This window comes from Bacillus sp. 007/AIA-02/001 (assembly GCF_004634455.1).
Lineage (GTDB): Bacteria > Bacillota > Bacilli > Bacillales > Bacillaceae_G > Bacillus_A > Bacillus_A cereus.
This window is the reverse complement of record NZ_SEIY01000010.1, coordinates 57,672-115,342: the sequence shown is the minus strand read 5'-3', so window position 1 is coordinate 115,342 and position 57,671 is coordinate 57,672. Positions and strand designations below refer to the sequence as shown.

The following is a 57,671-nucleotide window of genomic DNA, read 5'->3' as shown; positions in this document are numbered from 1 at the left end:
GTTCCATACCTTCAGAAGCAACCGCAACTTGTTTTGCAGCCCCAGTTATTTCTTCTACCTTATCTTCCATTCCATGTACAATTCCTAAACATTGTTGTACTGAAGTTTTTTGAGACTGTGCCCCTACTCTTAAACCTTCAATAGAACTTGCAATCTCTTGAACTGCCATGCTGTTTTCCTCTGTACTCGCCGACAATTCTTGTGAAGAAGAAGAAACTTGCTCAGCAGTTTGCCTTACTTTATCTATAATCCCTTTAAATTTTTCAATCGTGTTATTGAAATAAACATTAATAATTCCAATATCATCTGGTCTTTCTTTTAATTTAATACTTAAGTCACCTTCACCAATTTTACGTAACCCTTCTCGTAAATCTTTTAATGGAGCTAGCGAGTGACGCACGATAAAGAATTGAGTAATAGTCGCAATTGCTAATGAAATAATGATGAAGAGTAAGCCCTGTATCATAAACTTCTCTTTTGTAATAGGAACAATGGAAGCATCTAAGTCAGCCGCAATAATTGCAACAATATTGTTTTCTCCATCTGTAATTGGTTCTAATATTGTCACCCACGAACCTATTTCATCTTCATATACTTCTGTCATTTGAGCCTTTTTCGTATCAATCACTTTATCGTATGCCTTCATCCAATGAGCGGGTTGTTCATAATAATCTCCCGGCTTTATAGGAAACGCATTTGTTAACTCTGTAGTCAAACCAACGAGTTGTAATTCTCGCTTTTCATTCGGCTTTGCTCCTGTAACATACGTTTGTCCAACGCTTTTCAATTCTTTTGATACTTCATCTAATTTCTCTGTTAACTTTTCTTTTTTCACTTTTTCGGCTGTAGGATCTTTCGCCATGTCTCTAACTAATTCTACATCCAGTTTTTTCAATACTATTTCTCCTGTTTCAATAGACTGCCTTTCAAATAAAGACATCATACTATTTTGAAACATGTTGAAACTTAATGCACCCATACTTCCAACAAGTGTCAAAATAACTAATACGGTTAATAAGACGTTCTTTTGAAGGAACGATAACTTATGCCAATATTTTTTCATTAATATCCACCTTCCTTAATCAACATAAACAAAAAAACAAAATATATGAATATTTTGTTTGAAAATGTTTCTCAATATGTTCGAGAATAAAAAAAAGCCAATGTAAAAGCATTGGCCAAGACCAACCCTATCCGTCCGGTAACTGGCTAGCGTAGCCTTTCGACCTTAGCTCCTGTAGTTTTGCGTCCTCATGTTTCCATCAGTTTGCCTTTCTCGCTGAACGAGTTGAACGATATGGGAGTTCTATGAGAATTAATTTATTCTCTTTCAAAGATTACAACATATAAATCAAAATGTCTACTTATTTAGAGATACAAATACAAATTTTTAATGAATTGCTTTTTCAAAATAATTTCAAAAAGTACGTGAATGTTACTTTTTTTATGTTATATAATAAAAAATGTATAAATAACAAGGATTTCTTCGGGTATTTATTTAATTTTCATTCAAATTAAACTATTCGAATATATCTTAACTAATGAATTTCGGAGGTAGTTTATCATGTTTTGGCTACAATTTCTTACCTTGTTACTCTGTATTTTTATTGGTGCACGCCTAGGCGGAGTTGGTTTAGGAGTAATGGGTGGAGTTGGTATGGCAATACTCGTTTTTGTCTTCCACTTACAACCAACGGCGCCTCCTATCGATGTAATGCTTATGATTTTGGCAGTAATTACAGCTGCTGGTGCTTTGCAAGCCGCTGGAGGAATGGACTACCTTGTTCATCTAGCTGAAAAGGCATTACGAAAAAATCCAAAACGCATTACATTCTTTGCTCCAATTGTTACTTATTTATTTACACTTTGTGCAGGAACTGGTCACGTTGCTTATTCTGTACTTCCTGTTATCGCTGAAGTCTCTCGCGAATCCGGAATTAGACCAGAACGACCAATGTCAATTGCCGTAATTGCTTCCCAACAAGCAATTACAGCTAGTCCTATATCAGCTGCAACAGTTGCACTTTTAGCAATGTTAGCTGACTATAAAATCACCTTATTAGATATTTTAAAAGTAAGTATCCCTTCTACTTTCATCGCTTGTATGATAGCTGCATTTGTTGCTAGTAAGATGGGAAAAGAATTAAATGAAGACCCTGGATACTTAAAACGATTAAAAGAAGGATTAATTCCTAAGCTTGAAGAGAAAAAAGAATTTGTAGGTGTAAAGGGCGCAAAATTATCAGTTATCCTTTTCCTTGTAGGAACCTTCCTTGTTGTACTTCTTGGTTCATTTGAAGCACTTCGTCCAGGATGGATAGTTGATGGGAAGTTAGCCCGTCTTTCCATGCCGAACACAATTGAGATGGTTATGTTAACTATCGCGGCTCTTATTATTATTTTCTGTAAACCAAATGTAGAAAGCATTGTATCTGGTAACGTCTTTAAAGCAGGAGCAACAGCAGTTGTTGCTATTTTCGGTATCGCTTGGATGGGAGATACTTTCTTTAATGGAAACTTAAATATGATTCAAGGATCGATTCAGCATTTAGTAACAAGTGCACCTTGGCTATTTGCTATCGCACTATTCATTCTATCTATTTTACTGTACAGCCAAGCAGCAACAGTTCGTGCCTTAATGCCACTTGGACTATCTCTTGGTATTCCACCAGCGCTACTGATTGCGATGTTCCCTGCAGTAAATGGATATTTCTTCATTCCAAACTATGGAACAATCGTTGCTGCCATTAACTTTGACCGTACTGGTACAACAGGTATCGGTAAATACGTATTAAATCATAGTTTTATGATTCCGGGCCTAATTGCAACATTTACTTCTATCGGAATTGGAATGCTCTTAATTTCAATTATGTTTTAAAGAAAAAGCACAAACCTTTATTTAAAAAGGTTTGTGCTTTTTTAATCAAATATTTGTTTAAATTTTGGGCAGTCTATTTCTTCATGTAGCACTTAAAATACTACACTTCCTTCCCTACAAACTTCTCTTTACTTCTTCAACTAATTTTCTCGTACTTTCATACGCAGATTCCGCTAAACTAATTGCTGAAATAACTGAAACACCGTCCGCACCCGCCTCTATAACTGCCGCTGTATTTTCAATTGTAATCCCACCAATACCAACGATTGGCACTGTAATTCCTTGTTCTCTAAAATAAGCTAATCCTTTCGTTCCTTGAACCGCTTTCGTATCTTTTTTCGTACTCGTTGGGAAAATAGGACCAACACCTAAATAATCCGCTCCATTTTCGATTGCAAAACGTGCTTCTTCAATTGTATGAGCAGATACGCCGATAATTTTATCTCCCATTTTTTCACGAACAGATGTAATTCCTTCATCATCTTGTCCAACATGAACACCATCTGCATCTAATTCAATGGCTAATTCTACATCATCATTTACAATGAAAGGAACACTATATTCCTTACAAAGCGTCTGCAATTCTTTTGCAAAGCGCACTCTATCTTCTCCGATTAAAGAACCTTCCCCCTTCTCGCGAAACTGAAAAATTGTCACTCCACCATCTAACGCTTCTTTCAATACAGCTAAAGGATCCCTCGTGCAGTTATTACTTCCCATAATAAAATACACTTGCAATAGCTTAGACATTTTATCTATTTCAATGCGTGCCATTTCTTTCACTCCCTCTTACTCTAACTCCACAATCTTCCCATACTTCTCAATATCACCTGAAGTTGTATTCGCTAATTGATTTAAAAATTCAATTTGGAAACTACCAGGCCCTTTTTCTACCGCCTTAGCAGCTGCCAGTTCCGAAGCTACACCATAAAACGTTAATGCGGCTACTGCTGCTTTTACATAATCTTTTTCCACTGCTACAAATGCTCCTATTACAGAAGTTAGTAAACAACCTGTTCCCGTAACTTTCGTTAAAATAGGGTGACCATTTCGAATAACAATAGTTCTCTCTCCATCTGTAACAACATCTTCTTTTCCAGTAATGACCGCAACTGTATTTAGTTCATCTGCTGCCTGCCTTGCAATACTTACAACATTGCCATTTCCAGTACCAGCGTCTACCCCTTTAATTTCCCATTTCTCATTAATAACATTTGCTATTTCAGCCGCATTTCCGCGGATAATTGCTAAATCTATTTCGGCTGGAATATGTCTCGCAACTTCTGTTCGATACGAAGTTGCTCCTGCACCAACTGGGTCAAATAGTACTGGCACATTGTTCGCATTTGCTGATTTACCCGCGAGTAACATCGCTTCTACTTCTTCAGGACGAAGTGTCCCCATATTTAATACTAACGCTCCAGCAATGCTAGCCATTTCTGCTACTTCTTCTTTTGCATACGCCATTACAGGCGATGCTCCAAGTGCCAACAAACCGTTAGCAGTAAAATTTGTTACAACAACATTTGTAATATTATGAACGAGCGGATTAGATTCTCTCACCAAATCCACTACTTTACTAATTTCTTTCATATTCATCCTTTTCATCTCCTAACTATAATGGTGGGAGATACACAAAAAGACACTTTGCGCGTACGCAAAGTGCCTGAACATGTGCTTTTACACTCTCCCTACGCTGGCATTATCCAACAGGTTCAAATGGTCAATGACGGACTAGTAGCCATACTCTCAGTTTGTATCCACAAACTCCCATGTGCTTATTATTCATCTACTTCAAAGTCTACTCTTATTCTACTAAAATAACAAGTTCTTTACTTTTCTATTTAATATAGAAGCAACCTATATAACAATAAACATAATCAAGTGAAACTTTAATCAGTGAGTGTTTTGTTCATCCCACTAAAAACCGATCAAATATGGAGCGAAACTGAATCTCAAGAAGATGTATGCTATATTTAACTTATGGAAATTTGAAAGGATGTTTTTAATATGTCAAAAAGCGTTGTAATCGCTGAAAAACCTTCCGTTGCACGAGATATTGCTCGTGTACTTAAGTGCGATAAAAAAGGAAATGGCTACCTTGAAGGTAGTAAATATATTGTAACTTGGGCTTTAGGTCATCTCGTTACATTAGCAGATCCAGAAAGTTATGATGTGAAATATAAAAAGTGGAATTTAGAAGATTTACCGATGCTACCTGAGCGTTTGAAATTAACGGTTATTAAACAAACTGGTAAACAATTTAATGCTGTAAAAAGTCAGCTACTTAGAAAAGATGTAAATGAAATTATTGTAGCAACAGACGCTGGACGTGAAGGGGAATTAGTCGCACGCTGGATTATCGATAAAGTTAAGCTAAATAAACCAATCAAACGTTTATGGATTTCTTCTGTAACCGATAAAGCAATTAAAGATGGTTTTGCAAATTTAAAACCAGGTAAAGCCTATGACAATTTATACGCTTCAGCAGTTGCACGTTCAGAAGCTGACTGGTATATCGGTCTTAATGCAACTCGTGCTTTAACGACTCGCTTTAATGCCCAGTTAAATTGCGGCCGTGTACAAACCCCTACTGTTGCTATGATTGCTAGTCGTGAGGATGAAATAAAGAACTTCAAAGCTCAAACTTACTACGGCATCGAAGCTCAAACAATGGAGAAGCTCAAACTTACTTGGCAAGATGCAAATGGCAATAGCCGTAGTTTTAATAAAGAAAAAATCGATGGTATTGTAAAAAGTTTAGATAAACAAAATGCTACTGTTGTGGAAATTGATAAGAAACAGAAGAAGTCATTCTCTCCTGGTCTTTACGATTTAACTGAATTGCAACGTGATGCAAATAAAAAGTTCGGTTACTCTGCTAAAGAAACATTAAATATTATGCAAAAATTGTATGAACAGCATAAAGTACTAACGTACCCTCGTACAGATTCACGCTACATTTCATCTGATATCGTTGGAACACTTCCAGAACGTCTAAAAGCATGTGGTGTTGGAGAATACCGTCCCTTCGCACATAAAGTATTACAAAAGCCTATCAAACCTAACAAATCATTTGTTGATGATAGTAAAGTAAGCGATCATCATGCGATTATTCCAACAGAAGGATACGTTAACTTCGCAGCATTCACAGATAAAGAACGCAAAATTTATGATTTAGTTGTAAAACGTTTCTTAGCTGTTTTATTCCCAGCATTCGAATACGAACAACTAACGTTACGCACAAAGGTCGGCAATGAAACATTCATTGCACGCGGAAAAACGATTTTACATGCTGGTTGGAAGGAAGTATACGAAAATCGATTTGAAGACGATGATGTAACTGATGACGTAAAAGAGCAGATTCTACCTCACATTGAAAAGGGCGATACATTAACTGTAAAGTTACTTATGCAAACATCAGGTCAAACGAAAGCACCTGCACGCTTTAATGAAGCAACTTTACTTTCAGCAATGGAGAATCCTACAAAATATATGGATACGCAAAATAAACAACTTGCTGATACGTTAAAATCAACTGGTGGATTAGGTACTGTAGCGACACGTGCAGATATTATCGACAAACTTTTCAATTCTTTCTTAATTGAAAAACGTGGTAAAGATATTCACATTACATCAAAAGGTCGTCAATTACTTGATTTAGTACCAGAAGAATTAAAATCACCTACACTAACTGGTGAGTGGGAACAAAAACTTGAAGCAATTGCAAAAGGAAAATTAAAGAAAGAAGTATTCATTTCGGAAATGAAGAACTATACGAAAGAAATTGTTGCTGAAATTAAATCGAGTGATAAGAAATATAAACATGACAACATTTCAACGAAGTCTTGTCCAGATTGCGGTAAACCAATGCTAGAAGTAAATGGAAAAAAGGGGAAAATGCTCGTATGCCAAGACCGTGAATGTGGTCATCGTAAAAATGTATCTCGTACAACAAATGCTCGCTGTCCGCAATGTAAAAAGAAACTAGAATTACGTGGTGAGGGTGCAGGCCAAATTTTCGCATGTAAATGTGGCTATCGCGAGAAATTATCAACATTCCAAGAGCGACGTAAAAAAGAATCTGGAAACAAAGCCGATAAACGCGACGTTCAAAAATATATGAAACAACAGAAAAAAGAAGAAGAACCATTAAATAACCCATTCGCGGAAGCATTAAAAAAATTAAAATTTGATTAAACAAAAAGGTTCCTACCTCTATCGGTAGGAACCTTTTATTTTAGTGAATGATTTTACTTCCTTTTGCATTCTCAACAAATTTTTCACTTGATTTGTTAATTGGTGTTTTCAGTAATAACGCAGCAACAATCATAACTACTACGAAAGCACTTAACACAAGTAAATCTCGCGTTACGATATCCCAAAGCATTCCACCAACTGTTTCACGAATTGCGCTAATTGCGTATGTGAATGGTAAGAACGGATAAATCGCTTGGAAGAACGCTGGTGTCATTTGGATTGGGAATGTTCCGCCCGATCCTGCTACTTGTAGTACAAGTAAAATAATCGCCATCGATTTCCCAACGTTTCCGAAAATAGAAACGAGTGAGTATACGATACAAACGAAGACTCCACCAATAAATAAACTAAATAACACAAACCAGAACTTATCGACTACGTACGTACCGAGTAAGAATATATCTCCCATCGATACGATAAACGCTTGTGAAAGACCTATCGTTAAGAATGTTAATAAACGTCCGAAGTAAATTTCATGGCTCTTATAATTCGCGCCCTCTTCGTGTACTTCTACCGTTAATAATGAAACCATTAATAATGCGCCTACCCATAATGCAAGCACTGTATAGAATGGTGACATCGCTGAACCGTAGTTCGGCATCGCAAATAATTTATTTTCTTTTAAATTTACTGGATTCGCAAAGTAATCACTTTGCTTCTCAACATCGTTTTTCAATAAGCGTATGATGTCTTTTAAATCCTCTTCAGATTCAAAATCACGAATTTTATCTGCTAATTCTTTAATCTTTTTCTCAGTCTCCGGCATTTCAGCTTTAATGTCTACTAATTTCTTTCTACCGTCTACTAAGCCTTTTGATGAATCTTCTAGTAATTTTTTAACATCTGGAAGCTTTTTGTCTGCATCATTTAAAATTTGAGTTGTATTTTTCGACATCTCTTTTGTACGAGCAATTGCTGTATTGAAATTAGGTACAATTTCTGAATCATACGTCGATAATACATCTGTTAATTGAGCTGATCCGCCCTTCGCAGCGTTGTTAATACTTTCAATTACATCTTTTGTAGGTTTCTGGCCATTGTTAAGAAGTGTAATTCCCTTATTCGTTGCCTCTACACCTTTTTGTAAGCTGCTTTTCGCTTTGTTTAATTTTGCGATTCCATTATTAAGGTTTTTATCACTATTTACATCCGCTAAAACCTTATTTGTACTTTCTAGAACTGGAATCATATCATCAATTAAACCGATTCCAGATTGGAATTGACCATTTAAACTATTTAAAGCTACTTTCGTTGAATCTAAATCGTTAATACCTCTATTCTTTACATCTTCTTTCGCCTTTTGTAAGTCTGCTTTTGCACCTTCAATACCATTTTTTACTTTATCGTAATCTGCTTTTGCATTATCATATGCTGTATTTGCATCAACTTTAGCTTGATCGACTGTGCTAACTGCTTTTTTATAATCTGCTACAAACGTTTCATTATAATCTTTTTCAGCTTGATCAATTAATCCATTTGCTGCATCTAATTTTTGATTCGCTACATCCGTTACATCTTTCTTTACTTCTTGTCCTTTGCCAATAACATTTACAATATCTTTAATACCGTTGTTTGCATTTTCCATACCGCTTTTCAGCTTAGTTAAGCGATCCACTCGCCCTTGGAAAAAGCTTTGACCAAAATCAGTCGTCGCCGATTTTTGAAGTTCAGTAAATACATTAATAAGATACGAAATACCTTCTGTACGAGCTTGCAATTGATCTGATACCGCATTTAAATCTTTCTTTGCTTGTTCTGGATCAAATTGCCCATTTTGCAATCCATTTACAACACTTTTTCCATAAGCTGTTCCTGCACGTGATGAACTTAAAACATTATTTACTGTTTGATTAATACTTTGTGCTATATTTTTATACCCATCACTATTCAACTTAGAAAGATCTGGTTTCTCCGGGAATTCAGGTAATCCATTCATTCCAGACAAATCAGGGATGTTTAAATCAACACCTGGATTCATTAAAAAGTCAGTAAATGCAGCAGCTCTATCCATAACGCCTTGTGCTGCTACTAAATCATTTCTTATCGTCCCTGGAGCATTTTTTAATGTTTGATCTTGTCTTGCAAAGAACTTATCTAAATTCGCCAATGCTTCCTGCCCATCATTTATTACACTCTCTACAACAGGTAAATCTTTCTGCGCCACTTTCACAATATCTTCTGCTCGAGTCGCATCATCTAACGCCTTATCCATGAGTGTATTCATTTCTGGGAACTGCGCTTCTAACTTAAATACAAGATCTTTTACTTTTTCGATACTTGGTAAGTTTGTTTCTAAATCGATTCCAAGGTCATTGAAAATTTTAAAAATCTCACCGTTTGCTGTTTTAACAAAATTTTTACTAATTTCTTCTGTAATACCTGATGCACCTTTTGCTGTAATCTTCGGTGCGATCGCGTTTACTTTTTCATTCACATAGTAATCCAGTTCTGGTTTTTTCGGATTTTCATCCAGAACAGTTGCGATTTTTTCAGAGAAGTCTTTTGGAATCGTAATACTTGCATAATAATCCCCACGCTCAACTCCGTAAATTGCTTGTTTTTCATCTACAAATTTCCAGCCAAGATTTTTGTTTTTCTTAAGGGAGTCTACAATCTCTTTCCCGATATTAATATCTTTCCCTCTTAAATTAGAACCTGCATCTTGGTTGGAAACTGCAATGGGAACCTCTTTTGTATTTCCATACGGATCCCAAGAAGCTTTAATGTTAAACCATGCATATAACGATGGTAAAATCATTAATCCTAAAACAATAACAATTGCAGCCCAATGTTTGGCTACATTCCGTAAATCTGTCTTATAAATACGCCAAATTTGTTTCATAGAAGTTATCACCTAATTATATATTTTTCCTTCTTTAGAAAATGATACATGCATTTTGCAATTATATCACTTTCTACATCGTGTATTAACCAAAAACGTACTATTTTTTCCCATTAACTTTCACTTACTTCATTATATAACGAAGTGAGTCAAAGTATGAATACAAAATGACCAAATCGGTTTTACATTCAATAATAACAAATATATATGAAATGTCATAAAAAATACAAGTATTTTCTCTTGGAAATACTTGTATTCCTAAAAAAAATCCTCACAGCTTTTATTCTCTGTGAGGATTTCTTCTATTATATATCCAATTGAACCTCTACACCGAAATGATCTGAAATTACATTTCTGTTTGTACCATTGAAAATAACTTTTGAAGAATGAACTTTTTTACTTTGGTTACACAATATTAGATCGATTCGCAAATTATGTTTATTTTCATCCCAACCAGCAATCTCACCTTGGACAGTCGTTCCTTCATCCTTCTCTATTGCTAATTCATATGTGTCATACAACCCTTTTTGCATCATATACTCATAACCTTCGCCTTCCAACCGAGCATTGTTATTAAAATCCCCCATTAAGAAGGCGAGCTTATTGCTATCTACACGCTCCATCAAACGATCGACTTGACCTTCGAATGACTCTTCTTCATCATTCCACCAACCGAGATGGCAAGAGTAAAACGTTATATCCTTACCATTATAAGCAATTGTTGCACTTACAATTTTACGCGTTTTCCAATACGTTGTATCCTCGTTTTCTGAAATGAAGAACGTATCTTCTTTTATAATATTATGCTTCGTTATAATTGCTAATCCTTCTTCATACACGTCATAACCAATATGAGAGAAATCCCAAGTAATATTGTAATCTTTTACATGTAGCGCTTTTAACTCTTCTAATAGTAAAAGTCCAAAATTATCTTCTTTCTTGTTACCGCATACATTTTCAGCTTGTATGGACTGACTTACTTCTTGCAATGCGATGACATCGTACCCTTCTTCTTGAATTACTTTAGCAAGGTATTGTATCTTTTCTATTTGATTCTCTTCTTGCCAAGAATGACAGTTTAAAGTTAGCAATTTCATATATTATTACGCACCTAACATATCTTGAATGTCTGACTTTAATACGTCAGCTTTCGGACCATATACCGCTTGTACACCTTTATCTTTTACAATAAGCCCTAAAGCACCATTTTGTTTCCACTGTGCTTCTGGTGCAACAACATCTAAATCTTTTACTGTTACACGTAAGCGTGTCATACAAGCATCTACGTCAGCAATATTTTCTTTTCCACCTAATAAATCGATAACTTTTGTTGCTAATGAACCGTCTTGTACATTTCCTGTTCCTTCTGATGCCTCATCTTCATTATCAATATAGTTACCTGCACGCCCTGGTGTTGGTAAGTTGAATTTTTTAATTAAGAAATTAAATAGTGTAAAGTTAAGACCGAAGAACACTAATGAAACAATAACAAAGTTGATTAAGTCTCTTGTTAAACCTGCGTTAACCATCATTGGTGTACGAGTAATTAACTCAATAAATCCAAATGCATGAACACGTAAGTTAATTAAATCAGCTAGCGCGAATGCAAGTCCTGTTGTAATAGCATATACAACATATAATACTGGAGCAATAAACATGAACATGAATTCAATTGGTTCTGTTACACCTGTTAAGAATACTGCTAATGCTGCTGATAAAAACATTGGTTTATATTTTGCACGCTTTTCTTTATCAACGTTACGGAACATCGCAAATGCAATCCCCATTAACGCTGCTGTTGAGCCGATAACTTGTCCAGCTTTGAAACGAGCTGGTACAACGTTATTTAATAAATCGTTATATGCCTTCGTATCTCCATTTGCTAGTAAATTATTTAAATCTGTAATCCATGCAAGCCATAATGGATCTTGTCCTGCTACAACTTGTCCAACTTTTGAACCAGTTAGCATCGTATATGTTCCGCCTAGCTCTGTATAGTTCATCGGAATCGTTAACATATGGTGTAAACCAAATGGTAATAATAAACGCTCTAACGTTCCATATACAAACGGTGCAACAACTGGTGCACTATCTTTTGAAGCTGCAATCCAGCGACCAAATTCATTTAACCCACTTTGGATGAATGGCCATAGAAGTGATAATACAATCGCAGTAACTGTAGACCAAAGAATTACAACGAATGGTACAAATCGTTTTCCATTAAAGAATGCTAATGCCTGTGGCAGTTTATTATAGTTATAATATTTGTTATATAAAGTAGCTCCTAAGAAACCTGTGATAATCCCTACGAACACTCCCATGTTTAATGCGGGTGCACCAAGTACAGAAGTAAAGTAATCTTTTACAATTAAATCTCCCGCTATTACTGAAGAAACTTTCGCTTTTGAATCCGCTAACATTTCAGCGTTTACCCCAAATATAGCTCCTGTAATTCGGTTTGTTAAGACGAATGCTAATAGCGCTGCAAATGCACCACCCGCGCGATCTTTCGCCCAAGATCCCCCAATTGCTACTGCGAATAAGATGTGTAGATTTGTAATGATTGCCCAACCGATGTCTTCCATTACGCGAGCGATTGTATGAACTGCGTTAACATCCCCAGCAGACATACCAATTAACTTACCGATGGAAATCATTAAACCAGCTGCTGGCATTACAGCTACAACAACTAATAAAGCTTTCCCGAACTTTTGCCAAAAATCAAAAGACGTAATTTTCATCTGTTCTTCCTCCCCTTTATTTATAACAACATAATGATTTAAATTATAATTTCTGTCCCTTTTATGAAAACGATTCCTCATATCATTTTTCTTTTTACGCAACCGTTTTCATAAATCTATTTTAATAAAAGCGTTTTCACTTTGCAATAGAAATTTATTTTTTTTCATAAAAAAAGATGCTCAAAGAGCATCCTTTTTTATTATGAAATGCGATAAACCCTTGTTTCATAAGGTTTTAAAGCAATTGTTGTTACTTCTTCATGTTCCGCAACTTCATAGTTATTTAAAAGCAAACGTTTGCGTTCTAGTGCAAATGAACCCTCATTATACACAGCTTCCTCTTTTGAGATATTACTAATTACAATGACTTTTTCATCCTGTAACGTACGTGTATATGCATAAATTTGTGGATCGTCTTCTAAAAGTAAATCGTACGTACCATAGTTCAGTACATCGTGCTCTTTTTTCAGGGCAATCATTTTCTTATAGAAATTGAAAATAGACTTTTCTTCATTTTTTTGCTTTTCAACATTAATTTCTTTGTAATTTGGATTCATGCTAAACCAAGGTGTACTTGTTGTGAAACCAGCATTCATCTCATCATTCCACTGCATAGGTGTACGTGAATTATCGCGGCAAGAAGCCCATATAATCTCCATCATATCTTGATGTGGTACGCCCTCCGCAATTTTCTCGCGATATAAATTTTTAATTGCTACATCATCGTAATCTTCAATATTTGGTAACTGAACATTTGTCATACCAATTTCTTGGCCTTGATAAATAAACGGTGTACCGTGCATAAAGAAATACATCGCCCCTAGAGCTGTTGCACTTTCACGCCAATATTGTTTATCATCTCCCCATGTTGAAACGATACGTGGTTTATCGTGATTCTCAATATATAAAGCGTTCCATCCTTTATTTTCTAATCCTTTTTGCCATTTCGTTAATACTTTTTTCAATCCTACAACATCAAGGTCTTTCTTCTTCTCTGCATCCCATAAACTTAAATGTTCAAATTGGAATACCATATTGAACTTACCTTGCTCTTCTCCAACCCATAGCTCAGCATCTTCAATCTTAACACCATTTGCTTCACCAACAGTCATAATATCGTACTTAGAGAATGTATTTTCTTTTAGCTCTTCTAATAAAGGTTGAATACCTTTCACATTCATATGTTTATCAAAAGATGGCACATATTTTAACTCTTTTGGATTTGGCATATCCTTGAGGCCTTCTTCTTTTTTAATATGACTGATCGCATCAACGCGGAAACCATCAATACCTTTATCAAGCCACCAATTAACCGTATCATATAGTACTTCGCGAACTTCTTTATTCTCCCAGTTTAAATCTGGTTGTTTACGTGAGAATAGATGTAAATAATATTGTTCTGTTTCTTCATCATATTCCCATGCCGAACCATTAAAAATACTTTCCCAGTTGTTTGGCTCCGCACCATCTTTACCATCATGCCAAATATACCAATCACGCTTCGGATTATCTTTAGATGAACGTGATTCAATAAACCATGGATGTTCATCACTCGTATGATTAATAACTAAATCAATAATAAGCTTCATATCACGCTTATGAACTTCATCTAGTAAAGCATCAAAGTCTGCCATTGTACCAAACTCATCCATAATATCTTGATAATCACTAATATCATAACCATTATCATCATTAGGCGACTTATACATTGGACAAATCCAAATTACATCTATACCTAAATCTTTTAAATAATCCAGTTTTGCAATAATACCTTGTAAATCTCCAATACCATCACCATTTGAATCCATAAAGCTTCGTGGATAAATTTGATAAGCAACCGCTTCTTTCCACCATGTCTTATTCATAGTCATTCTCTCCTTTTGCATCCCATCGGAATTTTATGCAAACGTTTTCGTAACACTATCATAACAAAATATGAACAGTTTGCAACTGTTTTCATTGAACTCTATGTAGATTCTTTATTCTTATGCTTTATTTATTTCTCACAAAGGTAAATCTCATTCTTCACCTCTCCTTGTCCACGCGTATTACAGACATTTTTCATATATTAATAAAAAGCTCTGATTATTTTAGAAAGGAGTAATAAATTGAAGCAAACAAAATTAACAGGTCGTATCGTTGTTCCCACAGATCCTGACTACGACGTAGCCCGAATGAATTTAAATTTAAGTATTCCAAAACTCCCTTGTATTATTGTTTTTTGTCAAAATAACAAGGATGTCTGTAACGCCTTAAAATGGGCACGTGAACGTCATATACCATTTCGGTTAAGAAGTGGACGTCATAGCTATGAAAATTTTTCTCTTTTAAATAGAGGACTTATTATTGATGTGAGTGAAATGCATCGCATTACTGTTAATACAGAGAAATTAACAGCAACAATTGAGGCTGGTGCAAATCTTGGCACTGTTTATAAAGAACTTTGGAATTACGGTGTTACAATTCCTGCTGGTACAAGTGCAAGCGTTGGAATTGTTGGATTAGCACTTGGCGGTGGTATTGGTATGCTTTCGCGCTTATTTGGATTAACATGTGATCAATTAATGGAAGTGGAAATGGTACAAGCGTGTGGAAAATTTGGTGTAAAACTCATTCGTGCAAATGAACAAGAGAACTCTAACCTTTTTTGGGCATGCCGTGGTGGCGGTGGTGGCAACTTTGGAATTGTCACTTCCTTAACTTTTCGAGTCCACCCGATAAAAAATGTATCAATTTTCTCAATTACATGGGAATGGGACGACTTTATTGCTGCATTTCAAGCGTGGCAAAACTGGGCACCTTATATAGATGAACGTCTCACTTCATCGATCGAATTATTCGCCAAGCAACGAAATAAAATCAAAGCACAAGGCGAGTTTGTCGGTTCTCCCTCTGAACTCCATTTCCTATTATCCCCTCTTCTTGAAACTGGTAGCCCCTCTCTCTTTATAGAAGAAGTTCCTTATATAAAGGCTGTTGAATTTTTTAATGGCGGTAACATCCCTGAAAATTTCAAGCGCTCTGGTTCCTATGTCTATAAACCTATTCCCCTTAAAGGCATTCAAATCATGCAATACTTTCTTTCTCATGCACCGAATAAAGATGCTAGTATTTGGCATCAATCGCTCATAGGTGCTGTTGAAAATATTTCGCCGAATAAAACGGCTTATTTTCATCGTAAAGCAATTATTGCTCAAGAATACATTACCTCTTGGAAATGCGATGATGAAGAAAATCGAAATATACGCTGGGTTAAAGGTTTACGAGAAAGCTTAGATCCTTATACACTAGGTGACTATGTGAACTGGCCCGATATCGACATTAAAAATTGGCAAACTAGTTATTATGGCTCTAACTTTCACAGATTACGTAAAGTAAAAACCATGTATGATCCTTGTGATGTTTTTCATTTCCAACAAAGTATTCCTCCTTTTCATACGTGAAAAAAGGGGATAACATAAAAAAATCATCCAATATACCGTTACCTCGCAGTATGTTGGATGATTCAAGTTGATTTTCTATATCGTTTCAAATTCTTGCTCCTACTCATAAACTTTTACTTACAGATTAATTGTATTTCGTATCATTTTCATGCAATGAATGTAATTTAATATTTGGTACTTTATCTTTTTCAATACCTCTATTATAAGAAACAGGAACTTGAAATTCGAATTGCTTTGTCTCATGTTTTTGTAAATAGACTGGTTTCGGTACTGGATAGCTTTTTGAATTCTCGTTTGCATTATCGTATAAAACAACTTTTAATGCTTGTGAATGATTACGATAATTTTTTAAAGTAACAATGCACTTCGGTTGGATATTCTCTCCATTTTTCTCCATTCTACACTGGCTATCTTCTTTTTTATATTCTATTGCTTCTACCCCTGTTTTTCCTGCGTAGTACCATGTTTTATTCAATGTCTGGAGGATTGTATTTAAAATAAACGGCATCATTACAATCAAAATACTAATGCCTACTACTTTTATCTTATTCGTTTTTCTAAATGTACTAGACTCCTTTTTTCCTAGCCATTTTAAAAATAATATAAATGCAATTACATGTAGTATGAAAGAAACAATCAATATATTTGAGACTTTATAATCCATATAAACATACGTATGTATCGGAACCTTATAGACATTGAATAGTTTTTCCCCAATTAATTCATTATCATTTGGAATTTTTAATAATAACAAAACCCCTATACTGTAACAAATAGCTACTAATCGATCATACTCAATACGAATCATTCTTTCTCCCCTTCACTTTGTATTTTATTATCGATTTTAGCTATTATTACCATACTATACAATCTTTTTATAGAGGATAACGTAAAAAAGTTCCTTATAAATATATAAAGAACCTTATTAATATACACTATGAATTAAAAAATCAATATACAATTTTCACATAGAGATTTCTTCAAAATATGTTGGATCATGTATTGTAATTTTTTTATCTAAAATTGTAACAATGCTATCATTTTTTAATTGTTTTAATACGCTGCTAACTGTCTCTCGAGATGTTCCAGATATTTTGGATATTTCAATTGTTGTAAGTGGACATGAAATTACAATCTTTTCTCCACTCTGTTCTCCTAAATCCTGCATTAAATAATTTAACGTTTGGATAACACGATCTTGTGCATTAGGAATTGTAATATTTTGCACTCGATTTTCGTTCAATTTTAATATAGATGATAATTGCTGAACAACGTACATCAATTGCGTTCTGCTGGACTTTACCATATCTTCAAAGATTACCGTTGGAATATAATATACCTCCACATCCGTCATTGCTTCTGCTGTATAGTTATATCCTCTGTCTGTAAACATACCACCATAAGGAAAAATAGAATATCGCTTCACATAGTCATCGTATAATAAGTTCCCATTTTGATTAACCCGCTCTAACTTTACAAAACCATCTAACATGAAGTAAATTCTTTCTCTTGAATCCCCTTCTAAAAATAAAAATTGACCTTTTTTATAAGTTCGCCAATAAACAAACTCTGTTAAGCCTTTCAATTTTTTTTCTGTTAAATGAGCAAATAATTCGAACTGCTTTAAGTCTTTCACTACGTTCCGTCTATTCATAAAATTCCCTCTCTCTTGCTGTATGTTGGAGCGAAAAAATCAAGAAAGCGTATTCAATTTGAATTTTATCATAATTAACTTACATATTCAGATTTCATCATGAAAACTTTATGAACAATGAGTACAAAAAATATTAATAAATAAAAAGAATGAAGTTACTAACTCCATTCTTTTTTACTACTAAGTAGCGTACATAAGAATTTAAACATACATGCATACATTCTGTTTTGAAATAATAGTACCAGCTTTTTCTTCTAGTGCTTCATATACTTTTTCTAAAGACGTAATAATTGTTTTTCTTTTTGGATTTGTATTAACAAAATTAATAGCAGCTTCAATTTTCGGAAGCATGCTTCCCGCAGCGAATTGTTGTTCTTCAATATATTCTTCTAATTGATTCACTGTGACATGCTCTAATTTTTTTTGATTCGGTTGATTATAATTTACATACACATGATCAACTGCAGTTAAAATAACGAGCGTATCGGCATCTACTAATTCTGCTAATTTCTGTGCAGCGAAATCTTTATCGATAACCGCTTCAGTTCCTTTTAGCCCTTCTTCGGAATCAATTACTGGAATTCCACCTCCGCCAACAGCTATCACTATATTTCCATCTTCGACCAAAGAATTAATCACTTTATGTTCATGAATACTTACAGGCTTCGGTGATGGAACAACACGTCTCCATCCTCTACCAGCATCTTCTTTAAACACTGCTTTTGTTTCATCCATTAATCTTCTGGCCTCTTCTTCTGTATAAAAAGGACCGATTGGTTTAGTTGGATTTTTAAATGCCTCATCTTTTTTATCCACAACAACGCGTGTTATAACCGTTGCTACGTCTTTTTTTATATTCCGTTTTTTCAATGCCTTTTCAATCGCATTTTCCATCCAATATCCAATCATTCCTTGGCTCATTGCCCCACAAGTATCTAATGGCATTGCAGGTGTCTTTTCCGTTTCTGCAGCTTTTTGCTGTAATAAAATATTCCCCACTTGTGGGCCATTTCCATGCGCAATTACTATATCCACATCATTTTCCATTATTTTCACAAGTTGTTCTGCCGTTTTTTCCAACGCTTCTTGCTGCGCTCCCGCAGTAGCTTCTCCAGACTGTATCGCATTTCCCCCTAGTGCAACTACAATTTTTCTTCGTGCCATATTCCAGCCCTCCAGTTGATTTCGCTTTCACAGCGCTTTATAAAGTAATACTGCCTGTAATTAATCCATAAATCGCAAAGAATGCTAAAGCACCAATTGCTACGGATGATGCTAATTCCACTCGAGTAAATATTTGCTTCGAACTCTTTTGCTTTTGAACATTGTAAAAAATAAAAATACCTGGCGCATATAAAGTCATTGTTAATAATAAATACTCTAAACCAGCTGCATAAACTAGCCACACGCCATAAATACTTGCTATCAAGCCAATTATTATATTTTTATTTCGATCTGCTTCTTCACACTTTAAGCTATGCTTCAGTTGATAAAACGCTGAAAAAGCATATGGGATTAAAATAGCTGAAGATGCTAAAGAGAATGCAAAGTTATACGCCTGATCAGAAACGACGAATGTTAACAAGAACATTTGTATTAAACCATTTGTTATCCATAATGAATTTACTGGAGCCTTATTTTTATTTTCTTTTGCGAACCATTTTGGAAATACTCCATCTTTAGCCGCTAAATATGGAATTTCAGAAGCGAGCAAAGTCCAACCTAACCAAGCACCTAATACAGAGATGACCAAACCTAAATTAATAAAGATAGCACCCCATTTTCCAACAACACTTTCAAATAAATAAGCCATAGCCGGATTTTTCAAACCTGCAATATCTGCTTGCTGCATAAGTCCAAGAGACAATAATGTGATTAAAATGTAAATGATGAGTGTACCAATTAAGCCAATAACGGTTGCTTTCCCTACATCACTTCTATTTTTTGCTCGACTGGATAAAACAACAGCCCCTTCTACCCCAATAAATACCCATAAAGTTACAAGCATTGTACTTTTAACTTGGCTGCCAACTGCTCCCCATGAAAAAGAACCAGCTTGCCCCCAAAATCCATCTAAGAACGTATCAATATGAAACGCGAAGATTCCTATGACAATAAATACAAATACAGGTACTAATTTTGCGATTGTAGTTACTAAATTCACAAGGGCTGCTGATTGAACTCCACGTAAAATTAACATGTGAACACACCATAATAATACGCTTGCACCAATAATGGATTCTACATTTTGACCGCCTTCAAAGATCGGGAAGAAATATCCTAATGAAGAAAACAATAATGTACCGTAAGCTACATTTCCAAGCCAAGCAGATAGCCAGTATCCCCACGCACTATTAAACCCCATAAAATTACCAAACCCTGCTTTTGCATAGCTAAAAATACCACCATCTAAATCTGGCCGTTTTACAGTTAGATTTTGAAAAGATAATCCAAGTGCAATCATCCCAATTCCTGTTATAACCCAGCCAATAATAATGGCTCCAGCACCAGCACCTTTTGCCATATCACTCGCTAAATTAAAGGCTCCACCGCCAATCATAGACCCAACTACAAGAGCCGTTAGTGTAAACAACCCTAATTTCTTATCTTCACCCATTCCACTCACCTCTCTTAAATTGCAATAACAATACAAAAGCAATAGTGAATGATCGTGTCTAAAGGAGGAGAAAGAAGAAAGGAAGACTCCCTTTCTTCTTTACTCCATATTTCCTAAAGTAGCTGCCATAACCGCTTTAATTGTATGCATTCTATTTTCAGCTTGATCAAATACTTTTGAATGTTTACTGCGGAATACTTCGTCAGTTACCTCCATTTCTTTCAACCCATATTTCTCATAAACTTCTTCGCCATACATCGTTTCAACATCATGAAATGCAGGTAAACAATGTAAGAAAATCACGTTTTCATTCCCTGTTGCTTTAATCATTTTCATATTTACTTGATAAGGTTTCAATAACTCGACACGTTCAGCAAATTTTTCTTCTTCCCCCATAGACACCCATACATCTGTATAAATTACATCCGCATTCGCAACAGCTTCTTCCACATTACTTGTTATCATTACCTGTTCATTATATTTTTTTGCTAAATCAATTACTTCTTGTGCAGGCCATAAAGATTCCGGTGTACAAATACGTACATCCATTCCAACGATTGCTCCACCAACTAGTAAGCTATTAGCAACATTATTTCGTCCATCGCCAACGTAAACGAGCTTCACATTTTTCAATTTCCCTATATGTTCTCTAATTGTTAATAAATCTGCTAGTGTTTGTGTTGGATGCCACATATCTGTTAATCCATTCCAAACCGGCACACCAGAATTTTGTGCTAAAGATTCTACGGTTTCATGATTAAATCCACGAAACTCAATTCCGTCAAACATACGCCCTAACACTTTTGCTGTATCCTCTACAGATTCTTTTTTCCCAAGTTGAATATCACCTTTCCCTAAATATTCAGGATTTGCTCCTAAATCTGTACATGCTACTGTAAATGCACAACGTGTACGAGTAGAAGTTTTTTCAAATAAGAGCGCTACATTTTTACCTTCTAAATAATGATGCGGAATACCATTTTTCTTTTTCTCTTTTAATTCTGCTGCCAAATCTAGAAAATATAATAATTCTTCTTGTGTAAAATCTTTTTCTGCTAGAAAGCTTCTTCCTTTTAAATTTGGTCTAGTCATTAACATAATTCATCCCTACTTTCTCCGTTATTTATACTAAATATCTTTACGAACAATTGGCATACTCATGCAACGTGGACCCCCACGACCACGAGATAATTCCGAACTTAGCACCTCAATCACTTCTATACCGTGTTCCCGTAATAACGTATTAGATACATAGTTGCGATCATATGTAACAACTACACCTGGCGCGATTGCTAATGTGTTCGAGCCATCATTCCATTGTTCACGAGCAGAAGCAATTACATCTCCTCCTCCACATGGAATAAGAACTAATTCACTTAAGCCTAATACCTCTTTTAATGCTTCCATTAAAGAAGTACGATGTGTAATTTTAAGAGTTTCCTCATCTGATCCTTTTTCTAAAATATAAATATTCATATTCCCTTTTGGCCCTTGAATGGCTGGGTGAATTGTAAACTTGTCATAATCAACCATTGTAAATACTGTATCTAAATGCATAAATGCTCGACATTTTGGAATTTCTATTGCTAACACTTTCTTAATTTTATTTTGTCGGCTAAAGAGATTTTTAGCTAAACGTTCAATTGCTTTAGCTGAAGTACGAGCAGATACTCCAATCGCAATTGTTTCTTCATTTAAAATTAGCTCGTCGCCACCTTCAATTGGAAATTTATAATCACGATCTAACCAGATTGGTACATTATGTTTTGCAAATCTTGGATGATATTTAATGATGTACTCCATGAATAATGATTCACGTCTACGCGCTGGTTCTCTCATCTTATTTATCGTTAAGCCATCGCCCACGCTAGCTGCTGGATCACGAGTAAAATATAAATTAGGCATTGGATCTAAGTAAAACGGATAGTGATCTTCCATTAATTCATATAAATGTGTCTTCTTACTTGTTTCAATTTCGTTTTTCCGTACACCGCCCATAATTTTTTGAATTAATTCTTCATTTGAAAAGGAAAGTAAATATTCTTTTAAAGTTTGATGTGCAACATTTACGTCGGCCTGTCCTTCTTTTAAAATACGATCAACAAATTCTTCTCGAAGTTTTTTATCTACTAACGCCTCAGCGGCTAGTTTTTCTAAATAAAGAACTTCAACACCCCGATTGCGTAACGTTTGTGCAAAATAATCATGCTCTTTTTGAATAATTGGTAAGTATGGAATATCGTCAAATAATAATTGCTGCAAATAATCTGGCGTCAAGTTTTCCACTTCTTTACCCGGTCGTTTTAATAAAACCGTTTGTAATTCCCCAATTTCTGAAGTAACATGTATCGGATGTTTCATTTGTTGTACCTCCTTTTAAATATGTTTGATGTCTTACAAGTACATAATAAATGCTCTGCACTTTCATCTTTGTGAAAGTATCCACATTATCATTGTGAAATATTAAACAAGTTATTTTTTTAAAATCATACGAATATGTATTTTTATAACAAACTATCTCGCTTTCTCAATAAAAAATACATATATTACGCATATATGTTGAATATTTAACTTCCGTATTTAAACAAAAATCCTGTTTTTAATTTTATTAAAAACAGGATTTTTGCATCTAAATAATTAAATTTAATCTTTCTTCTATAATCTCCCTATCTGATTTCGACTGTGAAATTATAAGGCATGTATCATTTCCACATATACATCCTATTTTTTCTTTCCAATCTAACTCATCAAATAAAACACCAATAACATGTGCATTACCAGGTAATGTTTTAATAACCATTAATTGATCTACACAATCAATTTTCACAACAACTTCTCGTAATTTTTTCTTTAACTTTATATCAGTTTGTACATGCTCTTCTGAGAAAACTTTATATATCATTAATCCTTCTTGAGAAGGTACCTTCGTTAAGTTTAACTCACGAATATCGCGAGAAACCGTAGCTTGTGTTACTAATACATCTTTTTTTGCTAACAATTCTACTAATCTTTCTTGCTTATCTATTTCATACTCCTTTACAAATTGTTTAATTAACCGTTGTCTTTTTTCTTTTTTCATAAAAGACACCCCTTTTAATATTATAGCTCGCTATAATTTTCATCCGAAAGGGACAGAAAAGAATGTTGCGGAAACGTTCATAGTTTAACTGTAAATATTAAATCAAGCTAAATAAAAAAGAGAAGAACAGCATTCTGTTCTTCCTTTTACATTGAAAATCGTTCAATTGTTTGTTTCAAATCAGTTGCTTGTTTCTCTAAATCCTTTAATAATTGATCGATTACTATCATATTTTTAGACTGTTGTAGCGTCACACGCGCCACTTCTTGCGAACCAGCTGACGTTTCTTCAGCAATTGCTGCTACAGCTTTTGTTTGTGCTCCTGTTTGATGAATGTGGCTCACTTGTTCATTCATATAACTACTAATTTGCTGAGTTGCATCGGCTACTTCCATAACACTTGATGACATTTCTTTTAAAATTAATTCCGTAGCTTCCCCACGTTTCGCCTCTTCTTTAGCTATTTTCACTTGTTCTGTCATTTTCATTGCAACTTGTTGTACTTCATCTTGCATATTCCGTAATAACTGCGATATGTTTCTTGCAGAATGATCACTTTCATCAGCAAGTTTACGTACTTCTTCCGCAACAACCGCAAAGCCTCTTCCATGCTCTCCTGCGCGAGCTGCCTCAATAGAAGCATTTAGTGCTAATAAATTCGTTTGGCTAGCAATCGCACTCACAACAGACACAATATGTTCTACTTGTTTCATTCGTTCTTCTAACTTCTGTACATTTTGCATTGAATCTTCATTTTCTTTTGCCAATGTTTGAATACCTTGAATTAAAGACGTAAAGACACGAGTACTATGCCCTAAAGCTTCAACCATTTCTGAAGACAATGTATCAGACTGCTTCGCTTTTTCTTCTACTTCACTTGCAATAGAAGTCGTTGTATCAACAGCAGAAACAATTGCTTGAATTGATGCCGCTGATTGCTCAGCGCCTGAAGAAATTTCTGCAAGTGTCTCAGATACACCTTGCGCTTGTCTCGTTGCTTCGCCTGTTTGTTTTCTAATCTGCTGTACTTGATTATTTGTATACGAAAATGTTGTATCAATATTTTTTACCATGCCCCTTAAGTTTCCTAACATCATATTAAATGCAACACTTAAAGATTTAATTTCATCATCTGTCTTCGGTAATGGAACATCTTCACGAATATCACCCTCAGCTGCTTTTCTTGCCGCTTCCTCTAACTTGCGAAGCGGTTTAATTAAAAATACGGCTGCTCCATATGCTAAAATTCCAGACCATACTACCCCTAATAACATAACGATAATATTATATACAGTTTGACTTACATAACTTTGAAAATAATCGTATATCACGTAAATAAAAAAGATACTTGTTGAATATGTAATGAAAGCTAAAACTGTAGTGAATAGCATAAGTTGTGTACGTAATCCAAAAGAAAATGTTTTCCTTTCTTTTTCCATCTTCCCTTTCCCCCTTTTTATAAGCAATATAAATACTACCTATATATTATTATCCATATTTTCATTATAGAAGGATATAGAGATTTTAAAAAAATTATTTCTTTGAATATCAAATTGCACGAAAAAAATAAAGGATTCTGACAATTTATGACTAATAACAGAAATAAGGGGCAACATTTGTAAAATATATTTTTAACTGGGGGTTTTGTATGATTCAAGTTCGAAATCTAGTAAAATCATTCGGTTCACTTGATGTGTTAAAAGGAATTGATTTAGAAGTAAAAGAAAAAGAAGTTGTTGTTTTAATTGGTGCCAGTGGTTCTGGTAAAAGTACATTACTTCGCTGTCTTAACTTTTTAGAAATGTACGATGAAGGCGAAATTCACTTACAAGGTGAGCGAATTGATCCAAAGCATTCAAATTTAAATAAAGTCCGTGAAAATGTCGGTATGGTTTTTCAGCACTTTAACCTCTTTCCTCATATGACCTCACTAGAAAACATCATAGAAGCACCTATTCACGTAAAAAAATTAGAGAAAGCAAATGCAAAGGATATTGGAACTCAACTTCTCCAAAAAGTCGGCCTTCAAGATAAAGCAGATGTAACTCCTCATCTTCTTTCAGGTGGTCAAAAACAGCGCATTGCCATTGCACGAGCTCTTGCAATGAGCCCTAAGATTATGCTATTTGATGAGCCTACCTCAGCTTTAGACCCTGAACTTGTTGGAGAAGTATTGCAAGTTATGAAAGAACTTGCTGAAGAAGGGATGACAATGGTTATTGTTACTCATGAAATGAATTTCGCAAGAGATGTAGCTGATCGCGTCATCTTTATGGATGATGGAAAGATTGTAGAAGATGCTCCGCCAGCACAATTCTTTTCAGCTCCATCACATGAACGGGCAAAACAATTTTTACGCAACGTTTTATAATGTAACTTTTGTTTCGAACGAAAAAGAATACATTCATACGGTGCACAACTAATCATCCAAATAAAATATTTCAATAACATACTAAAAAACCATCCGTATGATCAATATATAGGAGGGGTTTTATGAAAAGAAAACTATTAACCATTGTTGCTAGCATTACACTATGTACATCTTTCATACTAGGAGCTTGTAGCAAAGAAAGCTCTACTACTTCAACAAATGGTGAAAAAGAATTTCGCTATGCGATGAGTGGATTATACAAACCTTTTAACTATAAAGAAAATGACGGCAAACTTGTCGGTTTTGATGTAGAAATCGGTGAAGCTCTTGCTAAAAAGATGAACATGAAGGCTACGCCAGTTACAAACCCATGGGAAACGCTGATTCAAGGTCTTCAAGCGAAGAAATATGATGTAATACTGGGTAGTATGGCAATTACAGAGGAGCGCTTAAAAGCTGTTAGTTTCTCAAATCCGTACTATCGCTCTGGCGCCCAAATTTTTGTAGCTAAAAAGAATAACGCTATCTCTTCTCCAGAAGATTTAAAAGGTAAGAAAATTGGTGTTGTAAAAGCTAGTACCTTTAAAAATCTTGTTGCAAAATATACAGATCAAATCACTGAATATGACAGCGATATTACTGCTCTTATGGATTTAGAGCCTGGGCGTGTTGACGCAGTAATTACGGATCAAATGGTTGGTCTACGTATGATAAAAGAAGGAAAATCAAATATAAAAGAAGCCGGAAAACCATTAAATCTTGATGAAATGGGAATTGCTATTCGCAAAGATGATAAAGAAATGGTTGAGAAAGTAAATAAAGCGTTAGATGAAATCATTAAAGATGGTACGTATGAAAAGATCAGTAAAAAATGGTTCGGGCGTAATATTCTCGGTGAAGAGGAAAAAACGAAGTAAGTTAGCCATTCAAAAGATTCATAAACAGTGCCCCACTGATTAAATGTTCATTTTATGTGGGGCATTTCATTCTCTACTAAAATCTATACAATATGAGGTGAAACGCATGTTTGAAATTTTTATCTCTACCTATCCCACACTCTTAAAAGCTACTATTGTCACATTACAATTAACATTAACCTCCCTAGTACTCGGTTCATTAATTGGATTATTATTTGCTTTCTTTCGGATCTCGAATAACAAAGTTTTAAATAGCATTGCTCATATCTATATTGCTATTATTCGTGGTACACCTTTAATCGTTCAAATCGCAATTCTCTATTTTGGCATTACATCTGTCATTGTTTTCTCCCCTTTTTGGGCAGGAGCAATCGCTTTAGCAATTCATAACGGTGCATATATTACGGAAATTTTCCGAGGATCCATTCAATCCGTCGACCGGGGACAATTGGAAGCCGCTCGCTCCTTAGGTATGCCTTACCCTTTAGCTATGCGCCGGATTATATTACCACAAGCATTTCGTCTGTCTCTTCCTCCTCTAGGAAACCAATTTATTATCGGATTAAAAGACTCTTCACTTGTCGCTTACGTAGGACTGTCCGAGTTATGGGGATCAGGTTTATCAATTGCAGCAGGTAACTTCCAACAATTAGATACTTACATAATCGTTGGTGTATACTATCTCGTACTTGTTCTTCTATTTACTTATTTTGTTAATCTCTTAGAAAAACGACTACAACGAAAAGAAACTAACTCCGTCCAATTCCATAAAAAGAACAAAAAGGAAGTTTCTTTATAAGAAAAAGCAAGCCTGAGATGGCTTGCTTTTTCATTGCAAAAATATATTAATTTTTACTGATTTACTTTTTTAATACTCTTTTCTTCCTCTATATGTTCCTCACGATATGAAATATTATGAGGATCTAGTCCATTTCCTAAAGAACCATAGAAATGCTCTCTATGCGGATCCACTAATTCACTTCCTTGATAATACACACGTGGTGTATTCCATAGCGCTGCCAAAGCTTTTGTCATCGGCATCTCATGATAGCGTTCCGGCCACATTTCTTTAATCTTCTCTTTTACTAACGGATAGTATTTAGAACTCATAGCAGGAAACAGATGATGTTCTGTATGATATGAGAAATTGAAATGTAAAACGTCTACCCAGCGCGGCACTGTTACTGACAAACAGTTTGCTAACGGATCATTTACTGGAACAATTGGATTTAAGCGGTGATTTGTTGCAATATATGCCATTACAATAAAGTTAGCAATTAACAACGGAATGACATATGCAAATAACCATTTTCCAGGTCCCATAATAAACAATAAACTAATCCAAACTGTCCAAGGCAAAAGAAGTTGAAGCCATACAGATTTTTGATTGGATGACTTGAACTCTTTTATAAAATGAAAGAACATTCGAGTCGAATGCAATGTAAATTGAATTGTTAGTGACAGAAAACTAAAGAATGAACGTACATGTAAAGGCATACGATATACCCAACTCAAAAACTTACTCTTCTTAAGTTTCTCAAGTGTCGGCCATGCATCCGGATCATTCTCTTCATGCTGTGTATGAACATGATGCGTTGCATTATGCCACTTTCTCCAAAGCTTTGGCCCTGTTGATAATGGCATAAATGCAATCGCGCCTAAGAAGTCACGAAGCCATGCCTTTCTTACAACAGTTCCATGTAAAATTTCATGCCCTAAAAATCCAAGTGAAGCAAAACATAATCCAAGAACAATCGCAATTCCTAGATTCGCCCACACATTCAATTCAAATACACCAATCGATATTAACCCCGCCAATGCCACAAGCAAATAAGCCAGTCCACCAAATAAACGAGTAGGCACTGGTTTAAATGCTTTTTTCGGCAAATGTGGTGATACACGTGCTGCATACCACCCAAACGTATGAAGCTCCTTCATCCTTTTGCTCCTTTCTTATGCCGCGCCTTGCGCAACTTACATATATCAATTCTTGCTTCCAGATTGATTTTACTAGATGATCCAAAAAGCATCTATTATAAGGAAAATATACTCACTCTATCGTCACTTATTTTTCGCTTTTATTATCAATGAAAAACATTTCTCTTTTTACTCTCTATCAACCTTTCCACATGATGAATCATAACAATAGAATTTCTATATTGTCAACACCTTTTATGACCTAGTAATAAAAGGTGGTTATATTTTTATAATCATACTTTATTTCACTAAAGAAAATGTATAGATTCCATAAGGATTTACCCACTATATATAGACATTTTCTTAAACGCCATAGACTCTATCTCATTCAATAACTCCCTATGTAATCAACAAACAGAATCACTTGAATTTAGTTTTATATAAATCCTACCACTTCATAATGCCCCATCTAATTAATTATATTAAAATAATTTATAACCTCTTTTAATAAAAATAGACTACTTCTAAAACAACACACATGAATTTCATATATTATGGAAATATTAAAAGGAAAATTGTTCTAAAATCAGGAGGTTTCCGCAATGACAAGTGATACATTTCCACAACTGCCGCTATCTTATTGGATTGAATCTACTCAGTTTCCTACTTTCCCTCGTTTATCCGAAAATATAAAGACAAAAGTTGCTATTATCGGTGCTGGTATTACAGGTATTACTACTGCCTATTTACTTGCAAAAGAAGGCATCGATGTTGTTTTAATTGATTCTGGTCGTATTTTAAACGGAACGACTGGGCATACAACAGCGAAAGTAACAGCACAACATGATCTTATTTATGATGAATTAATAAACCATTTCGGTGTAGAAAAGGCCGGGCTTTACTATGAATCAAATAATCAGGCTCTACAATTCATAAATGAAACTGTTCAAACATATAAAATCGACTGTAATTTCTCAAATGAAGATTCATATTTATATACAACTACCGATAACGGATTAAGAAATTTATCGAAAGAATATGAAGCTTATCAAAAATTAAATATACCTTGTGACTATGTTCAATCTCTATCGATTCCTATTCCAGTACAATCTGCGCTTATAATGAAAAATCAAGCACAATTCCATCCCCTTCTTTATTTAAAAACACTTTTAGAAAAGTTTGTGGAGATGGGCGGAAAGCTCTACGAACAAACAACAGCTATGGATGTGGAAAAGGGAGATCATCCACAAATAATTACAAAAGAGGGCCATCATATCACTTGTGAATATGTCGTCTCTTGTTCACATTTTCCTTTTTATGATGCAAATAGCTTTTTCTTTACGCGAATGTACGCAGAACGCTCCTACGCTCTTGCAATAAAAGCAAAAATGGATTATCCAGGTGGCATGTATTTAAGTATTGATGATCCAAAGCGCTCCTTACGCTATATAACAAACAATGGAGAAAAATTAATTTTGATTGGCGGAGAGAGTCATAAAACAGGACAAGGAATAAATACGATGCTTCATTATGAAGCACTTTATTCTTTTGCTGAAGCAACTTTTGGAATAGACGAGGTTCCTTATAGATGGTCAGCACAAGATTTAATCACTCTAGATAAGCTTCCTTATATCGGACATATTAACGAAAGAAATCCAAATATCTTTGTTGCAACTGGATATCGCAAATGGGGCATGACAACTGGAACTGCTGCCGCTCACCTACTGAAGGACTCCATCCTAAAAGTCCACAGTCCCTATAAAGAACTGTATGCACCATCACGCTTCCATGCAAATCCAGATATAAAAACGTTCCTCTCCCAGAACATTGATGTTGCGAAACATTTAATTGAAGGAAAGATTGAAACCGCATTACGTAAGCCAGAAGATCTCGAAGTTGGTGAAGGATCTGTCGTACATGTTAACGGTAAACGAGCAGGTGCTTATAAGGACAAAGAAGGAAAATTACATATCGTCGATACAACTTGTACACATCTCGGCTGTGAAGTTGAATGGAATAATGGTGATTGTACTTGGGATTGTCCTTGCCATGGTTCTCGTTTTTCAATTGAGGGAGACGTTCTTGAAGGCCCAGCAGATCAACCGTTAAAACGCGTTGATAATGAGTAAACAAATAAAGAAGTTCAACAGAATTACGGTTGAACTTCTTTATTTGTTATAAAACCTGTTCAGATAAATTTCGACACAGGAAGGAAAATATTAACATTAAATAAAATAATATATTCATCTACAAATTAAAAGGGGTGAATATTATGCAACCTTCAGCTCCACCTCATCTAGAATCTACAGAAACTATCTTTTCAAGCTCTATTACAAAACTTGTTGTTTTTATTTGTTGGCTAGCCATTTTAGCTGATGGATATGATTTAGGTATTTACGGTGCCGTTCTACCAAAGCTCCTAGAAGACAAAAGCTGGGCGCTATCACCAGCGCACGCTGGTACAATTGCAAGCTATGCTTTATTTGGGATGTTTATTGGGGCTATTCTAGTTGGAACGATTACAGATCTAATTGGGCGTAAATGGACGCTTATATGCTGTTTAGCACTTTTTTCTATCACAATGGGTTTAGCGGCTATCGCTTCTTCTCCTGAGTTATTTGGATTATCTCGATTTATAGGAGGAATTGGATTAGGCGGTGTTATCCCAACGGCTTCAGCACTTACTGTTGAATATTCACCAAAAAAAAGGCAATCTTTTATTTATGCTCTTATGTTTACTGGCTATCCTTTAGGTATCGTATTAGGTGCTATTTTGTCTATGTTTATGTTAGAAGATTTCGGATGGAGAATTATGTTTGGTATCGGAATGATTCCACTACTCCTCATTCCTTTCATTATTCGCTATTTACCTGAGTCCATTCAATTTTTATTATCACGTAATCGCCAAGAAGAAGTGAACCAAATTCTTAATCGTTTTCAAATTGAATTTCATGTAAAAAATAAAACTCATCAAGCTCCATCTACTATACGAAAGAAAAATGGATTTTTTACTTTATTCTCAAAAGAATACATAAAAGCAACACTACTTTTTTGGATCACTTATATAATGGGAATGTTTTTAATATACGGTTTAAATACTTGGTTACCACAGATGATGCGCCAGGCGGGATATCCTCTTGGATCTAGTCTGTCTTTTCTACTTATGCTAAATATTACCGCAGCTGTTGGTGCGTTATTCGCTGGAGCAATTGCTGATCGTATAGGCGCAAAAATTGTTATTAGCATCTCTTATCTTATGGCAGCCATATGTATCGGACTATTAACAATTAAGCCATCTGTTACAATCATTTATCTTTTAATTGGCCTTGCTGGTATTGGATCGGTCGGTATTACTCAAATATTAAATGCATATGTAACACAATACTTCCCATCACATATCCGAGCTACCTCCTTAGGCTGGGGACTGGGACTTGGCCGAGTTGGTGCAATTGCTGGCCCTATTCTCATCGGTATTATTATGACAATGCAATATGACTTAGCATGGAATTTTTACTTATTCTCCTTTGCAGGTCTTATCGCAGCTATATCTGTTTTCTTCATTCCTACAAAATAAAAAGAGCACAAACTTACTTGTGCTCTTTTTCATATGCTTCAAACAGCATGTCTCGAAATAGTGTATTTAAAATTTCAATATCGATCCCTGATCCCTTTTCAATTCCTTTTACATATTGCCCATAGTAATGAATTTGTTCTTCTAAAAATTGATTTAGCACCTTAATTTTCAATCCAACATCTAATTCAGTACCTGCTTTTTTCTTTATTAACAACTTTTCAATCTCATCTAATACACTACGTTCTAATGGTAATTCTGTAATCAATCGATCAAATTCTACAGGTGGTAAAGTTGCTTTCTCTTCTAGCCACTTACAAGCTAAAATAGGACGTAATACATAAAAGTACTTTTTCAGCTTTACATTCTCACCTTGCAAAAATTCACGATAATTTTTCGACGCCATATGTAAATAATGATATATCGTTGCTTTTGGATCAAAATCCTTCTCACTCATCTGTTGAAGTAGTTCTGGAAAATTAGAGTTTTTCGAATAAAAAATTGGTGATCGAATCCACTCAAGTAAAGCTGGGTTCGACTTCGCGAATAGTTGCAACGCCTTTTTAATATCCCAACCACTTATATCTAAATCATCACTAATTGGATATTCAATTACATCACGTTTGTCATGAATTGATAAATACCATTCTACCGGATGTATATAAACAAACCTAACATCATAATCGCTATCTTTCGATGGAAACCCCCAAGCACGACTCCCTGATTCCACCGCAAATAAAATTTTCACATCATTCTCTTTTTCAATTCTTTCTAACTCCAACTCGATTTTCTCTCTCATTTCATAACATCTCCATTTTTTGATTATTTCCTTGGAAATTCGACAATACACTATTAATTTTACTACATACTAAAAAAACTGTCAGAAATTACTGACAGCCTAATAAAACTTCTATTGTTGCTTTTCAATTACAGTAGCAGCAATTCGTTCAAACTCTTTTTGAATCTCCTCTTTATATGCATCTACTATTGAAAAATCCATAGCAGCAATATAAATTCGTTCTAATTTATCACGAACCGATTTTGCTTTCGCTAAGAAAGACATTGCCTCATTCATTTTTGCTTTATACTGAATGGAAACATCACGAATTTCCTTCGCATATTTCTCATCAGTCCCTGGCGTAACAATAAGGGCATACATATCAATAATTTCATCACCCTCACGACTTGGAAAATATTCATGCGGTGCGGTGCTATCAAAAATTGCAAAGCCTAATTCTCTTACGATAACCATATCAAGACTATGCGGGTCAAATCCGCAATGATATACTTCAACTTCAAATCCTTTTTCTTCAGCTGCCTTAGCTAACTTTTTGAGCATTGTTGATTTTCCAGAGCCTGGGCGCCCTTTTACAAAATAACGATGTGGTAACCCTTCTGTTAAATTAGGAACAAAGTCAACTGCTCCTTTCGGTGTTGCAGCTCCTAAAAAACGATGTTTGACAAGCGATTGTCTCCCGCTTTTATCTGCAAATAATTTCTGGATTAGCTGATCGGTTAGTTCATTTGCTTTATTAAAATCTATATTATCAATATATATCTTCTCCCACTCATCATGTATAACCAATGCCTCTTTAAAACGTGCGTAAGCAGACTGAAAAGCTTTGCTTGCTTCTGAAACAAATCTTTCAATTTCTAACTTCTGCTTTCTTAGTTTATCTGAGTCCCAAGCAATTCCTAAATTTATATACTCTTCAACAACTCCTGGCATTTTTGGCTCAATAACATGCGGTGATGTCCCATCAACAATTCCTACTTTTAATTGTGGGATAATTACACCATCAACCGATTTATTGTCAGAAGAACAATGTAAAAATTCAATATCATATCCTTTTCCAACCCATTCACGACCTATTGCCTTTATTAAAGAAGATTTTCCCGTTCCTGGACCACCCTTTAAGATAAATAATCTGTCTAATCCTTTTAAATTCTCTTCGTATAAATTGTGAAATCCCCTAGCTGTATTACCACCAGCATAATAATTCAATACATTTCCTGTCACTGCACTCACTCCTTCGCAGCATTCTATTTACATAAGCTACAATATGCGAGCGGCTTTATTTGGGTGAATACCTATTTTGTATTGCACATAAAAAGGAAATGAATTACAATTTAACTATCAGAAAATTAAGATTTTGAAACCGAATACTTCTTTATCAAGAGAGGCAGAGGGACTGGCCCTTTGAAGCCCAGCAACCTCAGTTTATACGAACTGAATAGGTGCTAATTCCTGCAAAATGCATTGCATTTTGGAAGATAAAACTCAACTAGCATGTAAAGCTCATCTTTCTTGATACTGAAGGATGAGCTTTTTATTATTTGAAAAACATATATTGGAGGTATGTAAAATGAAAGTAATTGATTTATCACAAACATTTGAAAATAATATGTCTCAATTTCCTGGAACACCTAAAATACAACTAGAAGCTGTTACAAGTGTTGAAGAATCAGGCTATCAAGTTACAGATTTTCATTCTGTCGTTCATGTTGGCACGCATTGTGATGCTCCTGCGCATTTTATTTCAGGCGCAACGACCATCGATCAATTACCGCTGGATCAATTTGTAGGTGAAGCTGTTCTTATTGATGTAACTCATGTACAAGAACGAAAACTACCTAAAGAAGTACTGCACGATGCTGATATAAAAGAAGGAGATATTGTTATTTTCCATTCCAATCTATCTACTAAATGGAACACGGAGGCGTATGAGAAAGAAGCTTTTTATCTTTCTGAAGAATTAGCCGAGGAACTAGTACAATTAAAAGTAAAATCTGTCGGTTTAGATTTTATTTCTCCTGATGAGGTAACGACAGAAACATCACCAATTCATCACATACTACTTGGGAATAATATTTATTTAATCGAAAACTTAACAAACTTAGATGCCATTCACACGAAACGTTTCTTCTTCTCAGCAGCACCTTTAAAAATTAAAGATAGCGACGGTGCTTTTGCAAGAGCATTTGCTGTAATTTTTTAAACAAACTATACAAAAAAGCAAAGATCATCATTGACCTTTGCTTCTATTTTTTTTATTTAAATTAAGAAAGAATTGCTCAACATGAGGACGTAACCAAGCTAAATAATCCTTCTCTTTCTTCTTTGTACAAGCTATTTCTTCCCCATCTACCATTTCAACAAGTTCTAGTTCTAACAGTTGCTTCGTGAATGCTAACATATTCACTTCTTCGGATGGATACTCTTCTTTTAATTTCTCCTCAATTTCCCCCAATAAAAAACCGTCACGCATCATTGCCAATGCATCAATCCAAAGTGGCGGCATTTCATATTTTTCTCCTGTAATTGTGTCTTTTACAGTATAATTCTTTTGCTCTTTTCGAAATTGAATCGTGTGTAAACATACAGTCGAATTTAATGTTAATTCCATCATACCACCTCTTTCATAATATCTGCATAGAAAAAAGGATGCGCGTGCACCCCTTCTTATCTTTTCATAACACTACTGAACCGTTACATGAGCAATCAATCTCATGTCGATATTTTCCTCCATTATAAACGAAGTATTTTATAAAAAAAACCCTTCTTGAAACATTTTATAAAATGTTTATATTTACACAACAAGAACACTTTTCTGAAAAATCTTTTCTCAAATACATTAAACGGTCGGCAGAAAAATTTCTACTTTCGTTCCTACTCCTAGACTACTTTGGATCGTGATACTCCCTTGATGTTCCTTAATAATTTTATATGTAATCATTAATCCAAGTCCTGTACCATTCTCCTTTGTTGTGTAAAACGCCTTACCGATTTTTTCTAACTTCTCATTCTCTATACCACATCCTTGGTCTTCAACAGAAATACACAAATGTCCTTGCGTTTTTTGATATGCACAGATATGAATTTCTCCACCCTCTGGCATTGATTCTATTCCATTTTTAATGATATTTAATAACACTTGTTTTAATTGCTTATCATCACCGTTTATAGCCGGTAAATTTCCATCTACTTGTAAATTACATTTAACTCTATATTGCGTTGCATAACTTTCCATTAGATGCACAACATATAGAAGGGTGTCTCGTATATTACACCTTTCATAATTTGTTGGCTTTGGTTTCCCTAACAACATCAATTCACTAACAAATCCATTAACCCTTTCAATTTCTTGTAGCATAATGTCGTAGCTCATCGTATCAGTTGGATTTCTTTCTTTTTGCATTTGCGTAAACCCTTTTAACGCTGTTAGTGGATTTCGAATTTCATGGGCAATTGTTGTAGACATAGTCCCAATCACAGCTAAATTTTCCGTCTCTTTCATATTGTTCATCATTTCAACCACTGTTCTTACATAAGATTGAAATCGTTTTAATAAAGAATGTGAAATAATGAAATAAAATACACATAAAACAAGTGGAATTATCACTTTTAAATCTTGTAATAGCAATGTGAAAAATACGTACTTTCCAATTACACTAAAGGAAACTAAATAAAAGTATTTTCTATTCACGAAAACTGGGGCAAATAAAATTAACAACATTTCTACCATACTACCATGTTCAAAAGGTCTATCCGTTCGCAAATAAATCATTAAATTATTAACAAGATTGATAAACATGTATCCAAATAAAAATAAATATTTTACAGAATATACATACCCTCTTTTTTGAAGATATATAGAAATAGGAAATAATGCTATTACAAATATAGGCACACCTACCCCAAGACTACCTTCTGGCCACCCTACCGCTGTTCCACTAATATTCATAGCTGGATATACAAAATAATATATAGCGTCATATAAAAAGAATATAATATAAAATAATAATATAAATACCTTTAAGGCTCTTCTTTCTTCATAAATCAAGCTCTTGTATTTGTTCATATAAAAACTCCCCTTGATCGATACAAAAAACTTTCATTGTTATCTCCTTAAAGTATAAGTATGAAATTGCTTTCAGGGCAATATTTAACCTTATAATACTAAAAGGAAGGAGATCTCTCCTTCCTTTTAGTAACAACTTATATCCACCTTACCCTATCATGTAACAATCCATCAGTAAAATTATTATGCCCTATTACAAAATCCTTCATATATAAATTTAAATACTCACCGTACTTACTTTCTGTATTTAATAACAACTCCTCGACGTAATAAGCACCTTGTTCAAATTGATCTAAAAGTAAACTAGACAAGCCCGCATAAATTCCGCACCCTACCTGAAAATACGTTGCATTCGTTTTATATTTACGAAAAACTTGGCTACTATTCATTACATTATACATATATGTCTCACTATTTTCATAAACGAGTAACACACCGACCAAGTCCTCTCCAGCAACCTCTTCTTCCGCTGGATTAAACACTTTACGATTCCAGTTCCATAAATCTTCTACTTGATCTAAGTTCTGTCTAATTATATTTGTTGTATACTCATTAATTCGGTAAAGAAAACCAACTTCCATATTGAAGTTTTTCCCTAAAATTAATACTTCCTCATGTGGCATTAAACAACCATAGAATTCTTTTTCTCCTAACTTCACTTTATACTCTGAAGCATATACATCTTCATAAAAGTAAAGAGGCCGATGATGACTCATATACATCGGATAACTCCAGATTGCTTCATCTAAAAATCGATCTACTGCCCATGAAGCATAAAGTGTATGTGGCTTTATAAGTGCTGTATCATGCAAAAACGACGTGTCATGTTCTACAATATAACATGCTCTTGGCCTTTCATTTGGTCGTTCCTTCATAAGCTCAACAACCATCCATTGAACAACACCTGGATTCATACCTGAACCTATAATCGCTTTTGTATTTGTAAATTTCTCTTTCTCCTTCTCAAACCTTGTATATCTTTCCGTAAGCTGAAAGCCGATTAAGCTGTCGTCCTGATCTACTGCTTCATTTTCCAAGGCTGAATTAATATAACAAATTCCTAGTTCATTACAACAGCTTAATACTCTAATTGTATCTGCCCCTGAAACATCAATCACAACACTCGTTCTTTTTTCTTTTAAATGTTTTTTAAATTCCACTACATTTTGAAGGTTTATTTCATATAAATATAATTGATCTTTCAAATTCGAAAACAACTCATCGTAATAATTCCTATCTTTTTGTTTTATATCCACCAAATGAAATTTAGCATTCTTTAATACTTTATAAATTGGATCTTTTTCATTTGCTATCGCTTGATTTAAAATTGCTAAAACTGCTTTTGCTGCTCCACCAGCACTACCAAGCAATGTAATTGATAACGAATTCGGAAACTGCTCCACAAACAAAACCCCTTTAATAAATTAGTTGAGCAGCTCCTCCTCAAAAAATAAATTGAATACATAAAAAGATAGCTCGTACACAATTTTTATAAGTTAGTGCAAAGTTACCTTTTAAAAAATCACACTATACTATGTTTATATTCAATTCATTTTCCCCTCATATCCAAATTAAACTAAAACAAATAGGCTCGACCTTTTCTTCTCCGGATAAAAGAAAAAGCCAGCCCTTTCAACTAATCTACGGACAATGGACGGATTTTACATGTTGAATATTCACATACATTTTTGCATCACGTGCTTTTGATATTTCAATATGGCCTTCATCAATTTTCGCCATTTTTCCAATTTTATTGGACTCCTCACCTAAATCGAACACCATAATTTTCCCAGCCATTTTAATAAGCTGTTCTTCAAACGTTCTAGCTAACGTAATATTTAACGGATTTACGGGGAGTTCATTTTTATTGAGGGCATACGGTACTTGGTTTTCTTTATACGGAATTAACCATTTTAAATGCTTTAAAGATATATATACCGTTTTATAAACCGGACTATAAAAAACAATATAGTCGTTCATCACACTTGTAACATAACCATGTATTGGAGCATTTCCTGCTACATAAACTTCTGTAAAAATCCCTTTAGAAGTACTTAATACTTTTCTCAAAGAAATTGAAGGGGATTCCCTCTTAATTACAGAATCAACATCTGGTTTTAGTATGTCTTCGTCATGTGCTCTTAAAAATTTATAGTATTGTACATGATATAAAGATATATATACATAGTCTTGTCCATTGTAAAGAACAATAATGTCATTTCCTACGTCTATTAATATACCTTTAAACCTTTTTTCACCGATTAATTTAACATATATATTTTCCCCAATACTTTTGTTTAACTCATTCATCTATATCCTCCTTCCTATGAATTTCAGCTTTACTATCTTCCATTTCAAAAAAATAATCAGGGCAATGTTCTGTCTTAATAGTAAGTAATTCCTTTTCATACTATCGAAATAAGAAATTGTTCTTCTCTTTCCCTCATAATGCCCCTCTTATTTATTAAACATTATTCATCTTCATTCTTTTTACATTTCACTACTTGACTCACACTCTTAATATGATAATTAATGATATAAATAACTTCATCACCGTTTACTAGCGTAATACATTCTTCATGCACTTCACTTAATAAGCCTTCTACACACTCTGGGCCGCCACGATTAATCTTTACCCACTTATACTTCAAGTCACGTAATACATCGACAAAAGTATCATCATCAGAGCAGAAACATGAAACATAGCCATCGCCACATTTACTTTCTTTCACTTTCTTAACTAGACTTTTCACATGTTTCAATTGGTAATATACTAATTCACCAAGAGGAAGTTGTAATGTAAGGTAATCTCTTCCTAACGATACAAGTACCCCCACTCGACTCTCTGGTCCACGAAGATTTACTTTTACAGTCTCACCGACTAAGCCTTTAATTTGTTCACAGCATAATATACTTTCCAAATTTATATCCTCCTTTCTTATTATCTTCCTCTTCTTGACTGTCTTTGTGCGCGAGCTCGACCTGAATTATTACTTTCACTTTCGCTTTCACTTTCGCTTTCTTCGCTCTCTCTACAAGGTACTGTTACACTCTTAATATGAGATACTGCAACTAATATAACTTCTTCTTTTACAATTAGTGTCACAAATTCACAAGAAACATCTTGTAAAATACCTTCAACTTTCTCTGGGCCACCACGATTAATTTTCACCCAGCAATATTTGAAGCTTTGAAGTAACTTTTCAAAGTCATCTTCACATTCACATTCCAACCATCTGCAATCATCTGCTTTACAATCTTTCGCATTTTTTGTAATACTTTTCAGATGACGAATCTGATAGTAATAGAGCTCTCCTTTTTCATTCTTTAATACAAAGTAATCCGAACATACAGCGACTATTGTCCCTTTTTGAGATTCTGGACCACCCCTGTTTACTCTCACAAAAGATCCAATTAAGTCTTTCAGAAAATCACAATGAAATAAACTCACGAGAAAACCCCTTCCATTAATTTATAAGCTTTTGCACTGATAGTATATGTATCTGTACAGGTTACGTTCTCTATGTTTGTCCTAGCTAGAAAAAAATATGCTTTTAACATGGTAGACTACTACCTATCAAAATTTGAAGAAAGGCTAAGAACTCCTTATGTTTTTGATATCTTCAAACAAAAAATCCCTTATGAATATACATTTCTGCATATCTTCATAAGGGATTTTCCATAGTTTAATCTTCGTCTTTAACATCCATATCTTCTGGAATTGGTTCGTTCAATATTTCTTCCACTAATTGCTTATATTTCTCCATTTGTTCTAAATGTGTATTAAATTGTTCTTTATTTACTAAATATTGCTCTCCATCGAATAGCGCACGAATTTTCTTTTGCTGAATTAACTCTTCAATATACGATTTTGGTAAATTCAAATACTCCGCAGTCTCTTCTACTGTTATATACAATGCGTTCATTCCTTTATTATTTTTTCATCTATACTGTATCTTACTTTACTTTATTTTTGTAAACAAATAAAAAAGATTTTGTAAATGCAGTTCAAAAAGCAGGTAGATGCATTCCATATATTGTATAGTATTATATAGTAAGAATTTTTTAAATATAGAATGGTATTACCCATTTACACAAAGGAGAGTTAACATATGGCTACTCGTCACATCATTACAATGTTAGAAAAAACACTACAAGTTGAAACAGAAAACACAATTTCTCATTTAAATGTATCTTTATCTGATCGTTTTCTTTCTCAAAGCACAGCAATACATGAAAACAATTGTTATCATACAATTGGTGAATGGTACAAAAATCATTTCTTATTCCAACAAGATGATTTCCTTTGGGCTAAATATGCCTTCTATGACGCATATTGTGAAGCCATCAAAAAACAAGGTCATCTTACAAAACGTGTTCGCCAAATATTAGAATCATTAGCTCGAATGCATGGAAAACAGTATATTGCTTCTATACTAAATATGCCATTTCCTAATGAACGCGCTAAAGGGACAGCGTAATTTAGCCATGTTCTGCGTAAGCAAAACATAGCTAAATTGTTTTCTAGGATGCTTTACCAATAAAATGTTCATATCATATGAACTGATGAAACCGGTGTCATTATAATGATAGAAAATATAGTAAACAGGAAAACCCCCACGTACATCTCTCATCCATTGGAATAGAGAAATACGTGGGGGTATACTTGTTCCTTATTATTTCATCATCTGCTTAATCAGTTCGCGATTTCTCTTCTTAAATACTTCATTATGAGAAGAAACCATTCCATACTCACTTGCATCTGGTTGGATAAATTGTTTTGCTTTATTAACAGCATTTCCAGCATCTTGGAATGCACCTGCAATTAAGTGTAGTTTCCCTTCGTGCTTTAAAATATCTCCAGCAGCATATAATCCATCTACTGAAGACTCACTATTTGCATTACCTGCAATATAATAATTATCTATAATTGCAACGTCTAACTCACTATTTTCTAATAATGTAATGTCGCGTTCATATCCATGATTAATAATAACTTCATCAATAGGTAAATGAGAAACCTCACCTGTTTCATGATTTGTTAATTCTACATATTCGATCGCTTCATGATTATCACCAGCAATTAATTTTGTAATCGATGTATTAAAGAAACACTCCGCTGAGCTGTTCATAAGTTGTTTTACTTGTGCTTCATGACCAGATAATTCTTCTTTTCTATAGGTTACATACACTTTTTTCGCAATTGGTTCTAATTCATTTGCCCAATCAACAGCAGAATTGCCTCCACCGGAAATAATAACTGTTTTACCTTTAAAACGCTTTAAAGATTTAACTGTATAATTTAAATTTGATACTTCAAATCGCTCAGCACCCTCAATAGATAACTTTTGCGGTTTCAATATACCACTTCCTGTTGCGACGATAACTGTTTTTGAAAAGTGTTCTTCCCCAGTACTTGTTTTTAATGTAAAAGTACCATCTTGATTACGAATAATTGATTCCACTTTTGTATCTAATACAACTTCTGGCTTAAATGTTAACCCTTGCTGTACAAGTTGTTCAATTAACTTATCACCTGTAACTGGTAATAGTCCTCCTACATCCCAAATCATTTTTTCCGGATACACATGTATTTTTCCACCTAAATGTGGTTGAAATTCTATTATTTTCGTTTTCATTTCTCTGAGTCCACTATAAAAAGCTGAATAAAGCCCTGCAGGTCCTCCGCCTATCACGGTTACATCAAACAATTCTTCTTGATTCATTCGTGCTCACTCCTCAGCTACTAATAATTGATTATCATTCTCAATAAAATATAACCTGTTTCCGCAAAATTTACAATCAAAATTACTATTGACAATACACCTATATAAAATTATATTATTTAAAGAATCAATAGTGATAATCATTATCATTTTGTTAATAATTAGCAAATTTGAGATTACATCTTCTTTCATTAATATGGTTATTACTATATTATAAAATCTCATATTCAAGATTTTTAATAAATTATTTTGCATTACCACTACTATTTCAAAAAGATTACAGTTAAACAAATTATTGTATACACATATCATCTATGTTAAAGGAGAAAGACGATGAAAAAGTTATTTATTTCACTAACAGTCCTTTTCGTTCTTGTTATGAGCGCTTGTAGCAATAGTTCTACAGACAAAAAGGACGATGCAAAAGGTAGCAAATCAGAAACAATTACATACCAATCTGAAAATGGTAAAGTAGAAGTTCCTGCAAATCCAAAACGCGTTGTTGTATTATCATCATTCGCTGGTAACGTAATGTCATTAGGTGTAAATCTTGTTGGGGTAGATTCATGGTCTAAACAAAACCCACGTTTTGATAGCAAACTTAAAGATGTTGCTGAAGTATCAGATGAAAATGTTGAAAAAATCGCTGAACTAAATCCAGATTTAATCATCGGTTTATCAAATATTAAAAATGTCGATAAGTTAAAGAAAATCGCGCCTACTGTAACATACACTTACGGAAAAGTTGATTACTTAACACAGCATTTAGAAATCGGTAAGTTATTAAACAAAGAAAAAGAAGCAAAAACTTGGGTTGATGACTTCAAGAAACGTGCACAAGAAGCTGGTAAAGAAATTAAAGCAAAAATCGGTGAAGATGCTACAGTTTCTGTTGTAGAAAACTTCAACAAACAGCTTTATGTATACGGCGAGAACTGGGGCCGCGGAACAGAAATTCTGTACCAAGAAATGAAATTAAAAATGCCTGAAAAAGTAAAAGAAAAAGCATTAAAAGAAGGTTACTACGCATTATCTACTGAGGTATTACCTGAATTTGCTGGTGATTACTTAATCGTAAGTAAAAATAAAGATACTGATAACTCATTCCAAGAGACAGAATCATATAAAAACATCCCAGCAGTAAAAAATAATCGCGTATATGAAGCAAACATGATGGAATTCTATTTCAATGATCCACTTACATTAGATTTCCAACTAGACTTCTTCAAGAAGAGCTTTCTTGGTAAATAATACAAACATGAGGAATTCTTAATTTAAGAATTCCTCTTCCTTTATTCTATGAACAGAAAAGATGTGAAACGAATGACAAAAGATCATGACAATCCACGTTCTATAGCTTTTACATACAAACTAATTTTAAGCTTAATTGCATTCTTTCTTATTTTTATGGTTGCAATGGTATTAGGTGCTGCAGATACTTCGATAAAAGATGTATGGTCAGCACTCACTTCCTCCGCTAAAGGAGACAAAATATCTATTATTCGAGAAATACGTTTACCACGTGAAGTTGCTGCTATTTTTGTAGGAGCTGGATTAGCCGTTTCTGGAGCAATTATGCAAGGATTAACACGAAATCCACTTGCGGATCCTGGATTATTAGGGCTATCTGGTGGAGCAAATGCTGCGCTTGCACTGACACTTGCTTTCAACCCTTCCATCAGCTATCTTTACTTAACATTAGCTTGCTTTATCGGTGCTGCAATTGGCGCAATTATGGTATTTGGAATTGGTATGGTGAAAAAAGGCGGCCTTTCTCCTCTTCGAATTGTATTAGCGGGTGCTGCAGTTTCAGCATTTCTACTCGCAATTTCAGAAGGAATTGGCATTTACTTTAAAATTTCACAAGATGTATCACTTTGGACTGCTGGTGGCGTAATTGGAACAACTTGGAACCAATTAAAAATTATTATTCCAGTCATTTCAATTAGTATCTTTATCGCTATCTTACTAGCAAAAAAATTGACAGTTCTTAGTTTCAGTGAGGAAGTGGCTATTGGACTAGGTCAAAAAATTATGGTTATTAAAACTATTTTATTTATCATTATTATCTTACTTGCAGGTGCATCTGTAGCGCTTGTTGGAAATATGGCATTTATCGGCTTAATGGTACCTCACATGGTACGCCCAATTGTCGGTCCAGATTACCGATTTGTTATACCGATGTCAGCAATTGCTGGAGCTTCCTTTATGCTACTTGCAGATACAATCGGACGTACTATTAACGCTCCATACGAAACACCAGTTGCAGCAATTGTCGCGATTGTAGGGTTACCATTCTTCCTATTCATTGTACGTAAAGGAGGAAAAACATTCTCATGATGCAATCTATTTTAAGAAAACAGCGTCTCATTATACTCACTTTACTTATAGTAATCATCACAACCATTGTAGTTGGAATGGGACTTGGTTCAGCATCTTTATCTTATGATCGACTACTCCCAACATTAATGGGGCAAGGGACTTTTAAAGAGGAGTTTGTTTTATACTCTTTAAGGCTACCTAGAATTGTCATTACATTATTAGCTGGTATGGCTCTCGCTTTATCAGGAGCTATTCTTCAAGGAATTACTCGAAATGATTTAGCTGAACCTGGTATTCTTGGTATTAACTCTGGGGCCGGTGTTGCTGTTGCTATTTTCTTTTTATACTTTCCAATAGATGTAGGTTCATTTCTCTACTTACTACCTGTAGTTGGATTTATCGGAGCATTTCTGACAGCTGTTCTAATTTACGTATTTTCATATAGTAAATCAACTGGACTTCAACCAATCCGATTAACATTAACCGGTATCGGTTTTGCATTTGCACTATCTGGAACGATGATTGTCCTTATTTCATCCGCGGATCGTATGAAAGTAGACTTTATTTCAAAATGGATTGCCGGAAATATTTGGGGAGATGACTGGATATTCGTTTTAGCAATGCTCCCATGGCTAATCGTATTAATTCCGTTTGTTTTCTATAAAGCAAATCGATTAAACATTTTAGCATTAAACGAACCAGTCGCAATCGGTGTTGGAATTGAAATTGAAAAAGAACGTAGGTACTTATTAGTTGCAGCTGTTGCACTTGCAGCTGCAGCTGTTTCCGTAACAGGAGGAATTAGCTTTATCGGATTAATGGCTCCTCATATCGCGAAATCTTTAGTAGGCCCAAGACATCAAATCTTCATGCCTATCGCCCTTTTAATCGGCGGATGGCTATTATTATTAGCAGATACAATTGGAAGAAATATCGTTGATCCTAATGGCATTCCAGCAGGTATTGTCGTTGCTTTAATTGGGGCTCCTTACTTTATGTATTTGTTGCTTAAAAAAGCTTAAAAAACACCCTCAAGATCTTTTCTTGAGGGTGTCTTTGTTTCATTCTACTACTGCCCATATCCTTCAAACTTCTTCGCCAAATTCTCCATCTCATCTTCTGGCAATAGCTTTGGTTCCCCAATGCTTTTCGTTTGATAATAAATTTGAGCACAAAACTCAATCTCTTCTGCAACAGTAAATGCCATTTTTATATTATTTGCACCAGCAATTAAACCGTGATTTGCAAGTAGCACAGCACGACGATCAATCATGCCTTCAAAAGCAGCATCCGCTAATTGCTTCGTACCAAATGTTTCATACGGTGCACAGCGGACATTCGGACCTGCAAAAGCAATTAAATATGACACAGCCGGAAGCTCCCATCCTAATGACGCAATCGTCTTCGCGTAAGGAGAATGTGTATGCACAAGCGCATTTATATCTTCACGCTTCCTATAGTAAATAAGGTGCATATCTAATTCACTTGATGGTTTTCTCTCTCCTTCTACTACTTCACCATTTAAGTTTAATATAACTACATCTTCAGGCTTTGTTTCATAATACTCTAAACCACTTGGGCTAATCGCAACAAGACCTTGTTCACGATTAAAGATACTAATATTACCACCCGTCCCCTTTGTTAAACCACTAGAAATCATTTTCTTTCCATACGCTACAATTTCTTCTCTTTCTTTTTGTAATAACATATACATCCCCCTAAGTATGAAGCTTATGATGACTGACTTTTATATTTATCTATTTATTGAAATAGCTTTTTTAAATTCTCCGTAAACGGTGCCTTTACAATCCCTTTTTCTGTAATAATCGCTGTTACATTTTCATGTGGAGTAACATCAAATGCTGGATTATATACTTTACTTTCTTTCGGAGCAGAATATTGTCCGAAGCGATTAATCACTTCAGAAGCATCTCTTTCCTCGATGGGAATTTCTTTTCCTGTCGGTGTTTTCAAGTCGATTGTCGGCGTTGGCGCTGCTACATAAAACGGAATGTTGTAGTATTTCGCTAAAATAGATACGCCTAATGTTCCAATTTTATTTGCTATATCACCGTTCGCTGCCACACGGTCGCATCCAACAATTACAGCGTCAATCTTCCCTTGTGACATGACCATAGCTGCCATATTATCCGTAATGACAGTAACATCAATTCCCGCTCGCTGTAGTTCTAATGCCGTTAACGTTGACCCTTGTAATCTTGGACGTGTTTCATCCGAAAAGATTTTTAAGTCCCATCCTTTTTCTTTTGCTAAGTACATTGGAGCCGTCGCAGTACCATACTTAGTCGTCGCTAACGCACCAGCATTACAATGTGTTAATACTCCCATTCCATCACGGAATAATGTTAATGCATGTTCTCCAATTTGACGGTTAATTTCTTCATCTTCTCTATGAATTTCTTTTGCCTCTTCTAGTAATCTATCTTTCAACTGTAAGATTGATAAATGAATATTATCTGCCGCTACACTTTCCATTCTTTCAAGTGCCCAAAATAAATTTACTGCAGTCGGTCTTGATGTCGCCAAGTATGTACATACCTTTCTTACTTCATCCATAAATCCTTCTTCCGTACTTTCAGCAAATTCCTTTACCCCTAAATACACTCCATAAGCTGCTGAAACACCAATCGCTGGTGCACCTCGTACTTTCATTACTTGAATGGCATCCCACACACTTTCAGCTGTTTTAAATGATTCATAGACAATTTCATTCGGTAATAACGTTTGATCTAACAAAACTAAAGCATCATCTTTCCACTGAATTGGTATTAATTGCTCTTCCATCATATTCTCCCCTTACTCCGCGTAGTGCATTGACTGTTCTTTTAACGTTTCTACAAAACTTGTACCTGTTCTATATTGATTCGCTCGTAAAATAAAACTCTTCGCTACTTTAAGACAAATTCGCTCCGCTCTAGCACGTGCTTCCTCATTCTCAATACAAGTAATATCTTTTACTTTCGCTAATCCAACAATACGGCGGATTAATTCAAGACCTGTCACTGCAGCTGTATCCTCTAATACAGATTGTAAATATACTTCGTTAAAGCCTTCTTCCTTCGCCATAATCTCGGTCACATGAATATCCCAAGCATCTAAAAACTTCTTCTTAAATAAATCAATTACCTCTACCATCGTAGTTTGTAACCAATCCATATACGTATCTTTCTCAGCTCCAGGTGGCATCGTTGCATCTGCATTCACCCAAGCAAACATTAAATTCGCCATTACATTCCCAACGTCATATCCCATAGGTCCATAAAAAGCAAACTCAGGATCAATAACCTTTGTAGAATCATCTCTTACAAAAACAGAACCAGTATGTAAATCACCATGAAGCAATGCCTGTGCATTCGTCATAAAAGAAAATTTACGTTTCGCTACTTCCATACGAAGCTCTTTATCACTATAAATATGCTCCCTAATCCATCCCTCATTTAAAGGAAATAACTCATTACGCTTATTATGATTTGTAAATGGTTCTGAATATACGAGGTCCTCTGTAATCTCACATAATTCAGGATTTATATAATTCTTCACAAGTTCCTTCTTCTCTTTATGATTCATTACAACATCAGATGTTAATAAAAGTGTATTTACCATAAAAGTAGTTAAGTCGTCAGCAAGCTGCGGAAATATTTGATGATTTATAAGTGCTGTACGTAATATTGTGTGATCCGATAAATCTTCCATTACGCAACAGTTCATCACACTATCAAATAAATACACCTTAGGAACAAGTCCAGGTGCTAACTCATCCTCTAACTGCAAAACATCTGATTCTATGCGAATACGATTCGTCGATAACTTAAACTCATCTGAAATGCGAGCTGTATCTCCAGCTTGCTTTACGATGACAGAGATGTTCTCTTTTTCATCCCAAACGCGGAACACATAATTTAAATTGCCATCACCTATTTCTTTACACTTTAGCCCCTTTGCATGTTCAAACTTAGATAATTTCTCTTTCACATATGCAATCACATCGCTAGCTTCCATTAAAAAATACTTTGTGAACTTAGACATGGTTTCCCCTCCACACCAATTGTAAGCGTTTTCTAAAAGCTATAAAAAATAATAGGTTGAATTTTTTCATCCTATAAATATGTATTCTTCTTTTTGAAAGGTATATCTAGGTTTTATTATATCTCGTTAGCACTTTGAGTCAATATTTCTAACTATCAGCGTAATATACTTCCTAATTATATATTTGAGATGACAAAAATTGTTCAAAAAGATTTCGATTCATTTTATTTTATTTATCGCACAATTCTTTGTAAAATAGAAATAAGCAGTTCCTTTTCAAATACATAACTTCTAAGAAATATTTCCTTCCTAAGAATTTACACTTACACCATATCTCTAACATACACACTACTCTTTCAAACAATCATTGAAAATTTATAAACTTAAAGTTACCTTTCCATTCCCTGTTAGCCTTAATTGAGAATAAATATTAATTAAATCGGTATAAAGTTGGTTTATTCTCTTGACAAAATAACCACTTCTATATGATAATTAATATCGAATTAGAATTATTATAGTTAATTAAAAAATATATTTTATGAGCACACTATTTTTTGATGCTCAAAACCAACATTTAGGAGGAATTTTAATATGTTATTAATCGGCACAGAAGTAAAACCGTTTAAAGCTAATGCTTACCATAATGGAGAATTTATCCAAGTTACTGACGAAAGTTTAAAAGGAAAATGGAGTGTAGTTTGTTTCTACCCAGCTGACTTCACATTCGTTTGCCCAACTGAACTTGAAGACTTACAAAACCAATACGCAACTCTAAAAGACTTAGGCGTTGAAGTATACTCTGTATCTACAGACACTCACTTCACTCACAAAGCATGGCATGATAGCTCAGAAACTATCGGCAAAATCGAGTACATCATGATTGGTGACCCAACTCGCACAATCACTACAAACTTCAACGTTTTAATGGAAGAAGAAGGTCTTGCTGCTCGTGGTACATTCATCATCGATCCAGACGGCGTTATCCAATCTATGGAAATCAATGCTGACGGTATCGGCCGTGACGCAAGCATTCTTGTTAACAAAATTAAAGCTGCTCAATACGTACGTAACAACCCAGGTGAAGTTTGCCCAGCTAAATGGCAAGAGGGTTCTGCAACACTTAAACCAAGCCTTGACCTTGTAGGCAAAATCTAAGGAGTTCGATCAAAATGATACTAGATGCAGATATAAAAACACAACTATCCCAATACCTTCAATTAATGGAGAACGATATTTTACTTAAGGTAAGCGCAGGAGACGATAACGTATCTAAAGATATGTTAGCTCTAGTAGACGAATTAGCTACTATGTCATCTAAGATTACAGTAGAAAAAGTTGAATTAGAGAGAACACCAAGCTTTAGCGTAAACCGCCCTGGTGAAGACACTGGTGTCGTATTCGCTGGTATTCCATTAGGACACGAATTTACATCATTAGTGTTAGCTTTACTACAAGTAAGTGGACGCGCTCCAAAAGTTGAACAAAAATTAATCGATCAAATTAAAAACATTCAAGGCGAATATCATTTTGAATCTTATATCAGCCTAAGTTGTCATAACTGTCCTGATGTTGTACAAGCTCTTAACGTAATGAGCGTTCTTAACCCTGGTATTACACATACTATGATTGATGGCGCTGCATTCAAAGAGGAAGTAGAAAGCAAAGACATCATGGCAGTACCAACTGTTTACCTAAACGGCGAATCTTTCGGAAGCGGTCGTATGACACTTGAAGAAATTTTAGCTAAAATGGGTAACGGTCCAGATGCATCAGAGCTTTCTGATAAAGATCCATACGATGTTCTTGTTGTTGGTGGCGGCCCTGCTGGTGCAAGTGCAGCAATTTACGCAGCACGTAAAGGCATCCGCACTGGTATCGTTGCTGAGCGCTTCGGTGGTCAAGTAATGGATACTATGGGCATTGAGAACTTCATCAGCGTAAAAAAGACTGAAGGTCCTAAGCTAGTAGCAAGCCTTGAAGAACACGTAAAAGAATACGACATCGATGTAATGAATCTACAACGTGCGAAACGTTTAGAGAAAAAAGAACTTATTGAAGTGGAACTTGAAAACGGCGCTATTCTGAAAAGTAAGAGCGTAATCGTTTCTACAGGTGCTCGCTGGCGTAATGTTGGCGTACCAGGTGAAGCTGAGTTCAAAAATAAAGGTGTAGCATATTGCCCACACTGTGACGGTCCATTATTCACTGGAAAAGACGTAGCAGTTATCGGCGGAGGTAACTCTGGTATTGAAGCAGCTATCGACTTAGCAGGTATCGTTAAGCACGTAACTGTTCTTGAATTCATGCCAGAATTAAAAGCTGATGCTGTATTACAAGAGCGTCTTAACAGCTTACCAAACGTAACTGTTCTGAAAAACGTTCAAACGAAAGAAATCACTGGTACTGATAAAGTAAACGGTATTTCTTACATCGATCGTGAAACTGAAGAAGTTCATCACGTTGAATTACAAGGTGTATTCGTACAAATCGGTCTTGTGCCAAACACAGACTGGTTAGGCGAAACAGTTGAACGCGTTCGCGGTGAAATCGTAACAGACAAGCACGGCGCTACAAACGTACCAGGAGTGTTTGCTGCAGGTGACTGTACAAATAATCCGTACAAACAAATCATCATCTCTATGGGTTCAGGTGCAAACGCAGCTTTAGGTGCATTTGATTACTTAATCCGTAACTAATAAAAAACAGGTGCCTTGGCACCTGTTTTTTTATTACCCTAATGTATAAACTAAAAACCTCTCATTCCCATTCTTCTCATAAGCACCTGGCAATCTAACTTCTTTCTTCAGCTCAAACGCAGTCTGATTTTCTAAGAAGAAAATATAGTCCTCAGAAGGATAATATAAAATAATATCCACTTCTCTCCCCGTGTTTTCTACTGAAAGCAAAATGTTATTTACTACATTCATAAACACTTGCACAGAAAACGGATTAAAGAAATAAAACCTATTATCATGTGGATCAATCTTATATTCCTGCGCTAAACAACATTGGAATTGAATTTTCCCCTTACTGTTTCTTGCCTTTCGTGCATAACGATCTCGATTATCAATCGCTTCTTTATAAAACTCTTCATTCATTTCAATTCCAACTGCTGAAGCCCCACATTTATGATGCATATAAAAGTTTAATCGCCCTTTTCCGCACCCAAAGTCTACAATTCGGTCACTACTTTTTATTTCATATTGATTCAGTAACTCATCTAATCCGCTATACGGCGTCGGTTCATAACGGTGATAATGCATAGATTTGTTAAACCCTTTTTGCTCACCGACTGTTTTTATATGTAAAACTGCATCGTAATATTGTTCGTTCATTCGTTTTCTCCTATTAAAAAATGGTACTTATTATTATACACCATGTACTGGAGGCTCATTTTTCATCAAATTAATAGGTACGTGAAATTATATTAACGATTTTCTTAATATATCTATCGTAACTTCAAATATATCAACGATTTTCTCAATATATCTATCATAACTTCAAATATATCAACGATTTTCTCAATATATCGATTTACCGACAATTCACGACAAAAAAACAGGAGCTCTTTAGCCCCTGTCTTCTAACACTTTCAATACAGTTTGTTTCAATATTTCTACCCCATCCATAATACAACTATGATCAAACCTCATATACGGATGGTGTAATCCAGGTTGTAGGTCTGCTCCTAGTCCAAGCATGACAGCTTTTAAATGTGGTCTTTTCACTGTATAGTAATGGAAATCATCGCTTCCTGTCGTATAGAGAGGCCCTGTGCATCTCTCTTCCCCATACACTTCGAGAATACCTTTACGCATAAAGCGCTCTGCTTCTTCGGAAACCTCTGCTCCTGGTGCAAGATCCATCCATTCGTATGAAGTTTTCGACCCCATCGATGCAGCTGATTCTATTACATGCTCAATCTTTTTCTTTAATTCTTCTAATAGTATATTACTCTCAGCTCTTACATCTAAACTGAAATGACCATTTCCTGGAATGATATTTAAATTATCACCACCTGCTTGGCATCTCGTCATTTTTACTGAATAAGAACTTTGCGGTGGCAGCCAAATATTTTTCAAACCGATATTAATCATGGAAATGACATCAATCGCATTCACACCTTGGTGTGGTCTTGCCCCGTGTGCATCCTCCCCATGAATCATACCCTCTAAAAACCCTGCTGCTCCATGGCGAATAGATGGGGCTGCTTGTTTCAAAGATAGTTCTTCAATTGGTCTTAGATGGATGCCAAATAAGAAATCAGCATCATCTACAGCACCTTTCTCCACCATCTTCAAAGCACCATTCCCCTTCTCTTCTGCCGGCTGAAAAATAAATCTAACCATACCACTTTTCCATCTCATATTTTTCAATTGTAAAATAAGTCCCATTACAATGGTCATATGAGCATCATGGCCACATGAATGGTTCGCTTTAAATTCTCCATTTACTTCTTGCCAAAGTGCATCCATATCAGCACGAATCGCAATAACTGGATTCCCGCCTCCAATCTCAGCAATTACACCTGGACAATCATCAAATGTTCTATATGAAATTCCTTCTTCTTTTAAAAAGTCAGTAATATACGCTGTCGTTTCATATTCTTTCCAACTTACTTCAGGGTTTTCGTGTAAATGCTGAAAAATCTCCGTTAAGCGCTCTTGTAATTCTAATGTTTTCAACGTTCCAGTCTCCTTCCCACATTACAAACGATTCGGGTTAATTATACTTATGAAAAACAGATGTTTTTATGAACATATTGAATTTTAAGAAAAAAGTCAATTGTTTATTTTTAAATACTTAAAAACCTTACTCTGCACTTATATTACAAACTAAACAAACAACTAGAACATTCCTTATTTTCTGTTTTTTTATGTTGACGCTTACATAAACTTTTAGTTATCATAACCTAATAAACGTCTATTTTACGACAATTCTAAAAATACAAACAAACATACGTAACAAGGAGGAACTTTATGAAAAAAGAAATACCTTTTGGAATAGCGATTATCCCTATTATCATTACCGTTGCAGTTATGATGGTTACAATTGTTGTATTAAAACAAACCCCTCACGTTCCACTTATTATCGGTACAACCGTTGCTTCTATTGTCGCTTGGCGTTATGGTTACAAATGGAATGATCTTGAAGAAGCAATGTATAAAGGGATTCGTCTTGCATTACCTGCTATCGTCATTATTATTCTTGTTGGCTTAACAATTGGTGCTTGGATTGGCGGTGGAATCGTCGCAACGATGATTTATTACGGTTTAAAACTTTTAACTCCATCACTATTTTTAGTTTCCATTACCGTCATTTGTTCTATCGTTGCATTAGCAATTGGTAGCTCTTGGTCTACAATGGGGACAATTGGTGTTGCTGGAATGGGAATTGGCCTAAGTATGGGAATCCCAGCTCCAATGGTTGCTGGTGCCATTATTTCAGGCTCTTATTTTGGCGATAAAATGTCACCGCTTTCAGATACAACTAACCTAGCCGCAGGATTAACAAATACAGATTTATTCGCACACATTCGTCATATGTTATTTACTACAGTTCCAGGTTTAATTATTACTCTTATCGTTTACGCGCTCTTAGGAAGAAGCTTCGGCGCTAACAATATTGATGCGAAGAGCATCGATCAAACGTTACAAGTATTGCAACAAAACTTTGTTATCTCACCTTTCCTACTCATTATACCCGTAGTCGTTATGGTATTGGTCGCAAAAAAAGTTCCTGCTATACCAGCGATTCTCGTCGGTATTATTTTAGGATTTTTATCACAAGTCTTTATTCAAGGTGGTTCTGTCTCAGCACCTGTCGGTGCACTCCAAGCTGGATTTGTTATAGACACTGGAAACAAGCTAGTAGACGAACTATTTAACCGCGGTGGCTTAGATTCGATGATGAATACAGTCTCTATGACAATTGTCGCTATGACTTTCGGAGGAGTATTAGAACATACAGGTATTCTTCGCTCAATTGTAAATCAAATTTTAAAGTTAGCGAAATCAGCAAAAGGGCTTATCGCTTCTACTATCGCATCTTGTTTTGCAACAAACCTTACTTGCTCTGAACAATATATTTCAATTGTTGTCCCTTCAAGAATGTACGCAAATGCATACACAGAAAAAGGACTACATTCAAAAAACTTATCCAGAGCATTAGAAGATGGCGGAACATTAACTTCTGTCTTCGTTCCTTGGAATACGTGCGGTGTATTTATTCTCGCTACACTTGGCGTAGGTGCATTTGAATATGCCCCTTATGCTATTTTGAATTTCATCGTACCTATTATCTCAATCATTTATGGTATAACAGGCTTCACAATTGTAAAACTATCAGACATTGAAAAAGCAGAACTACTAAAGAAACAAAAAGCTCAACTAGAAGCTTAAAAATAGCGGTAAATTCAGTTCATATAGTGCGCGAGGTCGCCCTTGTTGATAGGGCATTTCCTCGCCGCAAATATGAGCATACCCGTAATCAACTAATTTCTTTAACAACCTTTCTGTCGATCTTCGAGTCACTTGTAAGTACTCAGAAAGGTCAGCTGCTGTAAACTTCAATGACGGATGCGATTTACTAAATTGAATGATTTTTGACAAGTTGGCCGGACTAAGCTTCGTTTCCTTCGCTATTTTCATTAGTTCCGGATTATCATTTTTCAAACTTTGTACTCTCTGTTCTTTCGGGAACGGACCAAACAAATCTTTATCACTTGTTAGTATATAAAAACAACGATCTATTGGATTATTCTTTGCAAAACTTTGAGCAATTTTTGCATTTTGCTCCGCCTCTTTCACGGTTTTCCCATAACCAAATCCAATAGCTATCGTTCCTTCTACGCTCGCAAACAAGTTATCTATCGCATTTGTTTTAATAATCGATTCGATATCACCACGAGTTGTATACAAAATGCATGTCATTTCATCCACTTGTTTAAATGAACCACGTAGTTCTTTTGAAATGACATCTAGTTTTTCAAGCAAATTCGTCCGTAATTCTAGGGAAGAAATAATACAAGCACCAACAGTAGCTGAATAGCTTTTTGCTAACTCAGCTTTTATTTTTGCATCTTTTAGCCCATGTATAATGGACTGTGTTGGATCAATCATACGCTCTGAAGGAACACCTATTTTTTGAAGCTCATCGTAAACAGCGTGAATACTAGTTAAAGCTAAATGAGCCTCTCCAGATTGATATTTAGCTACATGAAAATCGATAACTCTATTTATTTCATCTTTACTCCACAGCATATTTTCATAATCCAACACTTGCGGGCTTTCTTTTATACCAATATCATGGAACACATTTGTAATAAACGAGCGGTCTACTAAATCGATGGAAATGTTATGTGGTTGAATACTTTGATGATACATGATAGAAAGAATTGAAGATGCGACAGTTGTCTCGTCTTGCTGTAAGTATGTACTTGGAATTCGTAATTGTTCTCTTATTTCTTTTGCCATATAATAAGGTAAAGCACCTGAGAAAAAGATGACATCACAAGGCTTTAGACACTTTAATAATTCAGAAGATTCCGCCGGATGAAGGTAAATATATGGATCAATTTCTATTCCTTCTAATTTTTGAGCAATAGGAAAAAGGTTCTCCATAAACTCCTTTGAACCGACAACTGCAATTTTTATCATCATTTTCTCTAACTCCTTATCATTAATTAACGACTATTTAACGTCAACTATATCAAATGTACAAAACTATTGTAAACAGGAAGGGGTTTCTATTCAATGAAAATTACAGCTATTCATCTTTACGCAATTCGTTTACCGCTTCGCAATCCGTTTGTTATTAGTTATGGCTCTTATTCTGATATGCCCTCTATTATCGTCAAAATGGAAACAGATGAAGGTATTATCGGTTACGGTGAAGGCGTTGCTGATGATCACGTCACAGGTGAATCATGGGAAAGTACTTTCCATACTTTAAAACATACGCTAACCCCTGCTCTAATCGGGAAAAATCCAATGAATATCGAAAAAATACACGACATAATGGACAATACAATTTACGGTGTTCCAACAGCGAAAGCTGCAATTGATATTGCTTGTTTTGATATAATGGGCAAAAAACTAAATCAACCTGTATATCAATTAATTGGCGGGCGCTATCATGAAGAATTCCCTGTCACTCACGTTTTAAGTATTGCCGATCCTGAAGATATGGCTGAAGAAGCTGCTTCTATGATTCAAAAAGGTTACCAATCTTTCAAAATGAAAGTTGGTACGAATGTAAAAGAAGATGTGAAACGTATTGAAGCTGTACGAGAACGTGTAGGAAATGACATCGCTATTCGCGTTGATGTAAACCAAGGCTGGAAAAATAGCGCAAACACATTAACAGCACTGCGGTCATTAGGACATTTAAACATTGACTGGATTGAACAACCTGTTATCGCGG

48 protein-coding genes, 2 pseudogenes and 3 riboswitches (2 of these 53 cut by a window edge) are annotated in these 57,671 nt (G+C 35.0%); of the genes and pseudogenes, 17 read left to right on the top strand and 33 right to left on the bottom strand.

The features are described from left to right. Nucleotides 1–1,063, bottom strand: partial view of a methyl-accepting chemotaxis protein gene (locus ES895_RS19125; protein WP_000761081.1) — the 5' portion only. It extends 680 nt beyond the left edge of the window; 1,063 of the gene's 1,743 nt are visible here — the first part of the coding sequence; its start codon is at nt 1,061–1,063; its stop codon lies beyond the left edge, outside the window. 134 nt (nt 1,064–1,197) lie between these two features. Beyond that, a riboswitch (cyclic di-GMP riboswitch) is annotated at nt 1,198–1,282 on the bottom strand. 282 nt (nt 1,283–1,564) lie between these two features. Here ES895_RS19125 and ES895_RS19120 point away from each other — a divergent pair. Beyond that, nucleotides 1,565–2,878: an anaerobic C4-dicarboxylate transporter family protein gene (locus tag ES895_RS19120; RefSeq protein WP_048567381.1), complete on the top strand. Its 1,314-nt coding sequence runs from the start codon at nt 1,565–1,567 to the stop codon at nt 2,876–2,878. A gap of 114 nt (nt 2,879–2,992) precedes the next feature. Here ES895_RS19120 and thiE read toward each other — a convergent pair whose 3' ends face one another. After that, nucleotides 2,993–3,652, bottom strand: coding sequence for a thiamine phosphate synthase (gene thiE, locus ES895_RS19115; RefSeq protein WP_000090961.1), 660 nt, complete (start codon nt 3,650–3,652; stop codon nt 2,993–2,995). 15 nt (nt 3,653–3,667) lie between these two features. Further along, nucleotides 3,668–4,477 (bottom strand): hydroxyethylthiazole kinase, encoded by an 810-nt coding sequence (gene thiM, locus ES895_RS19110; RefSeq protein ID WP_001056095.1) that lies wholly within the window; start codon nt 4,475–4,477, stop codon nt 3,668–3,670. A 72-nt stretch (nt 4,478–4,549) separates the two neighbouring features. Next, nucleotides 4,550–4,662: riboswitch (TPP riboswitch) on the bottom strand. A 226-nt stretch (nt 4,663–4,888) separates the two neighbouring features. Between thiM and topB the strand changes: the two genes are divergently transcribed. Next, nucleotides 4,889–7,078, top strand: a complete 2,190-nt coding sequence (gene topB / locus ES895_RS19105; RefSeq protein WP_000047299.1) for a DNA topoisomerase III — start codon at nt 4,889–4,891, stop codon at nt 7,076–7,078. Nucleotides 7,079–7,118: 40 nt separating this feature from the next. Here topB and ES895_RS19100 read toward each other — a convergent pair whose 3' ends face one another. The 4 genes from ES895_RS19100 to ES895_RS19085 all read right to left on the bottom strand — a co-directional run bounded on the left by ES895_RS19100 (nt 7,119) and on the right by ES895_RS19085 (nt 14,586). Further along, nucleotides 7,119–9,980, bottom strand: coding sequence for a YhgE/Pip domain-containing protein (locus ES895_RS19100; RefSeq protein ID WP_135238564.1), 2,862 nt, complete (start codon nt 9,978–9,980; stop codon nt 7,119–7,121). Nucleotides 9,981–10,285: 305 nt separating this feature from the next. Then, nucleotides 10,286–11,077 (bottom strand): endonuclease/exonuclease/phosphatase family protein, encoded by a 792-nt coding sequence (locus ES895_RS19095; RefSeq protein ID WP_061113725.1) that lies wholly within the window; start codon nt 11,075–11,077, stop codon nt 10,286–10,288. Between the two features lie 6 nt (nt 11,078–11,083). Then, complete coding sequence (locus ES895_RS19090) at nt 11,084–12,721, bottom strand: PTS transporter subunit IIBC (RefSeq protein WP_000705560.1); 1,638 nt, start codon at nt 12,719–12,721, stop codon at nt 11,084–11,086. A 200-nt stretch (nt 12,722–12,921) separates the two neighbouring features. After that, nucleotides 12,922–14,586 carry a glycoside hydrolase family 13 protein gene (locus ES895_RS19085; RefSeq protein ID WP_001044703.1) on the bottom strand — a complete coding sequence of 555 codons (1,665 nt, stop codon included), beginning with the start codon at nt 14,584–14,586 and terminating at the stop codon, nt 12,922–12,924. Nucleotides 14,587–14,829: 243 nt separating this feature from the next. Here ES895_RS19085 and ES895_RS19080 point away from each other — a divergent pair, with 243 nt between their 5' ends. Beyond that, nucleotides 14,830–16,164: an FAD-binding oxidoreductase gene (locus ES895_RS19080; protein WP_000814896.1), complete on the top strand. Its 1,335-nt coding sequence runs from the start codon at nt 14,830–14,832 to the stop codon at nt 16,162–16,164. A 124-nt stretch (nt 16,165–16,288) separates the two neighbouring features. Here the strand turns inward: ES895_RS19080 and ES895_RS19075 are convergent, their stop codons facing one another. From ES895_RS19075 to ES895_RS30235, 9 genes and pseudogenes are all read right to left on the bottom strand, one after another. After that, entirely contained in the window at nt 16,289–16,972 is a 684-nt protein-coding gene (locus ES895_RS19075) for a hypothetical protein (RefSeq protein WP_000619194.1), read from the bottom strand. A gap of 156 nt (nt 16,973–17,128) precedes the next feature. Then, nucleotides 17,129–17,818 (bottom strand): Crp/Fnr family transcriptional regulator, encoded by a 690-nt coding sequence (locus ES895_RS19070; RefSeq protein WP_001081905.1) that lies wholly within the window; start codon nt 17,816–17,818, stop codon nt 17,129–17,131. A gap of 201 nt (nt 17,819–18,019) precedes the next feature. After that, nucleotides 18,020–18,982: a carbamate kinase gene (gene arcC, locus ES895_RS19065; protein WP_000113948.1), complete on the bottom strand. Its 963-nt coding sequence runs from the start codon at nt 18,980–18,982 to the stop codon at nt 18,020–18,022. A 37-nt stretch (nt 18,983–19,019) separates the two neighbouring features. Then, nucleotides 19,020–20,435, bottom strand: a complete 1,416-nt coding sequence (gene arcD / locus ES895_RS19060) for an arginine-ornithine antiporter (RefSeq protein ID WP_098204839.1) — start codon at nt 20,433–20,435, stop codon at nt 19,020–19,022. Nucleotides 20,436–20,534: 99 nt separating this feature from the next. Then, nucleotides 20,535–21,533 carry an ornithine carbamoyltransferase gene (argF, locus tag ES895_RS19055; protein ID WP_000930289.1) on the bottom strand — a complete coding sequence of 333 codons (999 nt, stop codon included), beginning with the start codon at nt 21,531–21,533 and terminating at the stop codon, nt 20,535–20,537. A 30-nt stretch (nt 21,534–21,563) separates the two neighbouring features. Then, the gene (gene arcA / locus ES895_RS19050; RefSeq protein WP_000682331.1) at nt 21,564–22,796 is read right to left on the bottom strand and encodes an arginine deiminase; all 1,233 of its coding nucleotides are present in this window, start codon (nt 22,794–22,796) and stop codon (nt 21,564–21,566) included. A gap of 268 nt (nt 22,797–23,064) precedes the next feature. Then, nucleotides 23,065–23,514, bottom strand: coding sequence for an arginine repressor (gene argR, locus ES895_RS19045; RefSeq protein WP_000711827.1), 450 nt, complete (start codon nt 23,512–23,514; stop codon nt 23,065–23,067). A gap of 146 nt (nt 23,515–23,660) precedes the next feature. Next, nucleotides 23,661–24,233, bottom strand: a pseudogene (locus ES895_RS30240) (methyl-accepting chemotaxis protein); the annotation flags it as partial. Nucleotides 24,234–24,602: 369 nt separating this feature from the next. Beyond that, nucleotides 24,603–24,788, bottom strand: a pseudogene (locus ES895_RS30235) (HAMP domain-containing protein); the annotation flags it as partial. 374 nt (nt 24,789–25,162) lie between these two features. Between ES895_RS30235 and ES895_RS19035 the strand changes: the two are divergent. From ES895_RS19035 to ES895_RS19025, 3 genes are all read left to right on the top strand, one after another. Next, the gene (locus ES895_RS19035; RefSeq protein WP_000616925.1) at nt 25,163–25,885 is read left to right on the top strand and encodes an amino acid ABC transporter ATP-binding protein; all 723 of its coding nucleotides are present in this window, start codon (nt 25,163–25,165) and stop codon (nt 25,883–25,885) included. A gap of 122 nt (nt 25,886–26,007) precedes the next feature. After that, nucleotides 26,008–26,802 carry an ABC transporter substrate-binding protein gene (locus ES895_RS19030; RefSeq protein WP_000823768.1) on the top strand — a complete coding sequence of 265 codons (795 nt, stop codon included), beginning with the start codon at nt 26,008–26,010 and terminating at the stop codon, nt 26,800–26,802. A gap of 43 nt (nt 26,803–26,845) precedes the next feature. Continuing rightward, nucleotides 26,846–27,601, top strand: a complete 756-nt coding sequence (locus ES895_RS19025) for an amino acid ABC transporter permease (protein WP_002004337.1) — start codon at nt 26,846–26,848, stop codon at nt 27,599–27,601. A gap of 53 nt (nt 27,602–27,654) precedes the next feature. On the opposite strand, the gene desB is transcribed toward ES895_RS19025, so the two are convergent. Beyond that, a complete protein-coding gene (gene desB, locus ES895_RS19020; RefSeq protein ID WP_000661226.1) occupies nt 27,655–28,740 on the bottom strand; it encodes a Delta(10) desaturase DesB in 1,086 nt (361 codons plus the stop codon). Between the two features lie 581 nt (nt 28,741–29,321). Between desB and ES895_RS19015 the strand changes: the two genes are divergently transcribed. Next, a complete protein-coding gene (locus ES895_RS19015; protein ID WP_000199976.1) occupies nt 29,322–30,848 on the top strand; it encodes an FAD-dependent oxidoreductase in 1,527 nt (508 codons plus the stop codon). Between the two features lie 143 nt (nt 30,849–30,991). After that, nucleotides 30,992–32,293 carry an MFS transporter gene (locus ES895_RS19010; RefSeq protein WP_001183092.1) on the top strand — a complete coding sequence of 434 codons (1,302 nt, stop codon included), beginning with the start codon at nt 30,992–30,994 and terminating at the stop codon, nt 32,291–32,293. Nucleotides 32,294–32,306: 13 nt separating this feature from the next. Here the strand turns inward: ES895_RS19010 and ES895_RS19005 are convergent, their stop codons facing one another. Further along, the gene (locus ES895_RS19005) at nt 32,307–33,089 is read right to left on the bottom strand and encodes a nucleotidyltransferase domain-containing protein (RefSeq protein ID WP_097862995.1); all 783 of its coding nucleotides are present in this window, start codon (nt 33,087–33,089) and stop codon (nt 32,307–32,309) included. A gap of 111 nt (nt 33,090–33,200) precedes the next feature. Further along, nucleotides 33,201–34,310 carry a PRK06851 family protein gene (locus ES895_RS19000; RefSeq protein ID WP_097862994.1) on the bottom strand — a complete coding sequence of 370 codons (1,110 nt, stop codon included), beginning with the start codon at nt 34,308–34,310 and terminating at the stop codon, nt 33,201–33,203. A 148-nt stretch (nt 34,311–34,458) separates the two neighbouring features. Next, nucleotides 34,459–34,571, top strand: a riboswitch (SAM riboswitch). 85 nt (nt 34,572–34,656) lie between these two features. Here ES895_RS19000 and ES895_RS18995 point away from each other — a divergent pair. Further along, nucleotides 34,657–35,289, top strand: a complete 633-nt coding sequence (locus ES895_RS18995) for a cyclase family protein (RefSeq protein ID WP_000862983.1) — start codon at nt 34,657–34,659, stop codon at nt 35,287–35,289. 27 nt (nt 35,290–35,316) lie between these two features. Here the strand turns inward: ES895_RS18995 and ES895_RS18990 are convergent, their stop codons facing one another. From ES895_RS18990 to ES895_RS18960, 7 genes are all read right to left on the bottom strand, one after another. Then, nucleotides 35,317–35,697 (bottom strand): hypothetical protein, encoded by a 381-nt coding sequence (locus ES895_RS18990; protein WP_000424119.1) that lies wholly within the window; start codon nt 35,695–35,697, stop codon nt 35,317–35,319. A gap of 228 nt (nt 35,698–35,925) precedes the next feature. After that, nucleotides 35,926–37,152, bottom strand: a complete 1,227-nt coding sequence (locus ES895_RS18985) for an ATP-binding protein (RefSeq protein ID WP_087876064.1) — start codon at nt 37,150–37,152, stop codon at nt 35,926–35,928. A 137-nt stretch (nt 37,153–37,289) separates the two neighbouring features. Next, nucleotides 37,290–38,555 carry an S-adenosylmethionine decarboxylase related protein gene (locus ES895_RS18980; RefSeq protein WP_098204840.1) on the bottom strand — a complete coding sequence of 422 codons (1,266 nt, stop codon included), beginning with the start codon at nt 38,553–38,555 and terminating at the stop codon, nt 37,290–37,292. Between the two features lie 238 nt (nt 38,556–38,793). Further along, entirely contained in the window at nt 38,794–39,462 is a 669-nt protein-coding gene (locus ES895_RS18975) for an LSm family protein (protein WP_001004265.1), read from the bottom strand. 161 nt (nt 39,463–39,623) lie between these two features. Continuing rightward, on the bottom strand, nt 39,624–40,073 hold the full coding sequence (locus ES895_RS18970) for a hypothetical protein (RefSeq protein WP_000443836.1): 450 nt from the start codon (nt 40,071–40,073) through the stop codon (nt 39,624–39,626). Between the two features lie 20 nt (nt 40,074–40,093). Continuing rightward, on the bottom strand, nt 40,094–40,603 hold the full coding sequence (locus ES895_RS18965) for a hypothetical protein (RefSeq protein WP_000051534.1): 510 nt from the start codon (nt 40,601–40,603) through the stop codon (nt 40,094–40,096). Nucleotides 40,604–40,838: 235 nt separating this feature from the next. Then, nucleotides 40,839–41,078 carry a helix-turn-helix domain-containing protein gene (locus ES895_RS18960; protein WP_001998970.1) on the bottom strand — a complete coding sequence of 80 codons (240 nt, stop codon included), beginning with the start codon at nt 41,076–41,078 and terminating at the stop codon, nt 40,839–40,841. A gap of 186 nt (nt 41,079–41,264) precedes the next feature. On the opposite strand from ES895_RS18960, the gene ES895_RS18955 reads away from it, so the two are divergent. Then, nucleotides 41,265–41,633, top strand: coding sequence for a hypothetical protein (locus ES895_RS18955; RefSeq protein ID WP_000235475.1), 369 nt, complete (start codon nt 41,265–41,267; stop codon nt 41,631–41,633). Nucleotides 41,634–41,828: 195 nt separating this feature from the next. Here the strand turns inward: ES895_RS18955 and ES895_RS18945 are convergent, their stop codons facing one another. Next, nucleotides 41,829–42,878, bottom strand: a complete 1,050-nt coding sequence (locus tag ES895_RS18945; protein ID WP_001070931.1) for an NAD(P)/FAD-dependent oxidoreductase — start codon at nt 42,876–42,878, stop codon at nt 41,829–41,831. Between the two features lie 333 nt (nt 42,879–43,211). Between ES895_RS18945 and ES895_RS18935 the strand changes: the two genes are divergently transcribed. The 3 genes from ES895_RS18935 to ES895_RS18925 are packed head-to-tail and all read left to right on the top strand — an operon-like array spanning nt 43,212 to nt 46,222. After that, the gene (locus ES895_RS18935) at nt 43,212–44,129 is read left to right on the top strand and encodes an iron-hydroxamate ABC transporter substrate-binding protein (protein ID WP_000732594.1); all 918 of its coding nucleotides are present in this window, start codon (nt 43,212–43,214) and stop codon (nt 44,127–44,129) included. 48 nt (nt 44,130–44,177) lie between these two features. After that, the gene (locus ES895_RS18930; RefSeq protein WP_135238563.1) at nt 44,178–45,218 is read left to right on the top strand and encodes a FecCD family ABC transporter permease; all 1,041 of its coding nucleotides are present in this window, start codon (nt 44,178–44,180) and stop codon (nt 45,216–45,218) included. Further along, nucleotides 45,215–46,222, top strand: a complete 1,008-nt coding sequence (locus ES895_RS18925) for a FecCD family ABC transporter permease (protein ID WP_000983759.1) — start codon at nt 45,215–45,217, stop codon at nt 46,220–46,222. The genes ES895_RS18930 and ES895_RS18925 overlap by 4 nt, the downstream gene beginning before the upstream one ends. A gap of 47 nt (nt 46,223–46,269) precedes the next feature. Here the strand turns inward: ES895_RS18925 and ES895_RS18920 are convergent, their stop codons facing one another. Genes ES895_RS18920 through mtnK form a run of 3 tightly spaced genes read right to left on the bottom strand, consistent with a single transcriptional unit; the run spans nt 46,270 to nt 49,247 of the window. Next, nucleotides 46,270–46,908 (bottom strand): L-fuculose-phosphate aldolase, encoded by a 639-nt coding sequence (locus tag ES895_RS18920; RefSeq protein WP_000926565.1) that lies wholly within the window; start codon nt 46,906–46,908, stop codon nt 46,270–46,272. 53 nt (nt 46,909–46,961) lie between these two features. Continuing rightward, the gene (gene mtnA / locus ES895_RS18915; protein WP_033690097.1) at nt 46,962–48,008 is read right to left on the bottom strand and encodes an S-methyl-5-thioribose-1-phosphate isomerase; all 1,047 of its coding nucleotides are present in this window, start codon (nt 48,006–48,008) and stop codon (nt 46,962–46,964) included. 9 nt (nt 48,009–48,017) lie between these two features. Then, nucleotides 48,018–49,247: an S-methyl-5-thioribose kinase gene (mtnK, locus tag ES895_RS18910; protein WP_058839957.1), complete on the bottom strand. Its 1,230-nt coding sequence runs from the start codon at nt 49,245–49,247 to the stop codon at nt 48,018–48,020. Between the two features lie 591 nt (nt 49,248–49,838). Here mtnK and ahpC point away from each other — a divergent pair. Together ahpC and ahpF are read left to right on the top strand one after the other, a co-directional pair. Next, nucleotides 49,839–50,402 carry an alkyl hydroperoxide reductase subunit C gene (gene ahpC, locus ES895_RS18905; protein WP_000924420.1) on the top strand — a complete coding sequence of 188 codons (564 nt, stop codon included), beginning with the start codon at nt 49,839–49,841 and terminating at the stop codon, nt 50,400–50,402. A 14-nt stretch (nt 50,403–50,416) separates the two neighbouring features. Next, complete coding sequence (gene ahpF, locus ES895_RS18900) at nt 50,417–51,943, top strand: alkyl hydroperoxide reductase subunit F (protein WP_000599501.1); 1,527 nt, start codon at nt 50,417–50,419, stop codon at nt 51,941–51,943. Nucleotides 51,944–51,976: 33 nt separating this feature from the next. Here the strand turns inward: ahpF and ES895_RS18895 are convergent, their stop codons facing one another. Both ES895_RS18895 and ES895_RS18890 read right to left on the bottom strand, forming a co-directional pair. Further along, nucleotides 51,977–52,582 (bottom strand): SAM-dependent methyltransferase, encoded by a 606-nt coding sequence (locus ES895_RS18895; RefSeq protein ID WP_048567395.1) that lies wholly within the window; start codon nt 52,580–52,582, stop codon nt 51,977–51,979. A gap of 234 nt (nt 52,583–52,816) precedes the next feature. Next, on the bottom strand, nt 52,817–53,932 hold the full coding sequence (locus ES895_RS18890) for a M20 peptidase aminoacylase family protein (RefSeq protein ID WP_000853511.1): 1,116 nt from the start codon (nt 53,930–53,932) through the stop codon (nt 52,817–52,819). Between the two features lie 294 nt (nt 53,933–54,226). Here ES895_RS18890 and nhaC point away from each other — a divergent pair, with 294 nt between their 5' ends. Next, the gene (gene nhaC / locus ES895_RS18885; protein ID WP_135238562.1) at nt 54,227–55,648 is read left to right on the top strand and encodes a Na+/H+ antiporter NhaC; all 1,422 of its coding nucleotides are present in this window, start codon (nt 54,227–54,229) and stop codon (nt 55,646–55,648) included. Here the strand turns inward: nhaC and ES895_RS18880 are convergent. Next, a complete protein-coding gene (locus tag ES895_RS18880; RefSeq protein ID WP_118413993.1) occupies nt 55,637–56,908 on the bottom strand; it encodes a transcriptional regulator in 1,272 nt (423 codons plus the stop codon). The two genes, nhaC and ES895_RS18880, sit on opposite strands and share 12 nt — an antisense overlap. A gap of 93 nt (nt 56,909–57,001) precedes the next feature. Here ES895_RS18880 and ES895_RS18875 point away from each other — a divergent pair, with 93 nt between their 5' ends. After that, on the top strand, nt 57,002–57,671 hold the 5' portion of the coding sequence (locus tag ES895_RS18875) for a mandelate racemase/muconate lactonizing enzyme family protein (RefSeq protein WP_000704486.1). The gene runs 440 nt beyond the window's last position; the window shows 670 of its 1,110 coding nt (coding positions 1–670); the start codon lies at nt 57,002–57,004; its stop codon lies off the right edge, out of view.

Excerpts from the sequence above, each read along its gene's own strand:
- ahpF (WP_000599501.1), top strand. The coding sequence starts at position 50,417 with ATGATACTAGATGCAGATATAAAAACACAACTATCCCAATACCTTCAA.
- ES895_RS18930 (WP_135238563.1), top strand. The coding sequence starts at position 44,178 with ATGAACAGAAAAGATGTGAAACGAATGACAAAAGATCATGACAATCCA.
- ES895_RS19090 (WP_000705560.1), bottom strand. The coding sequence starts at position 12,721 with ATGAAAATTACGTCTTTTGATTTTTGGCAAAAGTTCGGGAAAGCTTTA.
- ES895_RS18955 (WP_000235475.1), top strand. The coding sequence starts at position 41,265 with ATGGCTACTCGTCACATCATTACAATGTTAGAAAAAACACTACAAGTT.
- ES895_RS18945 (WP_001070931.1), bottom strand. The coding sequence starts at position 42,878 with ATGAATCAAGAAGAATTGTTTGATGTAACCGTGATAGGCGGAGGACCT.
- ES895_RS19100 (WP_135238564.1), bottom strand. The coding sequence starts at position 9,980 with ATGAAACAAATTTGGCGTATTTATAAGACAGATTTACGGAATGTAGCC.
- ES895_RS19025 (WP_002004337.1), top strand. The coding sequence starts at position 26,846 with ATGTTCATTTTATGTGGGGCATTTCATTCTCTACTAAAATCTATACAA.
- topB (WP_000047299.1), top strand. The coding sequence starts at position 4,889 with ATGTCAAAAAGCGTTGTAATCGCTGAAAAACCTTCCGTTGCACGAGAT.
- nhaC (WP_135238562.1), top strand. The coding sequence starts at position 54,227 with ATGAAAAAAGAAATACCTTTTGGAATAGCGATTATCCCTATTATCATT.
- ES895_RS19005 (WP_097862995.1), bottom strand. The coding sequence starts at position 33,089 with ATGAGAGAGAAAATCGAGTTGGAGTTAGAAAGAATTGAAAAAGAGAAT.
- ES895_RS18990 (WP_000424119.1), bottom strand. The coding sequence starts at position 35,697 with ATGGAATTAACATTAAATTCGACTGTATGTTTACACACGATTCAATTT.
- ES895_RS18895 (WP_048567395.1), bottom strand. The coding sequence starts at position 52,582 with ATGAACGAACAATATTACGATGCAGTTTTACATATAAAAACAGTCGGT.
- ES895_RS18920 (WP_000926565.1), bottom strand. The coding sequence starts at position 46,908 with ATGTTATTACAAAAAGAAAGAGAAGAAATTGTAGCGTATGGAAAGAAA.
- ES895_RS19070 (WP_001081905.1), bottom strand. The coding sequence starts at position 17,818 with ATGAATAGACGGAACGTAGTGAAAGACTTAAAGCAGTTCGAATTATTT.
- desB (WP_000661226.1), bottom strand. The coding sequence starts at position 28,740 with ATGAAGGAGCTTCATACGTTTGGGTGGTATGCAGCACGTGTATCACCA.
- ES895_RS19015 (WP_000199976.1), top strand. The coding sequence starts at position 29,322 with ATGACAAGTGATACATTTCCACAACTGCCGCTATCTTATTGGATTGAA.
- ES895_RS18975 (WP_001004265.1), bottom strand. The coding sequence starts at position 39,462 with ATGAATGAGTTAAACAAAAGTATTGGGGAAAATATATATGTTAAATTA.
- thiE (WP_000090961.1), bottom strand. The coding sequence starts at position 3,652 with ATGGCACGCATTGAAATAGATAAAATGTCTAAGCTATTGCAAGTGTAT.
- ES895_RS19010 (WP_001183092.1), top strand. The coding sequence starts at position 30,992 with ATGCAACCTTCAGCTCCACCTCATCTAGAATCTACAGAAACTATCTTT.
- ES895_RS18960 (WP_001998970.1), bottom strand. The coding sequence starts at position 41,078 with ATGAACGCATTGTATATAACAGTAGAAGAGACTGCGGAGTATTTGAAT.
- mtnK (WP_058839957.1), bottom strand. The coding sequence starts at position 49,247 with ATGTCTAAGTTCACAAAGTATTTTTTAATGGAAGCTAGCGATGTGATT.
- ES895_RS19120 (WP_048567381.1), top strand. The coding sequence starts at position 1,565 with ATGTTTTGGCTACAATTTCTTACCTTGTTACTCTGTATTTTTATTGGT.
- ES895_RS18880 (WP_118413993.1), bottom strand. The coding sequence starts at position 56,908 with ATGATGATAAAAATTGCAGTTGTCGGTTCAAAGGAGTTTATGGAGAAC.
- ES895_RS19035 (WP_000616925.1), top strand. The coding sequence starts at position 25,163 with ATGATTCAAGTTCGAAATCTAGTAAAATCATTCGGTTCACTTGATGTG.
- arcA (WP_000682331.1), bottom strand. The coding sequence starts at position 22,796 with ATGAAACATCCGATACATGTTACTTCAGAAATTGGGGAATTACAAACG.
- ES895_RS18985 (WP_087876064.1), bottom strand. The coding sequence starts at position 37,152 with ATGAACAAATACAAGAGCTTGATTTATGAAGAAAGAAGAGCCTTAAAG.
- ES895_RS19095 (WP_061113725.1), bottom strand. The coding sequence starts at position 11,077 with ATGAAATTGCTAACTTTAAACTGTCATTCTTGGCAAGAAGAGAATCAA.
- ES895_RS18935 (WP_000732594.1), top strand. The coding sequence starts at position 43,212 with ATGAAAAAGTTATTTATTTCACTAACAGTCCTTTTCGTTCTTGTTATG.
- ES895_RS18995 (WP_000862983.1), top strand. The coding sequence starts at position 34,657 with ATGAAAGTAATTGATTTATCACAAACATTTGAAAATAATATGTCTCAA.
- thiM (WP_001056095.1), bottom strand. The coding sequence starts at position 4,477 with ATGAATATGAAAGAAATTAGTAAAGTAGTGGATTTGGTGAGAGAATCT.
- ES895_RS19075 (WP_000619194.1), bottom strand. The coding sequence starts at position 16,972 with ATGATTCGTATTGAGTATGATCGATTAGTAGCTATTTGTTACAGTATA.
- arcC (WP_000113948.1), bottom strand. The coding sequence starts at position 18,982 with ATGGCACGAAGAAAAATTGTAGTTGCACTAGGGGGAAATGCGATACAG.
- ES895_RS18925 (WP_000983759.1), top strand. The coding sequence starts at position 45,215 with ATGATGCAATCTATTTTAAGAAAACAGCGTCTCATTATACTCACTTTA.
- mtnA (WP_033690097.1), bottom strand. The coding sequence starts at position 48,008 with ATGATGGAAGAGCAATTAATACCAATTCAGTGGAAAGATGATGCTTTA.
- ahpC (WP_000924420.1), top strand. The coding sequence starts at position 49,839 with ATGTTATTAATCGGCACAGAAGTAAAACCGTTTAAAGCTAATGCTTAC.
- ES895_RS19030 (WP_000823768.1), top strand. The coding sequence starts at position 26,008 with ATGAAAAGAAAACTATTAACCATTGTTGCTAGCATTACACTATGTACA.
- arcD (WP_098204839.1), bottom strand. The coding sequence starts at position 20,435 with ATGGGTGAAGATAAGAAATTAGGGTTGTTTACACTAACGGCTCTTGTA.
- argR (WP_000711827.1), bottom strand. The coding sequence starts at position 23,514 with ATGAAAAAAGAAAAAAGACAACGGTTAATTAAACAATTTGTAAAGGAG.
- argF (WP_000930289.1), bottom strand. The coding sequence starts at position 21,533 with ATGTTAATGACTAGACCAAATTTAAAAGGAAGAAGCTTTCTAGCAGAA.
- ES895_RS19085 (WP_001044703.1), bottom strand. The coding sequence starts at position 14,586 with ATGAATAAGACATGGTGGAAAGAAGCGGTTGCTTATCAAATTTATCCA.